47 protein-coding genes and 3 pseudogenes (2 of these 50 only partly in view) are annotated in these 57,671 nt (G+C 70.9%); 25 read left to right on the top strand and 25 right to left on the bottom strand.

What is annotated here, in order from left to right; all coding sequences use genetic code 11:
* From G3I56_RS22035 to G3I56_RS22020, 4 genes are all read right to left on the bottom strand, one after another.
* On the bottom strand, positions 1-832 hold the 5' portion of the coding sequence (locus G3I56_RS22035; protein WP_164411508.1) for a glycoside hydrolase 43 family protein. Its footprint begins 773 nt before the window's first position; only the first 832 of its 1,605 coding nucleotides appear in the window; it begins with the start codon at positions 830-832; its stop codon lies off the left edge, out of view.
* A 182-nt stretch (positions 833-1,014) separates the two neighbouring features.
* Positions 1,015-1,917 (bottom strand): amidohydrolase family protein, encoded by a 903-nt coding sequence (locus G3I56_RS22030; RefSeq protein WP_164411507.1) that lies wholly within the window; start codon positions 1,915-1,917, stop codon positions 1,015-1,017.
* Positions 1,914-3,488, bottom strand: a complete 1,575-nt coding sequence (locus G3I56_RS22025) for an aromatic amino acid ammonia-lyase (RefSeq protein WP_164411506.1) — start codon at positions 3,486-3,488, stop codon at positions 1,914-1,916. The genes G3I56_RS22030 and G3I56_RS22025 overlap by 4 nt, the downstream gene beginning before the upstream one ends.
* Positions 3,485-4,486: an ornithine cyclodeaminase family protein gene (locus G3I56_RS22020; RefSeq protein WP_164411505.1), complete on the bottom strand. Its 1,002-nt coding sequence runs from the start codon at positions 4,484-4,486 to the stop codon at positions 3,485-3,487. The genes G3I56_RS22025 and G3I56_RS22020 overlap by 4 nt, the downstream gene beginning before the upstream one ends.
* Positions 4,487-4,623: 137 nt before the next feature.
* Between G3I56_RS22020 and G3I56_RS22015 the strand changes: the two genes are divergently transcribed.
* From G3I56_RS22015 to G3I56_RS21985, 7 genes are all read left to right on the top strand, one after another.
* The gene (locus G3I56_RS22015; protein WP_164411504.1) at positions 4,624-5,757 is read left to right on the top strand and encodes an ABC transporter ATP-binding protein; all 1,134 of its coding nucleotides are present in this window, start codon (positions 4,624-4,626) and stop codon (positions 5,755-5,757) included.
* A complete protein-coding gene (locus tag G3I56_RS22010) occupies positions 5,754-6,419 on the top strand; it encodes an ABC transporter permease (RefSeq protein ID WP_164411503.1) in 666 nt (221 codons plus the stop codon). Before G3I56_RS22015 ends, G3I56_RS22010 begins: the two co-directional genes overlap by 4 nt.
* The gene (locus tag G3I56_RS22005; protein ID WP_164411502.1) at positions 6,416-7,105 is read left to right on the top strand and encodes an ABC transporter permease; all 690 of its coding nucleotides are present in this window, start codon (positions 6,416-6,418) and stop codon (positions 7,103-7,105) included. The genes G3I56_RS22010 and G3I56_RS22005 overlap by 4 nt, the downstream gene beginning before the upstream one ends.
* A gap of 92 nt (positions 7,106-7,197) precedes the next feature.
* Positions 7,198-8,145, top strand: coding sequence for an ABC transporter substrate-binding protein (locus tag G3I56_RS22000; RefSeq protein ID WP_203690389.1), 948 nt, complete (start codon positions 7,198-7,200; stop codon positions 8,143-8,145).
* A 92-nt stretch (positions 8,146-8,237) separates the two neighbouring features.
* On the top strand, positions 8,238-8,675 hold the full coding sequence (locus tag G3I56_RS21995) for a MurR/RpiR family transcriptional regulator (protein WP_164411500.1): 438 nt from the start codon (positions 8,238-8,240) through the stop codon (positions 8,673-8,675).
* 46 nt (positions 8,676-8,721) lie between these two features.
* Complete coding sequence (locus tag G3I56_RS21990) at positions 8,722-9,903, top strand: cytochrome P450 (RefSeq protein ID WP_164411498.1); 1,182 nt, start codon at positions 8,722-8,724, stop codon at positions 9,901-9,903.
* A gap of 308 nt (positions 9,904-10,211) precedes the next feature.
* Entirely contained in the window at positions 10,212-14,117 is a 3,906-nt protein-coding gene (locus G3I56_RS21985) for a glycoside hydrolase family 2 TIM barrel-domain containing protein (RefSeq protein WP_164411658.1), read from the top strand.
* A gap of 25 nt (positions 14,118-14,142) precedes the next feature.
* On the opposite strand, the gene G3I56_RS21980 is transcribed toward G3I56_RS21985, so the two are convergent.
* Positions 14,143-15,339: a sugar diacid recognition domain-containing protein gene (locus tag G3I56_RS21980; RefSeq protein ID WP_164411496.1), complete on the bottom strand. Its 1,197-nt coding sequence runs from the start codon at positions 15,337-15,339 to the stop codon at positions 14,143-14,145.
* Between the two features lie 209 nt (positions 15,340-15,548).
* Between G3I56_RS21980 and G3I56_RS21975 the strand changes: the two genes are divergently transcribed.
* From G3I56_RS21975 to G3I56_RS21960, 4 genes are read left to right on the top strand one after another with little or no spacing between them, the layout of a single operon-like run.
* Positions 15,549-16,481, top strand: coding sequence for a transporter substrate-binding domain-containing protein (locus G3I56_RS21975; RefSeq protein WP_164411494.1), 933 nt, complete (start codon positions 15,549-15,551; stop codon positions 16,479-16,481).
* Between the two features lie 9 nt (positions 16,482-16,490).
* On the top strand, positions 16,491-17,258 hold the full coding sequence (locus tag G3I56_RS21970; RefSeq protein WP_164411492.1) for an amino acid ABC transporter permease: 768 nt from the start codon (positions 16,491-16,493) through the stop codon (positions 17,256-17,258).
* Entirely contained in the window at positions 17,255-18,049 is a 795-nt protein-coding gene (locus G3I56_RS21965; protein ID WP_164411490.1) for an amino acid ABC transporter ATP-binding protein, read from the top strand. Before G3I56_RS21970 ends, G3I56_RS21965 begins: the two co-directional genes overlap by 4 nt.
* The gene (locus tag G3I56_RS21960; RefSeq protein WP_164411488.1) at positions 18,046-19,323 is read left to right on the top strand and encodes an FAD-dependent oxidoreductase; all 1,278 of its coding nucleotides are present in this window, start codon (positions 18,046-18,048) and stop codon (positions 19,321-19,323) included. The genes G3I56_RS21965 and G3I56_RS21960 overlap by 4 nt, the downstream gene beginning before the upstream one ends.
* A 310-nt stretch (positions 19,324-19,633) precedes the next feature.
* Here the strand turns inward: G3I56_RS21960 and G3I56_RS43990 are convergent.
* From G3I56_RS43990 to G3I56_RS21950, 3 genes and pseudogenes are all read right to left on the bottom strand, one after another.
* Positions 19,634-19,951: pseudogene (locus G3I56_RS43990) on the bottom strand (hypothetical protein); the annotation flags it as partial.
* A gap of 8 nt (positions 19,952-19,959) precedes the next feature.
* Entirely contained in the window at positions 19,960-21,705 is a 1,746-nt protein-coding gene (locus G3I56_RS21955) for a SpoIIE family protein phosphatase (RefSeq protein ID WP_164411486.1), read from the bottom strand.
* A 102-nt stretch (positions 21,706-21,807) separates the two neighbouring features.
* Positions 21,808-22,212 (bottom strand): DUF5997 family protein, encoded by a 405-nt coding sequence (locus G3I56_RS21950; protein ID WP_164411484.1) that lies wholly within the window; start codon positions 22,210-22,212, stop codon positions 21,808-21,810.
* Positions 22,213-22,322: 110 nt separating this feature from the next.
* On the opposite strand from G3I56_RS21950, the gene G3I56_RS21945 reads away from it, so the two are divergent.
* A complete protein-coding gene (locus tag G3I56_RS21945; RefSeq protein WP_164411482.1) occupies positions 22,323-23,096 on the top strand; it encodes a LysR substrate-binding domain-containing protein in 774 nt (257 codons plus the stop codon).
* A 46-nt stretch (positions 23,097-23,142) separates the two neighbouring features.
* Here G3I56_RS21945 and G3I56_RS21940 read toward each other — a convergent pair whose 3' ends face one another.
* Positions 23,143-23,631 (bottom strand): Lrp/AsnC family transcriptional regulator, encoded by a 489-nt coding sequence (locus G3I56_RS21940; protein ID WP_164411480.1) that lies wholly within the window; start codon positions 23,629-23,631, stop codon positions 23,143-23,145.
* A 194-nt stretch (positions 23,632-23,825) separates the two neighbouring features.
* On the opposite strand from G3I56_RS21940, the gene G3I56_RS21935 reads away from it, so the two are divergent.
* Both G3I56_RS21935 and G3I56_RS21930 read left to right on the top strand, forming a co-directional pair.
* Positions 23,826-25,325, top strand: coding sequence for an FUSC family protein (locus G3I56_RS21935; protein ID WP_164411478.1), 1,500 nt, complete (start codon positions 23,826-23,828; stop codon positions 25,323-25,325).
* Positions 25,326-25,411: 86 nt separating this feature from the next.
* Positions 25,412-26,437: a lactonase family protein gene (locus tag G3I56_RS21930; RefSeq protein WP_203690386.1), complete on the top strand. Its 1,026-nt coding sequence runs from the start codon at positions 25,412-25,414 to the stop codon at positions 26,435-26,437.
* Positions 26,438-26,549: 112 nt separating this feature from the next.
* On the opposite strand, the gene G3I56_RS21925 is transcribed toward G3I56_RS21930, so the two are convergent.
* The gene (locus tag G3I56_RS21925) at positions 26,550-27,470 is read right to left on the bottom strand and encodes a hypothetical protein (protein ID WP_203690384.1); all 921 of its coding nucleotides are present in this window, start codon (positions 27,468-27,470) and stop codon (positions 26,550-26,552) included.
* Between the two features lie 548 nt (positions 27,471-28,018).
* Between G3I56_RS21925 and G3I56_RS21920 the strand changes: the two genes are divergently transcribed.
* Both G3I56_RS21920 and G3I56_RS21915 read left to right on the top strand, forming a co-directional pair.
* Positions 28,019-28,696, top strand: coding sequence for a uracil-DNA glycosylase (locus G3I56_RS21920; RefSeq protein WP_164411474.1), 678 nt, complete (start codon positions 28,019-28,021; stop codon positions 28,694-28,696).
* A 166-nt stretch (positions 28,697-28,862) separates the two neighbouring features.
* Positions 28,863-29,555, top strand: coding sequence for an ABC transporter ATP-binding protein (locus G3I56_RS21915; RefSeq protein ID WP_164411472.1), 693 nt, complete (start codon positions 28,863-28,865; stop codon positions 29,553-29,555).
* Between the two features lie 79 nt (positions 29,556-29,634).
* Here G3I56_RS21915 and G3I56_RS21910 read toward each other — a convergent pair whose 3' ends face one another.
* From G3I56_RS21910 to G3I56_RS21895, 4 genes are all read right to left on the bottom strand, one after another.
* A complete protein-coding gene (locus G3I56_RS21910) occupies positions 29,635-30,630 on the bottom strand; it encodes an ABC transporter ATP-binding protein (protein WP_164411470.1) in 996 nt (331 codons plus the stop codon).
* A 74-nt stretch (positions 30,631-30,704) separates the two neighbouring features.
* Positions 30,705-33,479: an FtsX-like permease family protein gene (locus G3I56_RS21905; protein WP_164411468.1), complete on the bottom strand. Its 2,775-nt coding sequence runs from the start codon at positions 33,477-33,479 to the stop codon at positions 30,705-30,707.
* Positions 33,476-36,712, bottom strand: a complete 3,237-nt coding sequence (locus tag G3I56_RS21900) for an ABC transporter permease (protein WP_164411466.1) — start codon at positions 36,710-36,712, stop codon at positions 33,476-33,478. Before G3I56_RS21900 ends, G3I56_RS21905 begins: the two co-directional genes overlap by 4 nt.
* A gap of 438 nt (positions 36,713-37,150) precedes the next feature.
* The gene (locus tag G3I56_RS21895) at positions 37,151-38,236 is read right to left on the bottom strand and encodes a sialidase family protein (RefSeq protein ID WP_164411464.1); all 1,086 of its coding nucleotides are present in this window, start codon (positions 38,234-38,236) and stop codon (positions 37,151-37,153) included.
* Positions 38,237-38,448: 212 nt separating this feature from the next.
* On the opposite strand from G3I56_RS21895, the gene G3I56_RS21890 reads away from it, so the two are divergent.
* On the top strand, positions 38,449-39,015 hold the full coding sequence (locus G3I56_RS21890) for a hypothetical protein (protein ID WP_164411462.1): 567 nt from the start codon (positions 38,449-38,451) through the stop codon (positions 39,013-39,015).
* Positions 39,016-39,325: 310 nt separating this feature from the next.
* Here G3I56_RS21890 and G3I56_RS21885 read toward each other — a convergent pair whose 3' ends face one another.
* The gene (locus tag G3I56_RS21885; protein WP_164411460.1) at positions 39,326-40,132 is read right to left on the bottom strand and encodes a pectate lyase; all 807 of its coding nucleotides are present in this window, start codon (positions 40,130-40,132) and stop codon (positions 39,326-39,328) included.
* A gap of 60 nt (positions 40,133-40,192) precedes the next feature.
* The gene (locus tag G3I56_RS21880; RefSeq protein WP_164411458.1) at positions 40,193-41,173 is read right to left on the bottom strand and encodes a pectate lyase; all 981 of its coding nucleotides are present in this window, start codon (positions 41,171-41,173) and stop codon (positions 40,193-40,195) included.
* A 502-nt stretch (positions 41,174-41,675) separates the two neighbouring features.
* Here G3I56_RS21880 and G3I56_RS21875 point away from each other — a divergent pair.
* From G3I56_RS21875 to G3I56_RS45095, 3 genes and pseudogenes are all read left to right on the top strand, one after another.
* Positions 41,676-42,953, top strand: coding sequence for a PHB depolymerase family esterase (locus tag G3I56_RS21875; protein ID WP_164411656.1), 1,278 nt, complete (start codon positions 41,676-41,678; stop codon positions 42,951-42,953).
* A 169-nt stretch (positions 42,954-43,122) separates the two neighbouring features.
* Positions 43,123-44,415 carry an SGNH/GDSL hydrolase family protein gene (locus tag G3I56_RS21870; RefSeq protein WP_164411655.1) on the top strand — a complete coding sequence of 431 codons (1,293 nt, stop codon included), beginning with the start codon at positions 43,123-43,125 and terminating at the stop codon, positions 44,413-44,415.
* Between the two features lie 73 nt (positions 44,416-44,488).
* A pseudogene (locus G3I56_RS45095) lies at positions 44,489-44,704 on the top strand (PAS domain-containing protein); the annotation flags it as partial.
* Between the two features lie 141 nt (positions 44,705-44,845).
* Here the strand turns inward: G3I56_RS45095 and G3I56_RS21865 are convergent.
* Both G3I56_RS21865 and G3I56_RS21860 read right to left on the bottom strand, forming a co-directional pair.
* Positions 44,846-46,153, bottom strand: a pseudogene (locus G3I56_RS21865) (nucleobase:cation symporter-2 family protein); the annotation flags it as partial.
* A 97-nt stretch (positions 46,154-46,250) separates the two neighbouring features.
* On the bottom strand, positions 46,251-47,600 hold the full coding sequence (locus G3I56_RS21860; protein ID WP_164411456.1) for an FAD-dependent oxidoreductase: 1,350 nt from the start codon (positions 47,598-47,600) through the stop codon (positions 46,251-46,253).
* Positions 47,601-47,804: 204 nt separating this feature from the next.
* On the opposite strand from G3I56_RS21860, the gene G3I56_RS21855 reads away from it, so the two are divergent.
* Entirely contained in the window at positions 47,805-48,278 is a 474-nt protein-coding gene (locus G3I56_RS21855; RefSeq protein WP_164411454.1) for a DUF6214 family protein, read from the top strand.
* Between the two features lie 44 nt (positions 48,279-48,322).
* Here G3I56_RS21855 and G3I56_RS21850 read toward each other — a convergent pair whose 3' ends face one another.
* Positions 48,323-48,979, bottom strand: coding sequence for a DUF305 domain-containing protein (locus tag G3I56_RS21850; RefSeq protein WP_164411452.1), 657 nt, complete (start codon positions 48,977-48,979; stop codon positions 48,323-48,325).
* Between the two features lie 211 nt (positions 48,980-49,190).
* Between G3I56_RS21850 and G3I56_RS21845 the strand changes: the two genes are divergently transcribed.
* Positions 49,191-50,693 carry a hypothetical protein gene (locus G3I56_RS21845; RefSeq protein ID WP_164411450.1) on the top strand — a complete coding sequence of 501 codons (1,503 nt, stop codon included), beginning with the start codon at positions 49,191-49,193 and terminating at the stop codon, positions 50,691-50,693.
* Positions 50,694-50,957: 264 nt separating this feature from the next.
* Here the strand turns inward: G3I56_RS21845 and G3I56_RS21840 are convergent, their stop codons facing one another.
* The 5 genes from G3I56_RS21840 to G3I56_RS21820 all read right to left on the bottom strand — a co-directional run bounded on the left by G3I56_RS21840 (position 50,958) and on the right by G3I56_RS21820 (position 54,553).
* Complete coding sequence (locus G3I56_RS21840) at positions 50,958-51,647, bottom strand: HAD family hydrolase (RefSeq protein WP_164411448.1); 690 nt, start codon at positions 51,645-51,647, stop codon at positions 50,958-50,960.
* 20 nt (positions 51,648-51,667) lie between these two features.
* Positions 51,668-52,354, bottom strand: a complete 687-nt coding sequence (locus G3I56_RS21835; RefSeq protein WP_164411446.1) for a phosphatase PAP2 family protein — start codon at positions 52,352-52,354, stop codon at positions 51,668-51,670.
* Positions 52,355-52,411: 57 nt separating this feature from the next.
* Positions 52,412-53,347, bottom strand: a complete 936-nt coding sequence (locus G3I56_RS21830) for a M56 family metallopeptidase (protein ID WP_164411444.1) — start codon at positions 53,345-53,347, stop codon at positions 52,412-52,414.
* 102 nt (positions 53,348-53,449) lie between these two features.
* On the bottom strand, positions 53,450-54,010 hold the full coding sequence (locus G3I56_RS21825; RefSeq protein WP_164411441.1) for a DUF5134 domain-containing protein: 561 nt from the start codon (positions 54,008-54,010) through the stop codon (positions 53,450-53,452).
* Between the two features lie 150 nt (positions 54,011-54,160).
* Positions 54,161-54,553: a VOC family protein gene (locus tag G3I56_RS21820; RefSeq protein WP_164411439.1), complete on the bottom strand. Its 393-nt coding sequence runs from the start codon at positions 54,551-54,553 to the stop codon at positions 54,161-54,163.
* Between the two features lie 94 nt (positions 54,554-54,647).
* Here G3I56_RS21820 and G3I56_RS21815 point away from each other — a divergent pair, with 94 nt between their 5' ends.
* Positions 54,648-55,187, top strand: a complete 540-nt coding sequence (locus G3I56_RS21815) for a GNAT family N-acetyltransferase (RefSeq protein WP_164411437.1) — start codon at positions 54,648-54,650, stop codon at positions 55,185-55,187.
* 34 nt (positions 55,188-55,221) lie between these two features.
* Here the strand turns inward: G3I56_RS21815 and G3I56_RS21810 are convergent, their stop codons facing one another.
* Positions 55,222-55,905 (bottom strand): glycerophosphodiester phosphodiesterase family protein, encoded by a 684-nt coding sequence (locus G3I56_RS21810; protein WP_164411435.1) that lies wholly within the window; start codon positions 55,903-55,905, stop codon positions 55,222-55,224.
* Positions 55,906-56,194: 289 nt separating this feature from the next.
* Here G3I56_RS21810 and G3I56_RS21805 point away from each other — a divergent pair, with 289 nt between their 5' ends.
* Positions 56,195-57,592 carry a DUF6421 family protein gene (locus G3I56_RS21805; protein ID WP_164411433.1) on the top strand — a complete coding sequence of 466 codons (1,398 nt, stop codon included), beginning with the start codon at positions 56,195-56,197 and terminating at the stop codon, positions 57,590-57,592.
* Positions 57,593-57,633: 41 nt separating this feature from the next.
* Positions 57,634-57,671: the beginning of an SDR family NAD(P)-dependent oxidoreductase gene (locus G3I56_RS21800; RefSeq protein ID WP_164411431.1), read on the top strand. It continues 718 nt past the right edge of the window; the window shows 38 of its 756 coding nt (coding positions 1-38); the start codon lies at positions 57,634-57,636; its stop codon lies beyond the right edge, outside the window.

Here is a 57,671-nt window from a genome sequence, read left to right as displayed (position 1 = left end):
AGTACCAGGCCCCGTTCTGTGTCTGCACGAGCCCGCCCTGGTGCGGGACACCGCCGCCGGAGATCGGCCCGGGCAGGTCGAGGAGAACCTGCCGCAGGGTGTACGGGCCGAAGGGGCCGCTCGTCGACTTCAGGATGTACTGGCCGTTGGCCGGGCGGGTCAGGAAGATGTAGTGGTTCCCGTTGATCCGGTAGAAGCGGGAGCCCTCCAGGGTGCCGATGCTCGACGGCGTGCTGAACACCTGCTGAGCACGGACCTGCGTACGGCCGTCCGCCGAGAGCTGGGCCACGCTGATCGTGCTGTTGCCGTACGCCACGTACAGGGTGTCGTCGGTGTCGACGAGCAGACCCGCGTCGTAGTAGGCCGTGTTGAGCGTCGTGAGCCGGTTCCAGGGACCCTCGACGCTGGTGGCGGTGTAGAGATAGGTGCGGGCGAAGTCGATCTGGCCGAGCCAGTAGAAGGTGCGGTTGCTCGGGCGGTAGGCGAGAGACGACGCCCAGATGCCGCGTACGTAGCCGCGGGCGCCGTTCAGGTCGTACTTGGACCCGAAGTCCAGGACCGGCACGGAGTGGCCGGCGAACTCCCAGTTCACCAGGTCGTACGAGCGGAGGATCGGCGCCCCGGGGGAGTAGTGCATCGTCGACGCCGAGTAGTAGTACGTGTCGCCGACGCGGATGATGTCGATGTCCGCGAAGTCCTGCCAGAGCACGGGGTTCGTGTACTGCGCGGCTACGGCTGCGGCTGCTGTTCCGGGCAGGGCCGCTCCCACGACCAGACCGGTCGCCGCGGTCAGCGCGTTCCGGCGCGTACGGGGTTGATGTAGCCATGACATGTGAGCGCTCCTCTTGTCTGGGGGCTAAGAGGTGTGCGAAGTCGGGCGGTGGCGAGGAACCGGGCTCTTAGTGTTCGAAATGTCGAACGTTGGCCGCGTCTTCGGGCATCTTGGATACTAGAAGGCGCGCGGCGCGCGTCAATACCCCTCGCATCATTCGCTTTTCACGTCGAAAGGTTTCGTTACTGCTTGCCTGTGAGCAGCCGCCGCGGATTGGCGATACGGAAGGCGTACGCCGTAGCTCCGCCCAGACCGAATCCAGGGTGCAGCGGCGGCTCCGCGTACGGCCGGTCCGAGCCCTGCACGACGGCGCCGGCGCCGAGGGCGCGGACGATCGCGTCGACGGCACGAGGACCGTAGGACGACGTGTCGACGAAGACGCCCGGGTCCACGTGTCCCTCCGGGCCGCCGCCCCGGGCCGCGAAACGCTCCCCGTGCAGAGGGGCTAGCCCGGCCAGCAGGGCGAAGCACACGCGCAGGTGCGGATGGCGGGACCGACCGAAGGCGCGGAAGGCGAACCAGGCGGCGTGCATCTGCTGGACGTACGGGACCATCGCCGGCCACCAGCCGGGGCCCGACGGCTCGCCGGCCGCCGGTCCCGGATGGACGAACAGCGGCAGGTCGCGTTCTTCGAGCAGGTCGAGGAGGGGAGCGCACCGCGCGTAACCGGAGGCGTCGGCGAGGGCGTTCGCCGGGAGCTGGAGGCCGGCGAACCCTCGGTCGAGGTCCTTGGCTGTCGCGTTCGCGTCGATCTCCCGGACGCAGGCTGCGGCCCAGGCGTCGAAAGGTTTCGGGAGCGCGGCCGATCCGTCGTGATACGCGTCGAGCAGGGGTCGAGCCTCGGCGGCGGGCAGCCACTCCACGCCGATCGGGGCGGACAGCGAGACGAGCACCCGGCCGAGGCCGTCCGCGGCGGCGAGTTCCGCACGGCCGGCTATGTCGTGGTCGGCGGGTCGGATCTCGTAGGGCGGCTCACCATGCAGGTACAGGGTCCAGCCGTCGAGGAACGGTGGTTCGCGGCGCGAGCGCAGGGCCGTCACCAGCGAGGGGGTCCACAGATGCTGGTGCACGTCGACGCTGGTCATGACGTTCCTCCCACCGGGGGTGACGATTCTTCCAGGATCGCGCGCAGCGCGCCCCGGACGTCGTCGGACCCCAGGATGCCCTGACTCACCGCCTCCACGTCCACCCCGCAGGGCCGGTCGTCGCCGAGGCGGGGCACCGCCGCGCGGATCGACCGGTGCAGAAACCCGGGTCCATGCCCCAGGGCGGCCGGCGCCGCCAGGTCAACCGCCTGCGCGGCGACCACGGCCTCCACGGCGAGCAGCAGCCGCAGCCGGGCGAGGATCGTGGCCAGCCGCCGTGCTCCGAGGGACGCGTTGGTCGAGTCGTCCTCGACGGCGTCGGCGCCGTGCCGGGGATCGATGCACACCGGTACGGACAGCATGCGGATCTCGGCGACGAGTGCCTGCGCTGTCTTGGTCAGGGGCGCGAAGCCCGAGCGCTCCGGCCCGTACGGCGAGAGGTTCGCGGGCAGTCCGCTGACGGCGGGGTCGAGCAGCCGGCGCATGCGCTCGGCGGAGATCGACGCCGTCTGGGTCAGGGACAGGGCGAGGGTGTCGAGGGCGAGGGCCAGCGCCGGGGTGTGGAAGTTGCCGGAGGAGAGGATCTCGCCGGTGTCGGGCAGCACCACCGGGTTGTCGCCGCAGCCGTTCAGCTCCGGATCCAGGGCGGTGCCGGCGAAGTCCAGGGCCGCGTACGCGGCGCCGTGCACCTGGGCGGCGCAGCGCAGGCTGACCGGGTCCTGGACCCGCCGCGCGTTGCGCGGATCGCCCAGCTCACCGCCGTCCAGCAGGACGAGCAGTTCGCGGGCGGCACGGGCCTGTCCGGGGGCGGGGCGCAGGCCCAGTACCCGGGCGTCGAGCGGACTCGTGTTGGCCCGGAAACCCTCGTAGGTCAGTGCCGTGACCGCCTGGGCCAGGGTGAGGAGCGCGGCGGCCTCGTGCAGGACGAGCGCGCCCTGTCCGGCCGCCAGCGGGCTCGCGCTGCACAGCACATGCCCGTCCTTGGGGCCGAGTACGGCCGGCGCGAGATCCGCCCGCCGCAGTGCCGTGGCGCCGTCGAGCACCTCCCCGTCGAACTCGGCGCTGCCCTCGCCGATGACGACCAGGCCGACATGCGCCGACTGGCACAGGTCGGAGGCGCCGATCGACCCCACCTCGGGGATCACTGGATGCACCCGCGCGTTGAGCATCGCCACGAGCAGGCGCGGGATCTCCGGCCGCACCCCGCTGCCGCCGCCCGCGATGCCGTTCACCCTGGCGAGGACTGCGGCGCGTACGACCGGGACCGGCAGCGGATCACCGACCGCGTTCGCCCGTCCCCGAACCGTACGGACGCTGAACTCCGCCAGCTCGGTGCGCGGCAGGGCGTAGGAGGAGCGGGTGCCGAGTCCGGTCGTCAGGCCGTACGTTGGCACCTGGCGGTCGACGATGTCCTCGACGACGGCCCGCTCGCGCTCCAGCCGAGGCAGCACCTCGTCCGCGAGGACGACCTGGGCGCCGTGGTGGGCGACGGCGACGACATCGTCGTACGACAGTGTCCGCCCGTCGACGACGACCTCCGTGGTGCCGATCCCGGTGCCGTTGCCGGTCATGAGAAGCGGAGTTTCTGGCCGAGGCCGCGCTCCTCGGCCTTCCGCAGCATGGCGGCGCCCAGCGCGATGTCGGAGAGGGAGAGGCCGCGGTGCCAGAACAGGTTCGTCTCCGCGGGGCTCTCCCGGCCGGGTTTGCGGCCCACGACGATGTCGCCCAGCTCACCGTGCAGATTGGTTTTGCTGAGCCTGCCGGAGTCCACATGGGCGCGCAGGGCGCCGAACGGTCCGGCGTGTGCCTGGCCCCAGTCGTCGACGACGATCTTGTCCATGATGTCCGTGAGGCTCAGCTCGACCGCGCTGTTCGTTCCGTAGGGCACGACCAGCGCGCCAGGGGCGATCCACTCCGTCTTCAGGAGCGGCTCCGGACGTTCGAGGCGGGACGCCTCCACCACGATGTCCGCGCCCTCCACGCAGCTCTGCCAGTCCTGCGTCACGACGACCGGCTTGCCGAGGTCCCGCTCCAGACGCCCGGCGAAGGCCTCACGGCTCTCGGGGCGGCGCGAGTGGACGCGGATCTCGGTCAGGTCGAAGAGCCGGTCGAGGAGACGGACGTTCCAGTACGAGGTGGCGCGGGCGCCGATGTGGCCGAGCACCCTGGCGTCCGGGCGGGCCAGATGGCGTGCCCCCAGCGCGGTGAGGGCGCCGGTGCGCATCTCGGTGAGGGCGGTCGCGTCGACCACGGCCACCGGCATACCGGTGCGCGGGTCGAAGAGGTTGAGCAGAGCCATCTCCGAGGGCAGACCGGCCTTGTAGTTGCCGACGAAGTCGCCCACGATCTTGACCCCGGCCAGCGAGAGCGGGGCGACATAGCCGCGCAGCACGTTGAAGTGACCGTCGAACGCGGCGTCGGGCACGAGGTGGACGCGCGGTTCGATCACCGTCTCGCCCTGCCCCTGGGCACGCAGCCCCTCCTCGACGGCGTCGAGGATCTCGGAGTCGGTCAGTTCCAGCTGTTCGATGTCCGAGCCGTTCAAAAAGGTGAACCAGACCGGTTTCATGCCGGTGTCTCCCCACATTTCGGACGCCCTGGCCTGATTTCGTGTGATTGTAACGTGCCGTTTACAGCCGAGCATTGACGATTCATTCAGCCGCGGATCACTCTGCATGACTATATGCAGTCAGGTAAGGGGCAGCCTTGATCAGGTTCGATGCGGTGAGCAAGAATTATCCAAACGGGACGACAGCGGTGGACGAACTGTCGCTGGAGTTGGCCGAGGGTGGACTCACGGTCCTGGTCGGTCCTTCCGGCTGCGGCAAGACCACCACCCTGCGCATGGTCAACCGCATGGTGGAGCCCACGGCCGGGACGGTCAGCCTGCGTGGCAAGGACATCCGGGAGGTCAACGCCCCCGAGCTGCGCCGCGGTATCGGGTACGTGATCCAGCACGCGGGACTCTTCCCGCACCGCACCATCCTCGACAACATCGCCACCGTTCCGCTGCTGCTCGGCTGGAGCCGGAAGAAGGCCCGCGCGCGGGCGGCGGAACTGCTGGAACTGGTGGGCCTGCCGAGCGAGATGGCCAAGCGCTATCCGAACCAGCTCTCCGGCGGCCAGCAGCAGCGCGTCGGGGTGGCCAGGGCGCTGGGCGCCGACCCGCCCGTACTGCTGATGGACGAGCCGTTCAGCGCGGTCGACCCCATCGTCCGGGCGGAGCTGCAGGCGGAGTTCATCCGGCTCCAGAAGGAACTGCACAAGACGATCGTGTTCGTCACCCACGACATCGACGAGGCGATCAAACTCGGCGACAAGATCGCCGTGTTCCGCACCGGCGGAAAGCTGGCGCAGTTCGACACCCCCGAACGGCTGCTCGCCGATCCCGCCGACGACTTCGTGGCCGACTTCGTGGGGCACGACCGGGGCATTCGTCGGCTGTCCTTCGTGAACGGGGCCGATGTGCCGCTGCGCGACGGTCCGGTACTGCCGGCGACCTCGCCCGTGGCGACGGCACGGACGGGCGACGAGCCCTGGGTTCTGGTCGTCGACGACGGCCGCCGGCCGCTCGGCTGGGCCGCGGTCGCCGACCTGCCGGAGAGCGGCACCCTCGCGGACGTACCGCTGGCACCCCTCGGCCACACCTTCAGCCTCGTCGGCGACTCGGCACGGGCCGCCCTCGACTCGGCGCTCCTGTCGCCCGCCCGCCTCGCGGTGGGCGTGGACGCGCACGGCGCGGTGGTCGGAGTCGCGGACGCCCACGAGCTGTCCGCGGGCACGCCCGACACCGCCGTGACGGACGCCGGTGCCGCCCGGGCGGACGGTGGGAAACGATGAGTGACGACGAACCGCTCATCCGGTGGCAGTGGATCGGCGATCACGCCGGTGAACTGGCCCACTACACCGGAATCCACCTGAGACTCGGTCTGCTGCCGGTGCTGTTCGGGCTGATCATCTCCGTACCTCTCGGCATCCTCTGCCACCGCTATCGCTGGCTGTACCCACCGGTGCTGACCGTGGCCAACATCCTGTACTCGATCCCGTCGCTGGCCCTGTTCATGATCTTCGTCCGGTACACGGGGCTCAGCGAACGCACGGTGATGATCCCGCTGACGATCTACACGCTGTCCGTGCTGGTGCCCAACGTCGTGGACGGGCTGGCCTCGGTCCCCGAACCGGTCCGGCTCGCGGCCACCGCGATGGGATTCGGGGCCATACGGCGTGTCGTCCAGGTCGAACTGCCGATCGCCGTGCCCGTGGTCATCGCCGGTGTACGTGTCGCGGCCGTGTCGTCCATCAGCCTGGTCGCGGTGGGTCAACTGATCGGCCAGGGCGGACTCGGGTACTACATCACCCGTGGTCTCCAACTCGACTTCCCGACCCCGATCATCACCGCGATCGTGCTGATCATGCTGCTCGCACTCGCCACCGACGCGCTCCTGGTGCTCGCACAGCGGCTGCTGACCCCGTGGTCCCGGAACAAGGTGACGGCGTCATGAACGACTTCCTGAACCAGATCCGGCTCGTCGGGGACTGGCTGACCTCGTCGAAGCAGTGGCACGGCGACGACGGCATCCCCCACCGGCTCCTCGAACACCTCACCTACAGCGGCATCTCCCTGCTGTTCGCCGCCCTCATCGGGCTGACCCTCGGGCTGCTCGTCGGACACACCGGCCGCGGGGCGTTCGCCGTGGCCAGCGTGGCGAACCTGGCGCGGGCGATCCCCACCTTCGGGCTGGTGGTCCTCGTCGTCACCCTCGCCGGGCTCAGCACGACGCCCGTACTGGTCGCCCTGGTCGCCCTCGCGGTCCCGCCGATCCTCATCAACACCTTCGAGGGCGTCCGGGGTGTGGACCCCGCCACCAGGGACGCGGCACGCGGGGTCGGTATGACCGAGTGGGAGGTCCTGCTCCGGGTGGAGGTGCCGATGGCGCTGCCCCTGATCCTCCTCGGCCTCAGGGTCGCCGCGATCCAGGTCGTGGCCACCGCGACCGTGGCCGCCTACCCCGGTCTCGGGGGCCTCGGCCGCTTCATCGTCGACGGGCTCTCCCGCAACGACTACGAGCTCGTCATCGGCGGTTCGACCGTCGTCGTCGTCCTGGCACTCGTCGTCCAGGTCGCCTTCACCGGGCTGCGGCGCGTCATCGTCTCGCCGGGCCTTCGCGTCTCGCCTTCGAAGTCCTGAGCCTTCCGAACCCCTGAACCCCTTGAACCTCTTTGAACCCCTTCAACCCCTTGATTTTCCGAGCTTCCGGGCTCCGAGAAAGGAAACACCCCATGAGCACCACCAGAGGCATCTACCGCGGCGCCGCGTTCGGTCTGATCGCCGCGCTCTCGCTCACCGCCTGCGGCAGCGGTGACGACGACAGCAGCAGCAATCCGCTGACGGGCGACAGCGCCGGCAGCGGCAGCGGGAAGTCCATCGTCGTCGGTTCGGCGAACTTCCCCGAGAACCAGCTGCTCGGCGAGATCTACGCCCAGGCACTGGAGGCCAAGGGCCTGAAGGTGACCCGGAAGTTCGACATCGGCGCCCGCGAGGTCTACTACGACCAGGTCGTCAAGGGCGGCATCGGTGTCTTCCCGGAGTACAACGGCGCCCTGCTGTCGGTTGCGGTCGACAAGAACAGCACCGCGACCAGCACCGAGCAGGTCAACGCCGAGCTGAAGGCGAAGCTCCCCTCCACGGTGGAGATCCTCGACTCCGCCGCGGCCGAGGACAAGGACTCGGTGACCGTCACCTCCGAGACCGCAGCCAAGTACAACCTGAAGACCCTCGCCGACCTCAAGCCGGTCGCCAAGGACATGACGATCGGGGCCGGTTCCGAGTTCAAGACCCGCACCCAGGGCGGGGTCGGCCTGAAGACGGTCTACGGTGTCGAGTTCGGCAAGTTCCAGCCGCTGGACGCGGGCGCCCAGACCACCCTGGTGAAGCTGCTCAAGTCGAACGACGTGCAGGCCGCCAACCTCTACACCACCGACCCCGCCATCGTCGAGGACAAGCTGGTGGTCCTGGAGGACCCGAAGAACCTCTTCTCCTCGCAGAACGTCACGCCCCTGGTCTACAAGTCGGCGGTCGACGACACGGCCAAGGCGGCGCTCAACGCCCTCTCGGCGAAGCTCACCACCGAGGACCTGCTGGAGATGATGAAGAAGCTCGTCAACGACAAGGAGGACTCCAGCGCCGTCGCCAAGGAGTGGCTGACGAGCACCGGTCTCGTGAGCTGACCCGGTTCGGCCGCGCACACCGTCCGCCCTCTCTCCCGCCCGGCACGGCGGGCAGGGGAGAGGGGACCGAACACGACCGCCCCGGGGAGCAGATGAGTGACGGCGCCGGCACCGACGCGACCGCCCGGGCCGGCTCCTCCGCACGGCTGAACCAGCTCTTCGAGGGGCGTCGGCTCACCCCGACACAGCGCCGCATCGCGCACTGCCTGGTCCGGCGGGCGGCGGACGTGCCCTTCCTGTCGAGCGGGGAGCCGGCCCACCTGGCAGGTGCCAGCCAGCCGTCGGTGACCCGGTTCGCGGTCGCCCTCGGCTTCGACGGGTATCCGGTGCTGCACAGACATCTGCGGGAGGTCGTCCCCGCCGGTACGGAGGCGGAGGAGCAGTCGACCAACCCGTACCAGAACGTGAGCGCTCCGATGCTGCTGGGGCAGGTTCTGCTGGAGGCCATGTGCGACGCCCTGCCGGACGCGCAGGCCCATTCGGAGGAGTTCGACGCGCGGGCGGCGGCGCGAGGGCTGTTCGTCGAGTGAACGCCCCAGCCCCAAGCACCGTTCACCGAGAGAGAGTTCGCACCGTATGACACCGCGCATCGTCGACTCCTGCCCGCTCGGCGCCGCCACCACCCTCGCCGAACTCGCCGACGACCCGCATCCGCGGCTCGCGCTGCTGCGCGCCCACGAACCCGTCTCCTGGCTGCCGGAGTTGAACGGCTGGCTGGTGACCCGGCGCGATCTCGCCCTGGCCGTGATGCGGGACGCCGCGACCTTCACCGTCGACGACCCCCGCTTCTCCACCGCCCAGGTCGTCGGCCCCAGCATGCTCTCCCTCGACGGCGACCAGCACACCCGCCACCGTGAACCCTTCAACGTCCCCTTCCGCCCGAGGGCGGTACGCGAGGGCTTCACCGCCTGCATCGAACGCGAGACCGACCGGCTCATCACCGCCCTCCCGCCGACCGGCGCCGCCGACCTGCGACGCGCCTTCGCCGGCCCCCTCGCGGTCGCCGTCGTGACCGAGGCGCTCGGCCTCACCGGCACCACCGCGGACACGGTGCTCGCCTGGTACGACGCCATCGTGCGGTCGGTCTCCGACATCACCGCCGGACACGCGGCGGACCCCGCCGGCACCGCTGCCTACGCGCGGCTGAGGGCCGCCGTGGAAGCCACCGTCGCCGACCTGGACAACGCCTCGCTGCTCGTCGCCGCCGCCGGACGGCTGACCGTGCCCGAGGTGGCGTCCAATGTCGCCGTCCTGATGTTCGGGGGCATCGAGACCACCGAGGCGATGATCACCAACGCGCTGCTGCACCTGTTCCGGTATCCCAGCCAACTCGCCCTCGTCCGGGACGACTTCGACTTCCTGGACGGCGCGATCGAGGAGTCGCTGCGCCTCGAACCCGGCGCCGCGGTGGTGGACCGCTACGCCACCCGGGACACCGTCCTCGGCCCGGCTGCGATCCGCCGCGGCGACCTGGTCACCGTCTCTCTGACCGGCGCCAACCGCGACCCCGCTGTCTTCCCCGACCCCGACCGGTTCGACGTCCGCCGCGAGAACGCCCGCCTCCAACTGGCCTTCGCTCACGGCCCCCACCACTGCCTCGCCGCGCACCTCGCCCGCCTGGAGACCCGCATCGCCCTGCACCGCCTCCTCGAACGCCTGCCCGGCCTGCGCCTCGACCCGGACCACCCCGACACTGTGCGGGGCCTGGTTTTCCGCAAGCCGTCGGCTCTGCACGTGCTGTGGGGCGTTCCCGCCTGACGAGGGGGGGTCCGGAGTTCAGTGAGCGGGGGAGTGGCCGGGCGAGCCATCAGGATCAAACAGAGTCCGACAAGATTCTTGCTTCGGCTGTGTTCGAAGTCCTAGGGTGAGCCTGGCTCGGCAGCTCCCACTGTCACCAGCAGTTGTGTGCTGACTCAATATCAACTCCTGCACCGCCCCGGTGGGTTGAGCCGTCACCGGTGACCAAAGCGCTGCCGGATTCCGGGTCGATTGTCAACAGTAACGAACACGATCTGACGCACCCTCGGTCCGTGCAGCGCACTGTCGTACCGAGGAAGGCCACGGTCATGCCGCACCCCCACGAGTCCTTCGCCGATCGGCCGGCCCGCGCCCAGCAGGCCGTCAGCCGCCGCCGTCTTCTGGAGGGCGGAGCCGCCGTTCTCGGCGCGCTCGCCCTGTCCGGACCGGCGGGCGCCCACCGCGCCGCCGCTGCGGACGCGTCGGACGCCACCCCCGAGTGGAACGGCCACATCGACGTCTTCCGCGTCGGCACCGAACCCGCGCACACCACGCTGATGCCGTACGCGACCCTCGCCCAGGCCCTCGCTGCCGACCGCACCCGCTCCCCGTACCGGCAGAGCCTCGACGGCACCTGGAAGTTCGCGTACGTCGACCGACCCGACGACCGGGACACCGACTTCTACCGCACCGACCTCGACGACCGAGCCTGGGACACCATCCCCGTCCCCTCCGCCTGGCAGCTGCACGGGTACGACAGCCCGATCTACATCAACAGCGACTACCCCTGGTGGGGCGCCAACGGCCGGGGTGAGGACGTGCAGCCGCCGGCCGCCCCGACCGTCCACAACCCCGTGGGCCAGTACCGCCGCACCTTCACCCTCCCGCGCGACTGGTCGGGACGCCGTACGTTCCTGCACTTCGAGGGCGTCAAGTCGGCCCACTACGTATGGATCAACGGGACGCTGGTCGGTTACCACGAGGACTCCTACGACCCCTCCGAGTACGACATCACCCCGCACCTGAAGCCGGGTACCAACCAGATAGCCGTGGAGGTCTACCGCTACTCCGACGGCGACTGGCTGGAGGACCAGGACATGATCAGGCTGAGCGGCATCTTCCGCTCGGTGTACCTGTACTCGACGCCCGCCGTACGGCTGCGTGACTTCCGGCTCGACACCCCGCTCAGCGACGACTACTCGGCGGCCGAACTGTCGGTCACCGCGAACGTCCGGGACTACGGCGGCAAGGGCGCCGGTCAGTACTCGGTCGAGACCCAGCTGTACGACGCGGGCGGGCACCCGGTCTGGTCGCGTCCGCTCCAGCAGAGCGTCGCGCTCGGCGCCGGTGAGGAGAAGTCCGCAACTGCCGCGAAGGCCGTGCCCGCGCCGCGCCTGTGGTCGGCCGAACACCCGAACCTCTACACCGCCGTGCTCCGCCTGCGCGATCCGGCCGGCCGAGTGATCGAGACCCTCTCCCACCGGGTCGGCCTGCGCGAGTTCGCCCTCAAGGGCAGCCTGATGCGCATCAACGGCAAGCCGGTCTCCTTCCGGGGCACCAACCGCCACGAGATGCACCCCGTCCACGGCTCCGCCCTCACCCGCGCGGACATGGTCCAGGACATCGGCATCATCAAACGGCTCAACATCAACACCGTCCGCACCTCGCACTACCCGAACAACCCGCTGTGGCTGGAACTCGCCGACGAGTACGGCCTGTACCTCGTGGACGAGACCAACCTCGAAACCCACGGCGTCCGGGGCGAGTACCCCGGCAACCACTCCGAGTGGACCACGGCGTGCGTGGCCCGCGCACAGAACATGGTCCACCGCGACAAGAACCACGCCTCCGTCGTCATCTGGTCGCTCGGCAACGAGGCGGGCGGCGGCAGCACGTTCAACGCCATGTACGACTGGATCCGCTCCTACGACACCACCCGTGTCATCCAGTACGAGGGCGACGACCGTCCCGGGATCAGCGACATCCGCTCCGAGATGTACGACAGCCCCGCCCGCGTCGAGCAACGCGCGAAGGACACCAACGACACCCGGCCGTACGTGATGATCGAGTACTCCCACGGCATGGGCAACTCCAACGGGAACTTCAAGAAGTACTGGGATCTCGTCCGCCGCTACCCCGTCCTCCAGGGCGGCTGGATCTGGGACTTCGTCGACCAGGCCCTCGCCTGGCCCACCCCGACGCGCAAGCTGCTCACCGAGACCGGGCCCGCCGCGCTCCAGGGTGAGATCATCGCCCCCGCCGGCACCTTCACCCGCGACCAGGGCGTCTCCGGCGGCACTGTCTTCGCCCGCGACGAGCGCCTCGACCTCACCGGGTCCCTGACGCTGGAGGCGTGGATCACCCCGCACTTCCTCGGCTACCACCAGCCCGTCATCGCCAAGGGCGACACCCAGTACGCCCTGAAGCAGTCGGACAGCGGCCTGGAGTTCTTCATCTACGGCGGCGGCCAGTGGATCAGCGCGTGGTGGGCGCTGCCCGACGACTGGACCGGCAAGGAGCACCACATCGCCGGTGTCTTCGACGCGAGCACGGGCACACTCACCCTCCACGTCGACGGCGTGGCGCGGGCCACCAGGACCACCACCCAGCGGCCCAGCAACAACACCGCGTCCCTCGCGCTGGCCACCGACATCGACAACCCCACCCGGGAGTTCAGCGGCACCATCCGGCGTGCCCGCGTCTACGCCCGCGCGCTGAGCGCCACCGAGCTGGCCTCCGAGAGCCGTGGCCCCGGTGACGACGGCGTACGGTTCTGGTTCGACGCCGCCACCGTCGGAGTCACCGAGAAGCGGCCCCGCGACAAGACGTTCTACGCCTACGGCGGCGACTGGGGCGACAACCCCAACGACGGTGCCTTCGCCGGGGACGGCATCATCACCGCCGACCGCAGGCTGACCGGCAAGTCCGCCGAGGTCAAGCGGATCTACCAGGCGGTGCAGATCACCTCGGGCGCGACGCCGGGCACGGTCACCCTCACCAACGAGTACCTCTTCACCAACCTCCGTGAATTCGACGCACGTTGGGAACTGGTCGCCGACGGAAGAGTGGTCCGGCGCGGAAAGCTGACCCGTGCCCAGCTGGACGTGCCGCCCCTGTCCGCCAAGGCCATCACCGTGCCCTTCGAGCTGCCGGACGATCCGAAGCCGGGCGCGGAGTACTTCCTCCAGCTGTCCTTCACCACCAGGGAGAGCACGAAGTGGGCCAAGGCCGGCTTCGAGGTGGCCCGGCAGCAACTCGCCCTCGACGCGGGCAGCCCCGCCGTCACACCCTCGCCGCTGACCAGCGTCCCGGCGCTCCGTCACGAGGACGGCGACGCGTCGGTCACCGTCAAGGGCAAGGGCTTCTCGGTCACCGTCGACAAGAAGACCGGAGCCATCACCTCGTACAAGGCGGGCGGCGCCCAGCTGATCGAGTCCGGGCCCACCCCGAACTTCTGGCGGGCCCCCACCGACAACGACCGGGGCAACGGCCAGCACACCCGCAACCAGACCTGGCGCGACGCGGGCACCCGGCGTTCGGTGACCGGCGTGAGCGTCCGCGCCCTGCGGGACCGGGCCGTCGAGATCAAGGTCGCCGGCACCCTGCCGACGACGCCGGCATCGACGTACACCACCACCTACACCGTCTTCGGCAACGGTGAGATCAGGGTCGACAACACCCTGCACCCGGGGGCGAGTTCACTGCCGTACATCCCGGAGGTCGGCAATCTGCTCCTGCTGCCCGGCCGCCTGGACAGGCTGCACTACTACGGGCGCGGTCCCGAGGAGAACCACTGGGACCGCAACAACTCCACCGACGTGGGCCTGTACTCCGGCACCGTCGACGGGCAGTGGAGCGGTTACCTGCGCCCGCAGGAGAACGGCAACAAGAGCGACGTCCGCTGGATCGCCCTCACCGACCGCAAGGGCTCCGGCCTGCTGGTCTCCGCCGAACCGCTCCTGGAGGTCAACGCCTCGCACTTCACCCCGGAGGATCTGTCCGTCGGGGCCCGCCACGACTACCAACTCACCCCGCGCGACGAGGTCGTCCTGCGGCTGAGCCACCGCCAGATGGGTGTCGGCGGCGACAACAGCTGGGGCGCGCACACCCACGACGAGTACAAGTTGTTCGCGAACCGCGACTACTCGTACAGCTACCGGCTGCGTCCCCTGACGGACGTCGACGAGGCGATGGCGGCCTCGCGGCGGCCCACGGCGGGGGAGTCCGCCGGATAGCGGCGGGAGCGTGGTTCCGGGGGCGTCACCCTTCGTCGGGGGTGGCGCCCTCGCCCAGTTCGTCGGCCAGACAGGCGAGGTACAGGGCCATGGTGGTCCGGTGTTCGCGCAGCGGGCGGCCGGTGAGCTGCTCGATCTTGTGCATCCGGTAGACGACGGTGTTGCGGTGGATGTGCAGGGCGGCGGACGTCCGGACGAGGTTGAACCCGCTCTCGCACCAGGCGGTGATCGTGTCGCGCAGCACCGGCCAGTCCGGCTGGGCCCGCAGGGTCGCGGCGGTCAGTTCGACGAGGCGCCGGCGGGCGGGCTGGTTGACCGCCGCCAGGACCTGATGGACGCGCAATTCGGCGATCAGGTGCACCCGGGAGCCTCCCGTCACCCGGGCGCCGAGACGCAGGGCGTCCCGGGCGTCCTGCCAGGAGTCGCGCAGACCGGCGACGGAGACCGCCGGTTCACCGATCCCCGCACGGGCGGTGAGACCGTCCTGCGCGGCGATGACGTCAGTGATCCGCCGGCAGTCGGCGACCAGGGAAGCCGCCTCGGCCCGAGCGGGAAGGCGACGCAGTACGCCGATCCAGCCGGGAGCCGTGGAGGCGACGATGTCCTGCGGGTCGGCGAAGACCTCACGGACGGTGCGGAGCAACTCGGAGCGGATCAGCGCCATGTCGCGGGTCGGAGCGCCCTGACGTCGGGGCCCCGCGTCGGGCACGCTCACCTCGATCGCCACCGCGACCCGCTGGAGCCGTAGGTCGAAGCCCAGTTCGGCGGCCCGGAACACCAGGAAGTCACCCTCCACGACCCGGGGGTCGTACGAGGCGATGTCGGCGAGGAGAGTCTCCGCGGCCCGCTCGGCGAGCAGCCGGGAGCGCAGCATCACGGACTCCCTGAGCAGGATCTCCGTCTGGCGCTTCACCAGCAGGCCGAAACGGCGCACCTGGGCGGGAGTTCCGGTGATGCCGACCGTGCCCACCGCCCGCCCGCTCGTGACCAGCGGCAACGTCACGCCGGGGCGTACTCCGCGGAGTTGGTGGGCCTGCGAAGCGTTGTGCGTGGCGGGTTCCTGGGTGCGGATCACCTCGACCGACGCCTCGTGGAAGGTGCCGACTCGGCTGCTGTCGCCGCTGCCGATGACCATGCCGTCCGCGTCTGTGATCAGCACGTTGAAGCCGATGACGGCGGAGGTGTCCCCGGCGATCTCCTGCGCGAGTGACGGGCTCAGCATGCTTGATCCTCCCGCCGACGACTGGACGCAACGTACAGGAGAACGATCGAATCCAGCCACAACCTCGTACGGAGTGACCGGTGACGCACGGTGTCCGCCGTCCCTAGCGTATGGGCCTCACCACCTCCCGCCGGAGGCACGACGCGGTGAAACGGCGGGCTCCTCCAACTCCACCAGCTCCTCGGCACCGGTACGGAAGGCCCAAGCCCATGACCCGTATACGCCCACTCGCCGCCGCCCTCTCCACGGCACTCCTCATGCTGACGGCCGCCGCCTGCGGCTCGGACGGCGACGACGCCCCGACGAACGTGTCCGCGAAGACCGCCGCTCTGGGCACGCTCACCCCCGGTGTCATCAAGGTGGCCGTCCAGCCGTACGCCCCCTACACCACCGTCCAGGGCGACAGGATCGTCGGCCTGGACGGCGACATCCTCACCTATGTGGCCGAAAAGCTCGGCCTGGAGATCAAGCCCCAGGTGACCGACTTCGCAGGGATGCTCGCCGGAGTGCAGTCCCGCCGCGTGGACATCACCATCGGCGGCGTCGCCTGGTCTGCCGACCGGCAGAAACAGGGCCTGTTCACCGACCCGCCCTACTACTCGCCCCCGGCGATGGCCGTCCGCGACGGCAGGACGTACAAGACGGTCGACGACCTGAAGGGCCTCCAACTCGGCACCGTCGAGGGCTACGTATGGGTCAAGTCGATCCAGTCCGTCCCGGACGCCAAGCTGCACGCCTACCCCGACGCCAACGGAGTCTTCGACGACCTCGGCGCCGGCCGCGTCGACGTCGGGTTCCTCGACCCGCTGATCATCATCGCGGCACAGAAGGAACGCCCCGACCTGAAGATCAGCACCCAGTACCTGACCCCGCCGACCGCCGCCGCGGTCAAGGCCAAGCCCGACTACCAGTACTTCCAGCCCTACCAGACCGGCTTCTACCTCCCCAAGAAGGCCACCAAGTTGGAACAGGCGATCTCCGCGCAGATCGACGCCATGTACACCAACGGCGAGCTGGCGAAACTCGTGAAGAAGTACGGCGGCGATCCCGAGCAGTTCCTCAAGCCGGCCGCCGAGGTCGCCACCGCACGCCGGGGAGTGGACCGGCCCCAGGACTGGACCCCGCCGTCCATCGCGCATTGAGGGGCTGACATGTCCGACCTCTTCCAAGTCCCCTGGTCCGACTACCGGCCGGACCTGCTCGACGCCCTCTGGCGCACCCTCTCCTACACGGTGGTGAGCTTCGTCGGGGCCGTGCTGCTGGGCCTGGCCGTGGCGTTGCTGCGGCTGAGCAGGGCATGGCCGGCGCGTGCCGTCGCCGCCGTCTACACCGAACTGTTCAAGAACATCCCCCTGCTGGCCATCATCTTCCTCAGCTACTTCGGCCTGGCCTCGGCGGGCATTCGGCTCGACGTCTTCACCGCCGGCTGTCTGAGCCTCGTCGTCTTCTACGCCGCCTACCTCTCCGAGATCTTCCGCTCCGCGATCAGCGGCGTGCACGCCGGACAGACCGAGGCGGGGCAGGCACTCGGCCTCGGCCGGGTGGGCATCTTCGGCCACATCGTCCTGCCGCAGGCCGTACGGCAGGCGCTGCCCGGTACCAACACCATGCTCGTCGACCTGCTGAAATCCACCTCGCTGCTCGTCACCGTCTCCGCCGCCGAGCTGATGTCCGAGGGACGGCTCATCACCTCGTCCACCTTCCGCGCCCTGGAGGTGTACCTGGTCATCTCGGCCATCTACTTCGCCCTCTGCTACCCCCTCTCCCAACTGCTCCTCCTCCTGGAACGCAGGGTGCGGGCGGGCGTTCCCCTCTCCCCGTGGCGCCGTCGACGCCTACGGGCGGCGCGCGCCCTGCTAGCCCAGGACGCGCTGCCGGACAGGGCCGTGGGCGCCGACGTGAAGGCAGGTGCCGTATGACCGAGTCGCTCGCCGCAGAGCCAGCCACCCCTCCCGTACTGCCCGAGGCGGTGGTACGGATCGACGGACTGCGTAAGTCCTTCGACGGACGGGTGGTCCTCGACGACGTCCACCTCACCATCGGCCGGGGACGCATCGTCAGCGTCATCGGCCAGAGCGGCGGCGGGAAAACCACCCTGATGCGCTGCGTCAACCTGCTGGAACAGCCCGACCGGGGAACGATCGAGGTCGCCGGAGAGGTGGTGCACCAGGACGGCCGCACGGTCTGCCGCGACCTGCCCCGCCTTCGCCGCACCGTCGGCATGGTCTTCCAGCGCTTCAACCTCTTCCCGCACCTCACCGCCGTGGAGAACGTCGTTCTGGCCCAACGCAGGGCAGGTACAACGGAGTCGGAGGCACTGGAGCGCGCCGTCGCGCTGCTGCGCCGGGTCGGCGTCGCCCACCGTGCGCTCGCCCTGCCCGACCAGCTCTCCGGCGGCGAGCAGCAACGCGTCGCCATCGCACGGGCGTTGGCCCTCAGACCCGAACTGCTGCTCTTCGACGAACCCACTTCCTCCCTGGACCCCGAGGCCACCCGGGAGGTGCTGAGCGTGATGCGCGAACTCGCCGCGGACGGAATGACGATGATGCTGGTCACCCATGAACTGCCGTTCGCACGTGAGGTGTCCGACCACGTCGTCTTCGTCGACGGCGGCCGGATCGTCGAGGAGGGGACTCCGGAGGCCGTCCTGGGCGCACCTGTGCAGACCCGCACCCGGGAGTTCCTCGCGTCGTACGGATCCACGTCATGACGGGCGTGCCGGACAGCCCCGTCGCCGTCGTGGGAGGCGGTGTCGTGGGGCTGTGCACCGCCTACTACCTGGCCGCGGCCGGCCTCCCGGTCGTGGTCGTCGAACGGCGCGGCCTCGCCTCCGGCGTGTCCCGGGGCAACGCGGGCTGGATCTGCCTGAGCCACTCGACGCCCGTCCCGTCCCCGGGTGTACTGCGCTACGCCCTGCGTTCCCTCGGACGGCCCGACTCGCCGCTCTATCTACGGCCGCTGCCCGACCCGGCGTTCGTACGGTGGCTGTGGCGGTTCTGGCGCAGCAGCACACCTGCCGCGTTCCGGCGCGGCTACGCGGCGATCGCCGAGCTGAACCGGCCCACCTTCGACCTTTTCGACGGACTGCGCGAGGCAGGGGTGGCCACGACCCTGACCCGGCCCGGCATGGTGCACGCGTTCCTGTCCCCGGCCGAGGCCCGCCACCACCTCGCGGTCCAGCGGGAGATGGCGGACGGCCACTATCCGATGCCCGACGACATCACCACGGGCACCGACGCGCATCTGCTCGACGGAGCGCTGTCGCCCCGAGTGCGCGCGGCCTACCTCGTTGAGGGCGAGGGGGTGGTAGATCCAGAGGCGTTCTCCCGCGCCCTCGGCGAGGCGCTCGCCGCAGCCGGAGTGAAGGTCCACGAGAACGCGGAGGTGACGGGATTCCGGACCGGGGGAGGGCAGGTCACCGCGCTGACCACGGACCAGGGCGACATCCCCTGCTCGACGGTCGTCATCGCGGCCGGCATGCGCTCGCCGGACCTGCTGCGCACCCTGGGACACCGGCTGCCGCTCCAGGCGGGCAAGGGCTACAGCTTCTCCGTCGACCTGGACCCGGCACCCCGGCACACCCTCTACTTCGGCGAACGCAGGGCCGTCGCCTCACCGATCGGCGGCACCACGCGGATCGGGGGCACCATGGAGCTGAGCGGCAACAACAACCGGCTCGACTGGCGGAGAATCGTGGCCGTGGCCCTGGCCAGCCGCCACTACCTGGGCCCCTGGTTCGACGACCCGGACGACCTGGTGAGCCTGATTCGCGAACCCTGGGTGGGCGGGCGGCCGTTCCTCCCCGACGGACTCCCGGTGATCGACCGCCTCCCGGGCTACGACAACGCCTACGCTGCCACCGGCCACGGCATGCTCGGCGTCACCCTGGGCCCCGCCACCGGGCACCACCTCGCCGAGTACATCCGCACCGGCGACCGGCCCGACGCCCTCGCGCCGTTCCGCTTCGACCGGCTCCGCCACTGAGCCTCCACTGAAGGGCGGCGCACACGTCACGCGGCCTCGTCGAGGGGGCGGCGCCGGAAGTCGTCGGCCGGGTCCGGCGCCATGCCTGGTCGACCTCGCCGATGCGGCGGACGGTAACGGGCCGGGAACGGGTGAACCGGTCGACTTCGGCCGGGACGAGGCGGCGGACGTGTCGCGGGAGCGGCTCGCGGCTGCGGCGTCGAGTTCGGTGGCGGCTCCGAAACCGAGGGAGCTCCGGCGCTCCGCGACGCTGAGAGAGCATTGGTGTCGACACCGCGGGGCGCTGCCACACCTCGCGGAAGCGTTGCCGGGCCAACTCTCTTGCCACCTCCGGGTCTTCGAGGAGGCACGGGGTACGGGAGACGGACGAGGCCGGGTGGCATCCGTACGGTGTCTCCATCGAGGCCGACGAGACCGAGCGCGTGGCCGGGACCGGCGTCCCGCAGGAACCCGGCCACCTCGTCGGCAGGTCCGGTGACGCCGAAGTTGCGCCGGTCGGGCTGCCAGGCCGGGTCGGGTCACGCCGGGGCCAGGACGGCGAGGGGCACTGGAAGCGAGCGCACCATGCGCCCTCTCCACGCCGGCCGGCCGTGTTGCGGCACACCAACTTCCCGGCGCCCAGGCCGATTTCTCAGCTCAGGCTGGACGTGAACGGGCCGCCAGAACGGCGATGTCGTCCTCGGCGGGAGCGTCCGCGAGCTGAGCCAGGACGTCGTCGAGGATGACGTCCAGGGAGGCCTGCGGCGACAGCCGGAGCCGGGTGAGGCGACGCAGCGAAACGTCTATGTCCTCACCGCGCCGCTCCACCAGCCCGTCCGTGTAGAGCAGGAGCACGCCGCCCGGGACCGTCGGGCGGGTGAGCGTCGTATAGCTGCCGAATCCGGTGCCCAGGGGCGGGCCGACCGGGATCTCGACGAGGCCGACCGTGCCGTCCGGGGAGAGGAAGGCGGGCGGGAGATGGCCGGCGTTCGCGTAGGACACCGTCTGCCGGACGGGATCCTCCAGGGCCAGCAGACAGGTGGCGACCCGGTCGAACCCGGAGTCGGCGACCGTGCGGTCGGCGTGCGTGAGCAGCAGGTGCGGGGCGAGGCCCGCCATGGCCAGGGCGCGCAGCGCGGAGCGGTAGTGGCTCATCGCGACGGCGGCCTCGACTCCGTGCCCCATGACGTCCCCGATGACCAGCAGATTCCGGCCGTCGGGCAGGGGAAGGGAGTCGAACCAGTCGCCTCCGATGAGGGCCACGTCGTCGGCGGGCAGATAACGGAACGCGGTCGGCGCCCGCGGGTTGGGCGGCGCGCCGGCGTCGGTGAGCAGCGCGTGCTGGAGCTCCAGGGCCATGCTGTGCTCGCGGGTGTGCAGGGCGGCGCGTTCCAGGGCGCGGGCGGCCCGGTGTGCGAGTTCCAGGGCCACCGAGACGTCGTCGCCAGTGAAGCCCTGGGAGTTGAACGCGCGCACGAGCGACAGGGTGCCCAGCGGGCGCCTGCCCGCGATCAGGGGCAGGACGAGGACCGAGTGGACGCCGATGTTCTGGTAGGACGTGGACCGTTCTGTGCGCACCGCGCCGGACTGCCAGTCCTGCTCGGAGATGCCGTTGCACAGCCAGGGGAGGCCGGCGTCCAGGCAGGCGCGGATCTCCGTGCCCGGCGGATAGTCCAGGGTGTCGCCGAGACCGGCCAGGGCGAGCACCGCGTCCTTGATGCCGGGCACCGCCGCGAGGGCCGCCCGGCGCAGTCGCAGCACTCCCGGAGGCGGTCGGTGCGAGCCGGCCTTCACCTCGAGGTTCAGCTCGACACCGGCCGCGTCCGCCAGGTCCGGCACCATGAACTGGGCCAGCTCGGCGCAGGTCGCCTTCACGTCCGAGGTGGTGCCGATGCGTGCGGTCGCGGTGTCCAGCAGTGTCATCCGGCGGTGCGCGCGCTCCAGCTCGTCGACGTGCTGCTGCGGGGCGCTGATCTCCAGAAAGATCCCGGCGAGGCCGAGTACCCGGCCGTCCTCGTAGTGAAGCCGGTGATAGGTGGCGTGCCAGGCGCGGCGGGTGAAGGGCATGTCCGCGCGCGTGTGCCCTGTTCCCACGAGCTCACGGGGCTGCCCGTCGTGCAGCACCTGCCGCAGCACGCTCTCGGGCCGCTCCACCTCGGGCGACGCCTCGGCCAGGGTCCGCCCCAGGAGCTCCGCCGCCGACAGGCCGCTGATCCGGACCATGTGCGGGTTGACGTACAGAAAGCGCAGTTCCGTGTCGAGGACGACCACCCCGGCGGCCGTGCCCTCGATCAGCCGGCGCAGCACGCCGTACTCCTCGACCAGCCGCGGCAGGTCCCCGGCGGTCGGCCCGGCGAGCAGCGCCTCGACGTCCCCGAAGAGCAGCGGCCGGAAAGCGTCCATGACCACCGCACCTCTCATCTCTCCTCGGCACAGCGCTTGCCGCACGGCAGAGACAATGATCGGCGACACGGGGGTCGCGCGCATGTCGGGAGCCGGCTGCGCCTACCTGCTCTGGTTCTCGCGCTTTTCCTGCTGTTCCTGGTGCAGTTCCTTGATGCGCGCCGTTTCCTTGCGGACGTCGACCTGTACGGAGCGCTCGTGCCGGAGCCACTCGGGGGCTTCCTGCTTCAGGGCGTCGATCTGCTCGGTGGTGAGGGCCTCGGTGACCCCGCCGCGGGCGAGCCCGGCGATGGAGACGCCCAGCTTCGACGCGACCACCGGGCGGGGGTGCGGACCGTCGCGGCGCAGGTCGAGCAGCCAGGCGGGCGGGTCGGCCTGCAACGCGGTCAGCTCGGCACGCGTGACGACACCCTCCTGGAACTCTGCGGGGGTGGCCTCGAGGTACACACCCAGCTTCTTCGCCGCGGTCGCGGGCTTCATGGTCTGGGAGGTCTGCTGCGTCGTCATGGTGTCAAGGGTATCGAGCGTATGAACCAGCGCCGACCACGCCGAACCGGGCGGGCAGCGGTGGCAGGGCGGGAGCGCGACGGGCGGAGCACGGAAGGTAGCCTGGCGCGGTGACTGGCTCGGAAGATTCCCCCGCGTTCCGGCTCGCGTACGTCCCGGGAGTGATCCCCGCCAAGTGGGTGCGGATCTGGAACGAGCGGCGAACCGACGTCCCCCTGACCCTGCTCCAGGTGTCCACCGCCGAGGTGGGCGGCCTGATGCTCGCCGGCGACGCCGACGCGGCCCTCGTGCGCCTGCCGGTCGACCGTACGGTGCTCAGTGCGATCCCCCTCTACACCGAGACCTCGGTGGTCGTGGTCCCCAAGGACCATGTCGTGTCCGCCGTCGAGGAGGTGTCCGCCGAGGACCTCGCCGACGACATCGTGCTGCACCCCCTCGACGACGCCCTCGACTGGGAGACCCTCCCCGGCCGCCCCGCGCTCGAACGCCCCGCGACCACCGAGGACGCCATCGAGCTGGTCGCGGCCGGGATCGGGGTCCTCGTCGTCCCCCAGTCACTGGCCCGACTCCACCACCGCAAGGACCTCACCTACCGCCCGGTCACGGACGCGCCCGAGTCCCAGGTCGCGCTGTCCTGGCCGGAGGACCGCACGACCGACCTGGTCGAGGACTTCATCGGCATCGTGCGGGGCCGCACCGTCAACAGTTCGCGCGGACGCCGGGAGGAGCCGAAGGCGGAGCAGCCGAAGCCCAAGAAGCGCTCCGGCACGGAGGGCACGGCACGCAAGCCCGCCGCGGGCAGGTCAACGGGCCGGGGCGCCCGCAGCGGCGGTTCCGGCAAGACTGGCGGCACCCGCCAGGGCAAACCCCGCCGCAAGTCGTAGCGCTCCCCGGGATGCCAGAGGCCGGGCGTGGGCGCGGAGCGCGGGATCAGCCGGTGGGCGTACGGCCGGTCGACCGGCCGATCGACTCGACCAGGGGGAGCAGCCGGTGCGGGACCCGCTCACGCAGGGCGACTTCCGTGCGGGTGCGGACCACACCCGGCACGCTGATCAGTGCCTGGATGACGTCCTCCAGGTGAGCGTTGTCGCGGGCCACGACCCGTGCGAGGAGGTCACCGCCGCCTGCGATGGAGAACGCCTCGACGATCTCCGGCACGGCCGCCAGCGCGTCCCCGACCTCGTCGAGATGGCCCTGGGTGACCTCGATGTGCACGAACGCGAGCACGGGATGGCCGAGCGCTGCGGGAGACAGCGACGGACCCGTGCCGGTGATCACACCGTCCCGTTCGAGGCGGTCCAGGCGGGCCTGCAGGGTGCCGCGCGCGACGCCCAGGACACGGGCGTACTCGCGGACGCTGGTGCGCGGCTGCTCCAGCAGCAGCCGCAGAATCCGGGTGTCCAGCTCGTCCACGGCCATGGGATCCGGCCTCCTCGTAGATGGTCCGTTGGCGCGGCGGTGGACGCCGAGGGACCGATATGTCTGTGCCAATGGCTCAGCCTATGCGACCCCACTTGAGCCAGTAGTGGCAGCGATGCTCCAATGATCGCGTCGATGGCGCTGCGGACTCCGCGGCGCCTTTTCCATGCCGAATCCAGTGGGGCGGGACAGCAGTGCTGAAGAGGGTGTTCATAGCGCCGGACCCGGGCCGAGCCCGGCTGCGGTTCGCCGCGCGGGCCGTGCTCGGCATCGGTCTGGCCGTCACCGTCTGCGGCTTCGCCGGGCACTCGCTCAGCGGGGCCGTGACCGGCGGACTCGCCGCGATGCTCGCCCTGTTCACGGTCACCGACACCACGGTGCGCGGGCAGGCCGTCACCACCGCGCTGCTGCCCGCCGTCGGCCTCCCCGTCCTCGCCGTCGCGGCCGGGCTGCACGACCGCCCGGTCGCCCGCGGGCTCGCGCTCCTCACCGTCGTCGGCGCGGGCGTGTACGCCCGACGCTGGGGCCCGCGCGGCCACAGCCTGGGCGTCTTCGCGTTCATGACCTTCTTCGTCGCCCAGTTCCTGCACACGGGACCGGAGCAACTGCCCGAGCTGTACGGCGCCGTCCTCCTGTCCCTGCTCACCGCCTCGGCGGTGCGCTTCGGACTGTGGTGCTACGAACGCCGTACGCCCCCGCCGCCGGCCCCCGTTGCGCCGGCCGGCGAACGCGGCCTGGCCCGCGCCACCACACGTCAGGCCGTCCAGGCGACAGCCGCCGCCGGCTTCGCCCTGGTCGTGGGACAGCTGGTGTCCGGGGACCGCTGGTACTGGGCCGTCGGCGCCACCTGGTGGATCTTCGTGAACACCACCTCGCGTGGCGAGACCCTGGTCCGCGGCTTCCGCCGGATCCTCGGCACGGTGCTCGGCATCGCCCTCGGCCTCGCTGTCGCCGTTCCGGTGGCGGGCGCGGTCGTCCCCACCGCCGTGCTCGTCGCCGTATGCGTGTTCGGCATCTTCTACTCGGCCGCCGTGTCGTACACGTGGATGATGCTCTCGGTCACCCTGCTCGCCGAGCTCCTGTACGGGCTTCTGGGCGTCCTCGACCCGGCCCTGCTCGGCGTGCGGCTCGCGGAGACCGGTGTCGGCGCCCTGGGCGCCCTGCTGGCCGTGGCCCTGGTGCTGCCGATCACCACGCACGCCACCACCGACGCCTGGATCCGGCGAGCCCTGCGTTGCGTCCACGCCTGCACCGCCGAGGCCACCGCCCGGCTCGCGGGTGCGCCGGGCGCCGACCCGGCACCGCGCGTGGCCGAACTGGAGCTGCTGCTGGGGCGTGTCCGGCTCTCGGTCGCGCCGCTCGTGCATCCGCTCAACCCCGTGCGCGCCCGTAAGCGCCGAGCCGGCCGGGTACTGGCGCTCCTCGACGACTGCGCCCGTGAGATCCGCGGTCTGGCCGCCGTGGCCGCCGACCCGGAGGCCTCCCACGACGCCCGGCTCGCCGCCGCCTGCCGACGTGTGGAATCAGCGGTGGAGGCGCTCACGGAGGGCCGCGCGGACACCGGCACCGCCCCTGCGGACCGGTCCCACGCCACCGAGCCCGCCCTCGCCCACCTGCACGGCCTTGAACGGGCCCTGGCCGAGCTGGCCGCTCCGCTGCGTCGCCATGCCGCTTCACCGCTGGTCGAGGCCTGAGGTTCTCTCGTCCACACCCGGCCATTTGGTCTAGACCGATGGGGTACGGTCGCCCCGACCGATCAGGAGACCGAGAAGGGGCGGCAATGGGGCGACGACGAGCGTTCATCGGTTCGTTCACGGCGGCGGGGGGCCCGGGTGTCCTGGTCGCCGCCGTGGACGACGACAGCGGCGCGCTGACCGTGCTCGGCGCGGCGGACGACGTACCCGACCCCTCGTATCTGGCCCTCGCCGCCGACGGGCACACGCTCTACGCGGTCAGCGAGACGGCCGAGGGCGCCGTGGCCGCCTACAGGGTGAGCGGCGACACGCCCGAACTCGCCGGGCCGGCCGTGCCGGTCGGCGGCAGCGGGCCCACGCATCTGGGCCTCTTCGCCGGACATGTGCTGACCGCCAACTACGGCTCCGGCAGCGTCACCGCGGTGCCCGTCCGCGCCGACGGCACCCTCGTCGGTGTCGCGTCCGACGTACGCCGGCACACCGGCTCGGGCCCGCACCCGCAGCGTCAGCGCGAGCCGCACGCCCACCAGGTGCAGCCCGACCCGAGTGGCCGATGGGCTGTCGCGGTCGACCTCGGCACGGACTCCGTCCACGTGTACGCGCTGCGCGACGGCCGCCTCGTACCGCACCGCGAGAGCGCCCTGCGTCCCGGTTCCGGACCGCGTCACCTGGCCTTCCATCCGGTCGGCTCGTACGCGTACCTGCTGAACGAACTCGCCCCGACCGTCACCGTCTGCCGCTGGGACGCCGCCGAGGGGCTCCTGACGCCCCTGCGCGAGACACCGGTGCTGGAGGGGGCCCCGGACGGCGACGCCTACCCGTCGGGCATCGTCGTCTCGCCCGACGGCCGCTTCGTGTGGACGGCGACCCGCGGCCAGGACGTCGTGTCCGTGCTCGCCGTCGACGACGCAGGAGCCGCCCTGCGGCTGGTGGGCACGGTGGCGTGCGGCGGCCACTGGCCCCGCGAGCTGGCCGCCTCGGGCGGATTCCTGTACGCCGCGAACGAGCGTTCCGGGGACGTCACCTGGTTCGCCCTCGACCCCGACAGCGGCGTTCCCCGTCGCGTCGGCTCGATCGCGGTCCCGGCGGTGTCCTGTGTGATCTTCGGCTGAGCGACCGCCCCTGGGCCCGGACACGCCGAGGGCCCGCTCCCGGAAAGGAGCGGGCCCTTCGGCGTACCAGGTTCCGGCCGTCGTACTTCGCCGTACGGGGGTGCTGTCCGGGTCAGCGGACCGGGGCGCCCTGCGGCTGCTGCGGGGCGATGCCCAGTGCCGTCGTGTACTTGGCCAGCGTCAGCTTGCCGATGGCCGGGTAGGGGCCGAGCGCGTCGGAGGAGGCACAGCCCGCCTCCTGGGCCGCGGCCTCCAGCAGACCGGCCTCGATCTCCGGGCCGATCAGATACGGGGCCAGCGCGAGGTTCTGCGAGCCCGAGGCGCGCAGCTGCTCGGCGATGGCCGCGATCGAGCCTTCCTGGTCCAGGGCCGCCGCCATCACCGGCACGGCGAGGCGCGCTGCGAGCAGCATGCCCGTGATCCCGGCCGCCTGCACGGCCTCCTCGCCGCCCACGGAGGCCAGGACGATGCCGTCCGCGGCGGTCGCGACGGTGAACAGGCGGGCCCGGTCGGCGCGCGCGAGGCCCGCCTCGGACAGCCGTACGTGCAGTCCCTCGGCGAGCAGCGGGTGCGGGCCGAGGACGTCGGTCAGGTCGGCCGCGATACGGCTCTCCATGACGGCCTGCCGGATCTGGCGCAGCAGCGCGTTGTCCGGACCGGCGAGCAGCGGCACGACGACCGCCACGGGGCCCTCGGGCTGCTTGACGTCCGCACCGGCGGCGAGGGCCTGCTCGTAGCGGGCGGTGCGCTCCTGCGCGGTGTGCGTGAGCACGAACTGGAGCGTGGGGAACTCCGCGTCGTCACCGTCGAGGTATCCGATGCGGGCGTCGAGGCCGGGGAGCTCGGAGCGGGCGATGCTCACGACCTCCTCGGCGAGGCTCCGCGTGGCGGCGCTGGGCGCGCCCGGCACCGCGAGGACGAGCGCGGGCGCACCCTCGGGAGCCGCCAGCGGCTCGGGGCGGCGGTGCCGGCCCGGCTGGCGGGGGCGCGGCATTCGTACTGGCAGGCCGGCGGGCCCAGTGGGGGAGCTCATGGCGCCGCATGTTACTGGCTTATTGGGCTCCCCTGTTCGGGGAGGGGGCAGGTGAGCGGTATCCGTCCGCTTTTGTCTGATGAGTTGCGTACGGATCAGAAGCGATCAGTTCGTGACATCTTCGCGCGGAGTCGAAGGGGCGGATTCGACCGTCATGGTGTTCCGATGCTGGTCAACCGCGTGCGGTCGGTACGTCCCGGTGCGCTGAGTGGACTTGCGCACCGGAGGGACGAGTCGCCTTCTGTCCGGCAATAGGGCATCAAACTCATATGCCGGTCATTCGGGCTCGCATGTCGGTCAATACAGGCGGTGTTCGATCGCCCGTGTTCCCCCGCCCGGTCAGCAGGTCGTTGTCCCGGCCGGCGCGCGTATCGCCTGGGGATTCACGGGAGGCAGCTGTCGGCGACGAGGCGTTGGTGAGGCGTGATGTCCGTGGCGGAGTGGCTTGATCATCGGATGCAACGGGTCCCCCTCCTTCCCGGTGACCGTGTGTGGGGGCTGCTGTGCTCGTGCGGGAGCACCGGTGAGTCCCAGTAGGGTGATGCGCTGTGGCACCACGACCTCTGCATGAACTTGTTGAAGCGGGCTGGGCGAAGGCTCTGGATCCTGCGGCCGAACGCATCACTGCGATGGGCGACTTCCTCCGGGCCGAGATAGCGGCGGGCCGGACGTATCTGCCCGCTGGGGCGAATGTCCTACGGGCTTTCCAGCAACCCTTCGATGACGTCCGCGTCCTGATTGTCGGTCAGGATCCTTATCCCACGCCGGGGATGGCGATCGGGCTGAGTTTCGCTGTGTCGCCCGAAGTGCGTTCGTTGCCGGGCAGTCTGGAGAACATTTTCCGGGAGATGCACTCCGACCTGGGGCTGCCCAGACCGTCGAACGGTGACCTGACACCGTGGACGGAGCAAGGGGTGCTGCTGCTGAACCGGGCGCTGACGACGGCACCGCGCAGCCCCGCCGCGCACCGGGGCAAGGGCTGGGAAGAAGTCACCGAGCAGGCGATCCGCGCACTGGCCGGCCGGGGCAAGCCCTTGGTGTCGATCCTGTGGGGGCGTGACGCGCGCAATCTGAGGCCGCTGCTGGGGGAGCTTCCGGCGATCGAGTCCGCCCACCCGTCCCCGATGTCGGCCGACCGTGGCTTCTTCGGCTCACGGCCCTTCAGCCGGGCCAACGAACTGCTCGTCAAGCAGGGTGCGCAGCCGGTGGACTGGCGACTGCCGTAGGGCATGGCCGTCGCAACGGCCGAGGGAGCTTCCTTTGACCCACCGTCACTCGCTGAAGAGTCCGCTCAGGGGAACGGAAGTGCTGTAGCACAACCGTGCTTTGCCGGTTGTGGCGCCTGGTGAGAGACTGGCCCGCTGCAGAATCGGCGGAGCATACGGGGGCGCAATGGGCCAGGCGGTGACCGCAGCCATGCTGCAGGTGGCGGATGTGCACAAGTCGTACGGTCGAGGCGCCAGCGCGGTTCATGCTCTGCGTGGCGTTTCCTTCGAGGTCCCTCGGGGGGAGCTCGTCGCTCTCAAGGGGCGCTCCGGCTCGGGCAAGACCACCCTGCTCAACATCGTCGGTGGTCTGGACGAGCCGGACAGCGGACGCGTCACCGTCGACGGGCTGCATCTGCGGGACCAGGGTGAGGACGCCCTCCTCGCGCTGCGTCGGGAACGTATCGGCTTCGTCTTCCAGTCGTTCGGGCTCATTCCCATCCTCACGGCTGCCGAAAATGTGGGCGTGCCGCTCCGGTTGCGAAGGGCGGACCCGCGAGAGCGGCGGGAGCGCGTCGAACTGCTGCTGTCTCTCGTGGGGCTCGCGGACCATGCCGCGCAGCGCCCGGGCGAGTTGTCGGGCGGGCAGCGCCAGCGTGTCGCCATCGCCCGCGCCCTGGCCAACAGCCCCTCGGTTCTCATCGCCGACGAGCCGACCGGCCAGTTGGACGCGGAAACAGGGCACTCCGTGATGGAACTGCTGCGAGCGGTCGTCCGCAGCGAGCAGATCACGGCTCTCGTGGCCACCCATGACAGATCACTTCTTGACCTCGCGGATCGTGTGCTGGAGCTGAAAGACGGAGAGATCACCGATCTGTAGGCCCAGTCGTCCGGGATCACACTGCGGACGCGGGGTCCGGCACGCGCTCCCCGCGTCCGCAGGATGTGCGTGGTTCGTTTCAGAGCCCAGGCTGTTCCGCGGCTGAGCCCCGGCCGTGACGGTCGTTCCGTGTGTCGTCCGGGCGGACGGCGATGTGGTCGGGTTCCAGCTCCAGGGCGACGCGGTCGCGCATCCCCAGGACCCGGGTGTACTCGGCGGGGAGCTGGAGGCGGCCGGCCCGGTCGAGCATGGCGTATTCGCGGGCGACCAGGTTCTCCTGGCCGGTGGCGGAGTCGACTTCGCTGTGGCGCAGGACCTCCGTCGACGTGCGGCCGTCCCGGATGGCGACCGTACGGCGGACCTCACCAGCGACGGACTGATCGTGGGTGACGATCACGATGGTGGTCCCCAGTTCCTCGTTGGCGGTGCGGAACGCGGCGAAGACCTGTTCGGCGGTGTGGGAGTCGAGTTCGCCGGTGGGCTCGTCGGCGAGCAGGACCGCGGGATCGTTGGCGAGGGCCACTGCGAGGGCGACGCGCTGCTGCTGGCCGCCGGACATCTGGTGGGGCCGACGGTCGCGGCATTCGGCGACGTCCAGCAGGCCGAGGAGTTCCATGGCGCGATCGGCTTTGGTCCGGCGCCGACCTTGTGCGCGGGCCAACTCCAAGGGCAGGGCGACGTTCTGCGCGGCGGTGAGATAGGGCAGGAGATTGCGGGAGGTCTGCTGCCAGACGAAGCCGACGGTCTTGCGGCGGTAGGCGAGGCGTTCCTTGGAGGACATCGTGACCAGGTCGTGGTCGCCGACGCGGGCCACGCCGGCGGTGGGTTTGTCCAGCCCGGCCAGGATGTTCATGAGGGTGGACTTGCCGCTGCCGGAGGCACCGACCAGGGCCATCAACTCCCCCTTGCGAACGAGGAGATCGAGGCCTTGCAGTGCCTGGACCTCCACACCGTCGGCGGAGAAGATCCGTACCAGCCGGTCGCAGGTGATCAGGGCGTCGTGGCCGTAGACGGCGGCGTCGCGCGCGGCGAGGGCACGGTCGGTGAGCTCGTGGAAGGTCGGGCTGCTGGTCATCGGCTGCTCCTGGGCGGACAGAGGGACACGGGCCGGTGCCGGAGGGGGCTTGGTCTCGAGGTTCTGCTCACTGTCTAGTCGTCACCCATCCTCAGTTCGCGCACCGAGCCACGTCGGCTGGTCCACCAGGCCTGGCCGGCGGGCACACCGAGGGCCAGCAGCAGCACGGCGAGCGCCGGAACCGTCAGCGAGAGCGGATCGGTGCGCAGCGCGGCCCCGTCGAGGGCGGACGGAGAGGCCAGGGCGAGGGTCGTGAGGTCGATGCCGGGCGACAGCAGATGAATGCCGGCCCAGCCGGTCAGCAGACCGCCCGCCGCGGCCAGGAACGCCTGAGGGAGGGCCGTGAGGATGAGCAGTCGGCGGCCCTGGGACCGGCTCATGCCCATCGTGCGCAACCGGGCGAGCAGGGCGCTGCGTTCGGGCGCGGTACGCAGCACGGTCAGCAGGAGGGCGAGGACCGCGTACCCGGCGCCCGCGGCGACCGCGACACCGTACAGGCGTTCCGCGCCGGACTGCAGCGGTGAGTCGACGTGCCGCGCACGTTCCTCGGCGCGCAGCCGGACGGTCGCCGCTGTACCTTCCGCCGCCGAGCGCAGCGCCCGGCCGTTCAGGGCGTCACCGGTCAGCAGCAGGGTCGTCGTAAGCGCCACGCCGCGGGGAAGACCGGCACGGTCCACGATCAGGAAGTCGTCACCGATCACGGCCGGAGTGCGCGCCCGGACCAGGACGATCCGGACGGTGACGGAGGTGCCGTCCGGGAGCAGGACGGGGTAGGGGCCGGTGCCGTACTCCTCGGCCACGCGAGGTGAGGCCAGCGCGGGCAGGGGCCGGTCGGCGCTGTCCGTCGTACCGGCGTCCTCCTGCCGGAGGCTCGCCGCGGCGAACGGCCCCAGTCCCGTGTGGTGCGACAGGTGCGCGTAGGCGTCGGGGTCCACACCGGCCAGCGGTATCGGCTGACTGCCCGGTTGCGGCTTCGCCTCGTTGGTGACGCTCGCTTCCGTCATGTCCCGTACGCCGGGCAGTCGGCGGACGCGGTCGGGCAGGGCGTGGGGGAGGTTGCCGGTATTGGTCTCGATGCGGCCGTCGGCGCCGACGGCGAAGAGCGCGGCCTGGTCGCGGGCCGCTGTGACCCCTGCCAGGACCGAGCCGCCGAACGCGGCCGTGGTCAGGGCGGTGAGCAGAGCGAGCAGCGGCAGCACGGCGAAGCCGGGAGCGCGGGCCACCTGGGCCAGCGACAGCGGAATCACCAGGCCGCGCATTCGCGTGGTCGCCCTGCTCAGCGCCCGCAGCGGCAGGGGGTGGAGGCGTGCCAGCAGCAGAGCCGCGACCACGCCCGTCAGCAGCGGGGCGGTGGCCACCAGACCGGTGCTGCCGGATCCCTGTCGGCGTAGTGCGGCGACGGCCCCCAACGCGATGACCAGCACGGTCAGTTCGGCCACCGTACGGTGCCGAGACGGCTGGGCGGAGGCGAGGTCCTCCCGGGCGTCGTGCATGCGTACCGTGCGGTGCGCCACCACGCCGCGCAGAGGGAGGGTGACGCAGGCGAACAGGGTGACGGCGAGGGCGGCGGCGATGGCGGACGCGCTGCGGTCACCGGGCAGGACGAGCAGGGCGGCGGTCAGTCCGAGGGCGCCGGCCGGCACGGCCACGACCGCCGTCTCCGCCAGCAGCCGACCGGCGAGGCCGGACAGTGAGGCGCCGCGGGCACGGAGCAGAGCCAGCTCCGCGCGTCGGCGATCGGCTGCCACACCGGCGGCCATGGCCAGGACGATCACGGCGAGGCTGCCGGTCCCGACGGCGGCGAGGACAAGCAGCGGGTCGATCCCCGACCGTAGTCGGGCATGGTCGGCGAGGACCTCGTCGAGATTCGTCCGGGCCTCCAGACGCGGGTCGACGACCGCCCGCAGGCGCTGCACCCCCGGGCCCGACTCAAAGGCGGCGACGGCGGATGTCAGACGGTCGAGATCGTGGCCGCGCAGGGTGGCGACGTCGGCGGCCACGTGCCAGTACCGGAGCGGGAGGCCAGGGGTGCTCAGGAGAACCGGGCCGGCACCGGGGGCAAGGAGCAGGCCGCCGAGCCAGTAGACCTCCGACAGCTGGCTGCCGGGCAGTCGGCTCAGCGCGGGGGTGCGCAGCACCGGCAGTGTCGACCAGTAGGCGCCCGCAGGGGTGCGTGGGACAACGATCCCGGTGACCCGGACGGCGAGCGGGGCGCGTGCCGGGCTTGGCAGGTGGATCACCGAGCCCACCCGGATGTCGAGCGTGCGGGCGGTGTCCGTGGTGACGGCGGCCTCGACCTGGGCGGTCGCTGCGGTGACCGGTTCGCCCGTGGTGCGTGGCAACCGGCCCGCGCTGAGCCGGGCGTGGGAGGCCAGGTCCTGCTGAGCGGCGAGCAGCAGTTGGGCGGGTATGTCGGCGGGCCGGGGAAGCCAGGGATCGGACGCCGCAATGCCGACGGTCGTGCGCACGCCGTACGACGACTGCGTGGGGTCGGCAACCAGCGGCGCCTTCGTGGCGGCGAGAACCTCGGTCCGCGCCGCGGCCAGCGGCCCGGTGCGCAGGGCGGCCTCGGCCTCCTCGACCGTGTCCGTCCAGGGTGGCGGGGCGTCCACCTGCACGGTCGTCCGGTCGGGAGAGGCCTGCTCGACCGCCCGGCGCAGCCCCGCGTCTCCGTACCGGTCGACGGCACGCGGGTACGCGGCAGCCAGCGCGGCGGTCACGGTCACCAGCAGCGCGAGGGTCACGGACGTACCGGCGAAGGCCCTCAGCCGGGCCCGCACCCCGGCCCGTGCGTGCGTCGGCACCGCCCTCGTCCCCCCGCTCTGCGGGGGCACCGGCTGCGCGGTCACTGCGTCACCTCGTCCCTGAGAGTCGTCACGGGTTTCGCCCGCCGAAGTGCGAGCGCCACGGTCACGAGCGCGGGGCCCGCGGCGAGGGCCGCCAGCAGGACGGCCAGGCGCAGGAGCGGGACTTCGACCAGCACCGGCGGCAGCGGCCGGGTGGCCTGCACGGTCAGGACGACAAGGGGAACCAGCGCGTACGTCAGCACCGTGCCCAGGGCCGTGCCGACCAGCAGGGCCAGGGCCACCAGCACGCCGTGCTCCACGGCGACCAGCCGGGCCAGCCGACGGCGCGTCGTCCCCAGGGCGCGCAGCACGGCGAACTCTCCGTCCCGGGCCCGCATCGCCCCTGCCGCGCTCACCGCGAAGCCGAGCGAGGCGAAGAGCACCGTCACCGCGGCCGATGCGACCAACGCTGCTTCCGGGGCCGCCCCGAACGGGTCGTCGCGCAGCTGAGCCGCTATCTCGTCGCGCACCACCACCTGCTCCGGTTCGACGTCGGGCAGGGCCCGCACGGCCGCTGCCGCGGCACCGGGGTCGGCCGTGCGCAACCACCACTCGGTGGGCGTGAGGCTGGTCCCGTAGCGGGCCTGCAGCACCCGGTTGACGGCCCGGAGATCGACCAGCAGGGCCCCGCCGTCCTGCGCGGTGGTTTCCGTCGTGGGCAGGGCGCTCGCGGTGCGGACGATGCGTACGGGCACGGAACGGCCGCCGAACGTCACCTCCACGCGCTGGCCTCGGCGCGCGCCGGACGCGGTGAGGAACCGGTCGGTGGCGACTGCGACGATCTCGGGCGCCGCGGGCTGGGCGACCTTCAGCCGGACCTCCAGCGGCCAGGAGGCCGGCGGGAGGTCCGGCGGCAGATATCCGGTGCTGTACGTCATGCTGACGGGGGCCGTCGACGTGATCCGGGGGCGGGTCGGCCTGGCGTCGGCGTTGGGGGCGTAGGCGGCCGAGTCGGCCTCGATCGAGGTCGCCCACTTCGTCGGCAGGGTCAGCTGCCGGACATCGCCGTCGCCCGCTGTCGCCGTGAGAGTGCCGAGGACCAGGCGGTGCCGGTGGGCACGGCCGGTCGGCTGTGACGTGCTGAGTGTGAGCCCGGTCAGCGCCAGCGGGCCCCGGGCGCCGTTCAGATCCGGGGTCAGCGGGTGCGGTCGGCCGTCGGCGGCCAGGCGGCCGGACGGTATCTCGTAGGAGGTCCCGTGACGGTCCCGCACCGTGAGCGTGACGTCCGCGCCCGGCCCCGGCGTGCTGCTGCGCAGGGCAGCGGTCAACGTGAGCCGGGTCGTGCCCGCCGGTACCTCGACGCCCGCGGGCGCTCCGCGCGGCGCGAGCCCGGCGAGCAGCGGACCGTCCGTCAGATCGGGCCGCGCCAGCACCGCCCCTGCCGCCTCCGCCGTGTTCAGGGCCACAACGGTCGCGGTGCGGCTGCCGGAGAGCGACACGGTGCCACGGACCGCGGGGGCGACCGCATCAACGTGCGGGAGGTCCGCGTAGACGTCCGTACGGCCCACACCGCCGCTCCCGGAAGTGAGGACGCGCACCTCGGCGCCCGCGCGGAAGTCGGCCTGGTCGGCCTGGGAACGGTGCCAGGACGCGCTCTGCCCGATCGCGATCACGCCCAGTGCCACAGAGATGACCAGGAGCAGTACCGGACCCGCCCCCCGCATCGGTCGCCGACTGAACTGCCAGCCGACCATGGCCGCGGTCAGCCCGTGCCCGCGGGCCAGAAGCCGCTCGCCGACCCGCGCCAGCGAGGGCAGCAACCGCAGCACCAGAACCGTTCCGGCCAGCAGTACCAGAGCGGGCGCCGCCACCAGCAGCGGGTCGACGCCGAGGACCCCCTCACGGCTGGTGGTGACAGCACCGGAGCGCTGGCTTCCGAGCAGCCAGAAAGCGACACCGGCCACGGCGACCAACCCGACATCCGCCCCCGCGCGCAGCGGTGCGGGCAGCGCCCCTGCCCGCACGGAGACGGTGCCCGTGAAGGACGCCCGCCACGCGGGGACAGCCACCGCCAGCGCACACAGCGCGGCCACGCCCGCGGCGACCGACCACACCTCGGGTCGGCCCCCGACCGGTACGTCGACGTGTACCCCGGTCCGGCCAAGCGCACCCTGCCCGACCAGCAGCCGCGTCAACGGCCCCGACAACAGCGGCGCCGCCACCACCGCCGGCCCGGAGATCAGCAAGGACTCCAGCGCGGCCATGCCCGCCAGCCGTGCCCGGGTGGCGCCGCGCGCACGGAGCAACCGGGTCTCGGACATGCGCTCGGAGCTGAGCAACCGCGCGACGAGCAGCAGGGCGCAGGCCGCGAGCAGTCCGAGCTGACCAGCGACGATCAGCATGCTGGAACGTGTGACGAGCAGGGAGCGTTCGATGCGGTCCAGGACCTCGGGCAACGCGGTGGCCGCTACGGTCGCACCGCTGAGCGCGGGCCGCTCGCGCAGCTGCGCGCTCCCCGAGCGGACAGCCTCGCGCAGCGCGTCGATCCGCCCCGTCGTCAGCGAGGAGTAGTCGGCCGACGCCAGCCAGCCCGACGTGCCGACGCTCACCCGCCCCGAGGTCGGCACGCCTGCAGCGGTGAGCAGGGGACCGTACGTCGTGAAGCTCGACGCCTGCACGCCGCGGCCGCCCAGGTCGTCCAACTGCCAGTAGGGTGCCCGGACGTCCACGGGCCGGTACACGCCGGTGATCAGCACGTGCACCGCCGGGCCGTGCAGCCGGTCGGTGACGGTCAGCCGGGCTCCAGGTGCCACCCCGAGCCGCTGGGCGGCGCTCTGCGGCAGTGCGGCCTCGATGGACCCGGCGGTCACCGCCTCTCGGGGAAGCCGCCCTGCGACGGTCCGCACCTGTGTGTGATCCAGGGCTGCGAAGTGCGTGAGGTCCGGGTCCTCGTTCCGCTCGGAGGCGGGCCGCAGCGCGGGAGGCAGGGCGTAGGGGCCGGAACGCAGCAGGGTGCGCACCTGTACCGGCAGCCCGGCGAAGATGGCGCGGGCCCCCGTCCGCACGGCGTCGTCGGCCGCCTGCCGCTCGCCGGCCGGCACGTCGGCCTTGACCACCAGAGCGGCCTCGGCAGCGGTGTCCTGCTCGGCGAGCGACCGACGCAGCGCCGCATCGCCTATTGCGCCCGAGTAGGCCGTGAGCGTGGCCAGCACGGTTGTGGTCAGCAGCACGGCCAGCAGGGCGGCACCGAGAAGCGCGCGGTACACCCACGCCCGCAGCGCGATGAACCGCAACACGCCTGCCGGCACTCCTCGTTCCCCCACCAAACCCCCCGGTTTCAACCACACGGACCGGAACGCGTTGCGGCGTCGGCAGCGTGCAGGTGCAGGAGGGCATTGTAGGACTGACTTTGGTCGTCTTCTGATCGGATGTGGCAGACCTTGATGGGCGTCGCTATCCGGACAGGCGCTCACCCGCGACGGACTGGCCCCGTATGCGGGTGAGTCGGCAGGGGTTGTATCTCCCGCCGGGCGAAACCACGCGTCCGAGCGGCATGGTGACCCACGCCCCCATCCGGCACCGCATCAGGAACAGACAGTTCAGCGGCTTGCAGCCGACCGTGGACCAGGATATCGGCGACTTCCACGGCTACTCCGGAAGCCCAGTGGACACCGACGGCGACCCGCAGGACGCGGGCTGCCGCCGCGTGGTGGGCGTCCTCCCTCGACCGAGCCTCAGTCGATCACTGCGGCCCTCACACACAGCACGTCCGGCAGATGGGAAGCCAGTTGCTGCCAGCTGTCGCCGTCGTCCGCCGACGCGTACACCTCGCCGTTGCGGTTGCCGAAGTAGACGCCCGCCGGGTCCGCGTCGTCCGTGCACAGGGCGTCGCGCAGCACCGTGCCGTAGTGGTCCCCCTGGGGCAGGCCCGCCGACAGGGGCTCCCAGCTCTTGCCCGCGTCCGCCGTACGGAAGACCCGGCACCGGTGGTCGGCGGGGACACGGTCCGAGTCGGCGTTGATCGGGAAGACGTACGCCGTGTCACCGCGGTGCGGATGGGCCGCCACCGCGAAGCCGAACGTCGAGGGGAGGCCGGCCCCGATGTCCGTCCAGTGCCCTCCCGCGTCGTCGCTCCTGTACACACCCCAGTGGTTCTGGAGGTAGAGACGGTCCGGGTCGGCCGAGTCCTTCGCGACCTTGTGCACGCACTGGCCGAACTCCGGGTTCGGATCCGGCAGGAACACCGCGGAGACACCGGAGTTGGACGGGGCCCAGCTCGCGCCGCCGTCGGACGTGCGGAACACTCCGGCCGTCGAGACGGCGACAGTCACCGCGCGCGGGTCGCGCCGGTCGGTGACGATCGTGTGCAGGCCCTCGCCGCCGCCGCCCGGAACCCACCGGGAGCGGGTGGGGTGTTCCCACAGCGGGCGGACCAACTCGAAGGACTCACCGCGGTCTTCGGAGCGGTACAGCGCCGCCGGTTCCGTGCCCGCGTACACCACGTCCGCTTCCGCCGTGGACGGGTGGAGCTGCCAGACGCGCTCCAGCGAGGCGCCCGTGTCCTTCGGGAACCTGACCGCGGGCTGCGCCGGTTCGGTCCATGTCCGGCCCAGGTCGTCGGAGTGGAAGACCGACGGCCCCCAGTGGGCGCTGTCGCCGCCGACCAGCAGCCTCGGGCTGCCCTGCCGGGTGTCGATCGCGACCGAGTACACGGCCTGCGCGTTGAAAGAAGGGCTGTCGTCGAACTCCCATGTGTCACCGCGCCGGTGCCCGATGAACAGGCCTTTGCGCGTGCCGACCGTGAGCAGTACCTCGGTCATGCCGATCACCTCCGGGACGTCTCTGTCCAGTCATCGGCCAGTCTGCACCCCACCACTGACAGTCACCTCTGGAAACGGTGTCGCCGCAGGTCGGAGCGGTTTGTCGGCGGGATGTGACGGAGACCTCGGGTCGGCCGTGAGCAGCGGCGGGACATCGCGCGTATGGGAGGACGGCAGGGCATGTCCGTGTGCGCGTGAGGAGGTTGCCTTCGATGGCGGCATTCCGTGGTCCCAGGGTGTGGCTGTGGCGTTGGCGGCGGAATCCGCTGAGGCGCCGTGTGGATGCCGTGGAGGGGTGGGCCGCACTGGCCACCTGGGCACTCATCGTGCTCACCGGAGTCCTGGTCGGCGTGGTGTCGAACCGCTCCATCGAACAGGGGCTGGCGACAGAGCGCGCCGAGTGGCATTCCGTGACGGCACTGGTCGTCGAGGACGCGCCCGGCACCGTCGGCAGCGAGAAGGTGTGGGCGAAGGTCCGCTGGAGCGCGGCCGACGGCACCCGGCGCACGGGCCAGGCCCGGGTCGACTCGGGCAGCACCGCGGGGAGCCCGGCGACGGTCTGGACGGACCCGCAGGGCCGCCTGGTTTCGAAGCCCGCCACCGAGTCCGAGGCCCGCCTCAGGGCCGCGCTGGTCGGCGCCCTGGCGGGCGCGAGCGGGGCGACCGTGCCTTACGTCGCCTGGCGTCTTCTCCGCGGCCGTCTGGAGCGACGGCGGATGGAGGAGTGGGACGAGGCGTGGGAGCGGTTCGACCCTATGTGGGGGCGCAACACACGCTGATCCGTGTCGAAGGAAGCGGGGGAGCGGGGAGCACGGTAGCGAAGCACGGCGGGCCCGTCGCTCCGGGCAACGGCATGGCGGGGCCGTACCTGTCGGGCAGGTCCGGACGGACGCCCACGAGTCCGCGGCGCAGGCAGAACGGGGGCCGGTGCGGCTTGGCCGGCAGGCGGCGCCGCCACGACGGGTACCGTCCGTGGATCCCCAGCGCCCGCGCGGGCCAGGTCGTCGAGCACGCGGCTCGTGCCAGGAGGACAGCGGCTGTACGAGGTGGGTGCGAGCCGCCTCGTACAGCCGCCGGAGGGGGGATGGATCAGCGGTACGTGATGTCGCCCGTCGCGTACTTGCAGTACGTGCCGTCGGGGTTGGAGCCGTTGGTGGTCGGCTCCTTGCCGGTGTTGTTGCCGATGTACTTCTGGCAGGGGACGATCTTCTTGCTGGTGTCCCCGACGATCGTGATGCCCCTCAGGGTCGCGCTGTCGCCGTAGTTGGTGTTGATGCCGGCGAGCTTGCCGCCCTTCCAGGTCGCCTCGATGTTGGTGAGGTTGATGGTCCGCTTGTACTGCGTGGAGCAGTTCCCGCAGGACCGGACGAAGGTGCCGAAGTTCTTCGCCGCGAAGTTGGAGATGTTGAGCGTCCCGGCGCCGTTGAACTGGAACACCTTGTCGCTGGCTTCCTTGGCGCCGCCGCCCGAGATCGTGTAGACGTTCGAGGAGGAGCTGCCCCGGAAGGTGGCGGCGTCCTCGCCGACGTCCTCCCACCACACGTTCTGCAGGGTGCAGCTGCCCTTGCAGTGGATGCCGTCGGCCGCCGGGGCGCCGATGATGACGTTCTTGAGGACGGCGCCGGCCGCCAGCTCGAGGATCGGCCCCTGGTCCTCGTCCTGGTTGTCGGAGCCGAGGTCCCCGGTGCCGTACAGGCGCTTCATCCCGTAGTCCTTGGTGCCGGACACGGGGATGGTCGCGGAGACGCCCTGGCTGCCGTTGGCGGTCGGCCAGGTCGCGGCGCTCGCCGGGGTGAGCGCACCGCTAGTCATGAGCATGCCAAGCGAGAGGCCGAGGGTGGCCAGGGTGCCGGTCAGTGCGCGCCCGCGCGCGCGTGGACGTACTGCAGAAGTCATGTCCCGATGCCTTCTTCCGGTCGGTCGTGCTGTGTGGGGAGTTGGGGATTGGGGGTTGTCTCAGAGCTTTCCGGCGCCCGCGCCCGACGTCACCGAGGCGACGACGGTCGAGGCAGGCTCCGCGGTGTAGCTGTACGGAGCGGTGGTGAAGGTGCCGACCCGCGAGACCTCCGTGGCGGCTCCGCCGAGATCGTTGCCGCGCAGGTTGGCGTATCCGTCGACGTCACTGCTGCGGTTCGTGGTGACCGCGACCGGCGTCGAACGGAAGACGTTGTTCTCGACGAGCATCTGGGCGCCCATACGGGAGTGCACGGCGGTCTCGGCGCCCTGGACGTAGTTGTCGTAGAAGTGACCGGTGCCGAACCGCAGGCTGGGGATGCGCGAGTACACGTTGTTGAAGTGGTTGTGGTGGTACGTCACCTTGAGGCGGCCGGTGTCCTCGGACGCGTTGTTGTCGCTGTGGCCGACGAGCGAGCCCTTGAAGTGGTCCTTGAAGGTGTTCCAGGACACCGTCACGTTGTCGGAGCCGTGATTGATGTCCAGCAGACCGTCGTAGTAGTCCTTGTCGTGGGTGCGGTCCGCGGAGAAGGAATTGTGGTCGATCCACACCTTCGTGGACTTCTGGACGGTCACGCCGTCGGACGGTGCGAGCGGCTTGCTGATGTTGAGGTTGCGGACGACGACGTTCGTCTCCTCCTTGATCCGCAGGCCGCCGCCGGTGAACCCGGAGGATGAACCGACGCCCAGGACCGTGGTGTTGGAGCCGAGGTCGACCTGACCGCTCAGCGTGATCAGGCCGTTCACCCGCACGACCTTGGCCGCGTTTCCCGTGACGGCGGTCCTGAAGGCGGCGAGCGTCGTCACGGTGACCGGGGTGGCGCTGCCGCCGCCGGTCGTTCCGGCACCGAATCCGATGGGCGCGCTCTCGGCCGCCCCGGCCGGCTGGGGAGCGGCCAGAACGGCGACGGCCGCGAGCGCGGTGGCCACGGCTGCCACCACTGCGGGTCTTTGCGTCTGTGTACGTGGGGGGTCTGTACGCATGCGGGTGCGTCCCTTCGGAAGGGCTGGCTGACCGAGCAGGTGATCAGCTATGTGAACATCATTCACTATGTCGTGCGCCATGCTGCGTGCCGCGCGCGAGCCGGTTGAGCGGTGACGGAGAGCCTGAAGTGTGGGGGAAGGTAGCGCTTCAGGGACTACACCGTCTCTGAGGGCGCATACTTCGGGGCCGTCTCGTCGAATGCGGATCGACATCGATGGGTCACATCGCTGAACGGAAGGTAGGCGGTAAGCGCTTTCTGGTCAACGCTTTGCGCGCAATGTGTGCCGACCGGGTCCGCAACCGCTGGTCAGCGAATCTTTTCGACGTGTGGGAGCGCTTCCATGGGGGCCATGCTCATGCCACGATGCGGGCGGGCAGCCCCGCGGAGCGGGACTTCGACTTCCGCCACGCGTACCCCACGAGCCGTGATCAGGAAGGGACAAGGACGTGTCCACCACTGTCGGCAACATCGCGAAAAGGCCGCTGCGTTCGGCGCTCGTCATGTTTCTCGCAGGCCTGCTGCCGTTACTCGCGGCGACATTCCTCGCCGCGCCGTCGGCGGCGGCCCGGACGGAGCCGCCCGCTGCGGCCCCCGTCGCCGCCGCCGCGCTCACCGAGGTGACGAACTTCGGGACCAATCCCAGCAACCTGCAGATGTACGTGTACGTGCCGGACGGCGTCACCACGCATCCGGCGGTTCTGGTGGCCGTGCACTGGTGCACCGGCTCCGGCCCCGTGTTCTACTCCAACACCGAGTACGCCTCGCTGGCCGACCGCTACGGCTTCATCGTGATCTACCCCTCCGTCACCCGCAGCAGCAAGTGCTTCGACGTCTCCTCGCCGCAGGCGCTCACCAGGGGCGGCGGCAGTGACCCGGTGGGCATCAGGTCCATGGTCGACTGGGTGACCCGCACCTACAGCGCCGACACCAGCAGGGTCTTCGCCACCGGGGTCTCCTCCGGTGCGATGATGACCAACGTCCTGCTGGGCGACTACCCGGACGTCTTCGCGGGCGGTTCCGCCTTCGCGGGCGTGCCGTTCGGCTGCTTCGCCACCACCAACGGCTCGGAGTGGAACAGCGACTGCGCCAACGGGACAGTGATCCACACCCCGCAGGAGTGGGGGAACCTGGTGCGGGGCGCCTACCCCGGCTACACCGGGTCCCGGCCACGCATGCAGCTCTGGCACGGCACCGAGGACGACACCCTGCGCTACCCCAACTTCGGGGAGATGATCAAGCAGTGGACCAACGTGCAGGGGCTCACCCAGACGCCGACCGTGACCGACTCGCCCCAGTCCGGCTGGACCCGCACCCGCTACGGGGCCACCGGTGACAAGGCGCCCGTCGAGGCCATCAGCCTCCAGGGTGTCGGCCACAACCTGATCACCACCGGCATGGCCGCCCGCGTGATCACCTTCTTCGGCCTGGACAGCGGCGGCACCGTGCCCCAACCGCCGGCCGGCCCCTGCAAGGTGGCGGTCACCACCAACGCCTGGAACACCGGGCTGACCGCGTCCGTCACCATCACCAACACCAGTACGACAGCGGTGAACGGCTGGAAACTGGGCTTCACCCTGCCCTCCGGCCAGACCATCACCTCCGGCTGGAGCGCCGGCTTCGCCCCGTCGTCCGGTGCGGTGACGGCCACCAACGCCACCTACAACGCGGCCATCGCGCCCGGGGCGAGTGTCGGCTTCGGCTACCAGGCGAGCCACACCGGCAACAGTGCGGCGCCGTCCGGCTTCACGCTCAACGGAACGGCCTGCACGGCCGGTTGAGCCCCGCTGTGCCGGGTGCGTGCCACGAGCGCGCACCCGGTCACCTCACCCGAGGTGGTCCGAGGAAGACGTCGTCCAGACACAGGAAGGCACCCGGCCAGTGAAGTCGCCCCGCCTCGCGCAGTCGCCCCGGCCCCAGTGGCCGTCCGCCAGAGCAACGTTCGCCCAACTGGTCGCCACCTGTGTGTTCGTGCTGGCCCTCGCCGTGGCGTCCTCCGCCGTGGTGGCCCTGGTCAGAAGCCCGCAACCGACTGCCTCCGACCCGGCCAGGTCCGCCCCGCACTGGGTCAACACCTGGACGTCGATGCCGCAGCTCACCGAACCCGGCAACATGCCGCCCGTGCCCTTCACGGGCGAGCGTGCCGTCCTCGTCGACACCACCCTGCGCCAGACAGTGCGCGTCACCACCGGCGGCGAACGTATCCGGCTGCGCTTCTCCAACGCCTTCGGCACCACCCCGCTCCCGCTGACCGCCGTCACGGTCGCCCTCCCGCTGGACGGCCGGGCCGGGGTGAGCGCCGTCGAACCCGGCACCCTGCGCGAGGTGACGTTCGCGGGACGCCGGGCCACCACCGTGCCCGCCGGGGCCCAGGTCGTCTCCGACCCGCTGGACCTCGGGCTGCGTCCCGCGACCAACCTGACCGTGACGACGTACCTCGCCGGCGGCCAGGCCTCGCTCGCGCTCACCTCGCACCCGGGCTCGCGCACCACCTCGTACCTGCGCACCGGAGACGGCACGGCAGAACAGGATCTGACCGGGGCCACCCCGGTCAACCACTGGTACCTGCTCAGCGATGTCGAGGTGCTCTCCGGCCGGGACACGCGTGCCGTCGCCGTGCTGGGCGACTCGCTGTCCGACGGCCGGGGCTCCACGACCAACGGCAACAACCGCTGGCCCGACCAGCTCCTGGACCGGCTCCGGGGCCTTCCCGGCGGCGGCCGGATCGCCGTGCTCAACCAGGCCGCGGGCGGCAACCGGGTCCTCAATGACGGCCTCGGTCCCAACGCCCTCGCCCGGCTCGACCGGGACGTCCTGGCGCACAGCGGGGTCTCCTGGCTGATCGTCTTCGAGGGCGTCAACGACATCGGCACCGCCGAGGCCACTCCGGCCGCGCAGCAGCGCGTCACCGACGACCTCATCGCCGCCTACCGGCAGATCGTCGTCCGCGCGCACGCCCAGGGCATCCGCGTCTACGGCGCCACCCTGACCCCCTTCCGCGGCAACACGCCGTACGACGATCCGGCGGGTCTGCGTGAGACGGCGCGGCAGGCCGTGAACGCCTGGATCCGCACCGGTGGCGCCTTCGACGCCGTCGTCGACTTCGACCGGGCGGTCCGCGATCCGGCCGATCCGGGCCGCCTGCGCGCGGACCTCCACGACGGGGACTGGCTGCATCTGAACCCCGAGGGATACGGGACGCTGGCCGGCGCCGTTCCCGCGTCCTGGTTCAGGAAGAGCTGATCCCGGGTTGAAGACAGCCGCCGATGCCCGCATTCTTGGGCATTTGGCGAATGGGCCGCGCGAGGAAGAGCGGGTGGTCCCGGCCGGTGACGTCCTGGCGGTTGCCGACGCGCACGGCACACTCACGGGCTGGAGCGAGGGCGCCCGCCGGCTCACCGGACACACCGCCGTCGAGGCCACCGGCCGCCCGGCGGCGGACCTGGTGTCCGGCGACCCGCGTACGGTCTGGCGGGAGCTGCGCACGTCCGGCGCCGCCGTCGTGGCCGTACGGCACAGGGACGGGCATCGAGGTTCCGGTCTTAACCTGGGCGGCGAAGGGGACCTGGTGGCCCGGGCCGGTCGGGATGCGCACGCCGGAGACGTTGCTGCCGTAGGCATCGGTGCGGTTGTCGGAGTGCCCGAGATGAACGGCCTGTGCCGGGACGACCTGGACGCCCCCTTCCCGGGGCTTCTCGACAGCGCCCTGTTCGCCGCCGCCCGCCAGGCCGACCGTATCGGCCGAGTCGTCACCGGCTGAACCGCCCTTCCCCACAAGGTGGTTGAAGAGCAGGTTCAGCACGATCGCCGTCAGGCAGCCCGCGCTGATGCCGCTGTTCATCACCGCCTTGAACCAGTCCGGGAACTTCGCGTACACCGTCGGCACGCCGACCGGCAGCATGCCCACGGCCACCGAGACCGCCACGACCGTCAGGTTGTGGTTGTCCCCGAACTCGACCCGGGCCAGCGTGCGCACCCCGCTCGCGGCGACCGTCCCGAACATCACCAGGCCCGCGCCGCCCAGCACCGGCGCCGGTACGGCCGCGACCACCGCGCCCAGCTTGGGCAGCAGGCCCAGCAGTACGAGGATGCCGCCGGCGGTCTCCACGACCCAGCGGCTGCGCACCCGGGTCATCCCGACGAGGCCGACGTTCTGCGCGTACGCCGTGTACGGGAAGGTGTTGAAGACGCCGCCGAGGACGGTGGACAAGCCGTCGGCCCGCAGTCCGTCGGCGAGGGAGCGAGGCTCGATCCTCCGGCCGGTCATCTCGCCGACCGCGATCAGGTCCCCGGTCGTCTCGGTCATCGTCACCAGCGCCACCACCAGCATGGAGATGATCGCCGACGCCTCGAAGGTGGGAGCCCCGAAGTGGAACGGCGTACTGATGCCGGCCCAGTCCGCGTCCCCTACCCCGTCGAAGTCCGTGAAGCCGAAGGGAATCGCCACGGCCAGCCCCACCGCGATTCCGATCAGCACCGCGATCCGGCTCAGGAGCACCGGCGCGAACCGCTGCACGCCGAGCGCCACGGCCAGCACGAACGCGGCCAGCGCCAGGTTCTTCGGCTCACCGAACTTCGCCGAACCCACCCTGCCGGCCGCCCAGTTGCCCGCCACGGGCAGCAGCGAGAGACCGATGATCAGGATCACGGTGCCGGTCACCAGCGGCGGGAAGAAGCTCAGCAACCGCCCGAAGACCGGCGCGAGCAGGACGATCGCGAGGTCCGCGACGATCACCGAACCGTAGATCGCGGGGAGCCCGCCGTCCGTCGTACCGATGAGGACCATCGGCGACACGGCCGCGAAGGTGCACCCCTGCATGATCGGCAGCCGTACACCGAAGCGCCAGAAACCCACGCACTGGATGAGGGTCGCGATACCGCAGACCAGCAGGTCCGCAGTGATCAGATACGCCAGATCGGCGGGCGACAGCTTCATCGCGCCGCCGACGATCAGAGGCACGGCCACGGCCCCCGCGTACATCGCGAGCACGTGCTGGAGTCCGAAGGCGGCGAGCCGGCGTACGGGTGGGACCTCGTCGACGGGATGCACGGGTGCTTCTGACGCCGCCAGGACCAGGTCAGACGTCCGTGTTCCGTGCCGCCGCCAGCAACGAGTCCCAGTCGGGGAGCTTCACGACACCCCGCCCCAGCGTGGCGCCCAGTTCCGCCTCGGCCCGTTCGATCGCCTGCCAGCCCGCCCAGCCGACCGGCCGGAAGCCCTCCGCGCGCAGTATCGTCAGCGGGTCCTCGGGCCTCTCCCGCCGTACGAGTACGTCGGCGTCCGCGAGCAGGGAGGTCGCCGTCTCCTTGGCACAGGGGCGGTTGGTGCCGATGACACCGGTCGGGCCGCGCTTGATCCAGCCGGCCACGTACTCGCCCAGGGAGGGGCTGCCGTCGCGCAGGACGCGGCCCGCGAGATGCGGAACCGTGCCGCGGGCCGCGTCGAACGGCAGCCCGTCGAGCGGAACCCCGCGATAGCCGACCGAGCGGAGCACGAGCTGCGCCTCGATGTCCTCGTACTGGCCTGTGCCTCGCACGCCGCCGGTCCCGTCCGGCTCCGTCCGCTCGAAACGCACCGCACCCACCCGGCCCCCGGCGGCGAGCAGCTCGACCGGGCGGCAGAAGAAACGCAGCCGGATCTGGCGGGCGGCGCCCGAGGGGGGCGCGGCTGCCCAGCCGCGCAGTGCCTCCACGTTGCGGCGCTGCGCGGCTGGCAGGGCGGACGGGTCGGCGTACGCCGGATCGAGCGCCAGCTCGGCCTCGTCCACGATGACCTGGGTGTCCGGCAAGGAGCCCAGTTCACGCAACTCCTTGGTGGTGAAGCGGGCCTGCGAGGGGCCGCGCCGGCCCACCATGTGGATGTCGGTCACCCGGCTCGCTGTCAGTGCGGTGAGCGCCGCCTGCGGTATGTCGGTGGGGCTCAGCTCGGCCGGGCCGCGCGCCAGCATCCGGGCCACGTCCACCGCCACGTTCCCGACACCGATGACCACGGCGGAGCGCGCCCCACGGACGAAGCCGTCGTCGACGGCGTCCGGATGGGCGCTGTACCAGGAGACGAACTGTGTCGCCGACCAGCTGCCCGGCAGTTCCTCGCGGGGAATCCCCAGGTGGCGGTCGGTGGCGGCGCCCACGCAGTACACCACCGCGTGGTACAGCTCTCGCAGCTGGGCGCCCGGCAGCTCGCCGGGGCCGCAGCCGATCCGCACACCGCCGAGGAAACGCACCCGGTCGTGCTCCAGGACCGCGCGCAGGTTGTTCTGCAGCGACTTGATCTTCTCGTGGTCCGGCGCCACGCCGTACCGCACCAGTCCGTACGGCGCAGGCAGCCGGTCGAGGACGTCGACCAGCACCTCCGGATCCTGCTGGACCAGGCTCTGTGCGGTGTAGACCCCGCTCGGACCCGAACCCACGACGGCGACACGCAACACGGCGGAACCCCTCACTGCGGGACGCTGCGGAACTCCCTGTTGCTGACACCTTCAGGATCGCACTCCCGGAGCTGCGCTGACAGGGTGCGGGGCGGGCCGGGCGCGCGTGTCCGTTCGTATGGAATGTGATGATGCGGTTACGTTCCGTATGTGCTAGAAGCATCCTTTCTTAATCTTTCCGGTCGCTGCCCGACGGAGGGCGCGGTGTCGGTACGGCCCGCCTGGGAGGTACAGGAGCACGAGGGCTCGGCGACGACGGCATGGTTCGACGTCCGGCTCGCCTTCGCCGACGGTGCTCACGTCGACGTACTCGCCGTGGTCGGTGAGGCGGGCGTCTCCATCGAGGACGTACGGGCGCAGCCGGCGCTGTCGCTCGACGATCTGACGGCGCTCGCGGACTGGATCGAGGGGCCGCTCTTCGAGGCGTGCGGCGACGGGCCCACGACAGTCGAGGAGGCAGAGGTGGGGCTGCGCCCTCGTCGCGCCCGGCCCGCCTGGCCGCGTGGCATCGAGGGGCGGTGGCTGGTCTCCGAGGAGTACCGGGCGGCCCAGGAGGAGGGCGCCGACCCCGTTCTCGCCGTGATGTGCGCGACCGGGCACAGTCGACGCCGATCCCTCAGGTTGATCTCGCAGGCCCGCGACGCGGGGTTCCTGACACCTCGTCATGCTCGGCGCTGAGCAAGGCATTTCACGGGAGGAACGCTCAACTCGGCATGTGGGGACTACATTCCGCGCATCCTGTTGATCTCGGCCGTCTGCTGAGCGATCACGTCGTCGGCCATCTCCTCGATCCGGACGTTGTTGCCCTGCCCCTTCACCTCGGTGGCCATGGTGACGGCCCCCTCGTGGTGCGTGATCATCAAGGTCAGGAACAGCTCGTCGAACGCCTTCCCCTTCGCCGCGCGCAAGTTGGCCAGCTGAGCACCGGTCGCCATGCCGGGCATCGCCTCGTGGGCGTGCCCACTGGACTTGGCGTCGCTGCCGCTGTCCTTCAACCAGCCCTGCATCGCGGCGATTTCGGGCCTCTGCGCGGCGGCGATGCGCTCAGCCAGCAGCTTCACGGGTGCCGACTCGGCGCGTTTCGGCACGAGTTCGGTGATCTCGATCGCCTGCGCGTGGTGCTCGATCATCCTGCGGGCGTACGAGATGTCCGCCGAGTTGGGCGAGTCGTCCGGCAGTTCCGCCTTGGCCTCCTCCGGAGAGAGTGTCCGGGCGGCCTCGCCGGGCAGGCCGGGCGCGATCACCGAGGGCCCGGTCGCCTTCACGGACCCGGCGTCCGCGTCGGGGGACGGGTCCGAGTCGCAGGCACCGAGCGCGAGGGTGAGCGCGAGCACGGCCAGGGCCGGGCCAAAGGTGCGGGACGCGCGACGGACGGGCACAACGACCTCCAGTGTCAGGTGGGTTGACGGACACCTCGTGAGAACAGGTGCACCTCGTGAGTGCTGTGTCCGTCCTAGCACGCTTCCATTCGCTGGTGATCAGAAACTTTCATTACGAGTGCGTTGCCTACTGTTGATCGGTGCATGATGAAGACGATACTTCTGAGGACCGTGAACCGTTCTGACCCGAACGGCGACCAGGGAGGATGCAGTGACCCTGTTAAACGATCCCCGAACGCGGCACAGACGCCTGGGAGTTGCCGCTGCGGCGGCCGGACTCCTGGCCGCGCTGCTGACCGCGGGCCCCGCAGCCGCGACCCCCGACCCGGGGGACGGGCCGACGGTGCCGGAGAAGATCTCCAAGAGCGTGCAGACCCAGGTCAAGGAAGCCCTGGCCGAGGGTGAGATACCCGGGGTGGACGAGATCGTCCACTCCGACAACATCACGCACCTCACCAACATCCCCAAGGACGCGCTGCCCGGTACCAACTCGGACCTCGCCTTCCAGGGGAAGTACGCCTTCTCCGGCAACTACGACGGCTTCCGCGTCTTCGACATCAGCAACCCGAAGGCCCCGAAGACCGTCGCCCAGGTGCTGTGCCCCGGCGGACAGAACGACATCTCCGTCTCCGGGAACCTGCTCTTCCTGTCCACCGACTCCTCGCGCAACGACAGCAGTTGCAACAGCGTCTCGCAGCCCGCGACCGAGAAGTCGTCGTGGGAGGGCATGAAGATCTTCGACATCACGGACAAGGCGAACCCGAAGTACGTCGCCGCCGTGGAGACCGCCTGCGGCTCGCACACCAACACCCTGGTGCCCGAGCGCAAGAACGTCTATGTGTACGTCTCCTCGTACTCGCCGAGCGCCGCCTTCCCCGACTGCCAGCCGCCGCACGACGGCATCTCGATCATCAAGGTGCCGCGAAAAGCCCCCGAGAAGGCGGCAGTTGTCGGCTTCCCGGTGCTGTTCCCCGGTGAGGGCCCCGACGGCGGCGGCAACCCCGGCTCGCCCACCAACCCGGGCGTCTCCAAGACCACCGGCTGCCACGACATCACCGTGCTGCCCTCCAAGGACCTCGCGGCGGGCGCCTGCATGGGCGACGGCATCCTGTTCTCCATCAAGGACCCGGAGCACCCGAAGGTCATCGACCGGGTCCAGGACAACGTCAACTTCGCGTTCTGGCACTCGGCGACCTTCAACCAGAAGGCCAACAAGGTCGTCTTCACCGATGAGTTGGGCGGCGGCGGCGCTGCCACCTGCAACGCGCAGATCGGGCCGAACCGCGGGGCCGACGGCATCTACGACATCGTTGGCAAGGGCGACAAGCGCAAGCTCGTCTTCAAGAGCTACTTCAAGATCCCCCGCTACCAGGCGGACACCGAGGTCTGCGTGGCCCACAACGGCTCGCTGATCCCTGTCAAGGGCAAGGACATCATGGTCCAGGCCTGGTACCAGGGCGGTGTCTCCGTCTGGGACTTCACCAACTCCGCGAAGCCCAAAGAGATCGCCTACTTCGAGCGCGGCCCGGTGACCACCGACCGCGTCACGACCGCCGGCCCCTGGTCGGCGTACTACTACAACGGCTACATCTACTCGAACGACATCGCCAAGGGCTTCGACGTCCTGAAGCTCGACGACCGGCGCACGGATCCGGCCAAGAAGGTCCGCGTGCGCGAGCTCAACGTCCAGACGCAGCCGGACTACTTCGACTGACGTCGCCGGCGAACCCTTGACGCGCGTCCTGCTGGGCACCTCGGTGTCCAGCAGGACGCGCATGTCCCGGGAAACACCGCCGCGATTCCTCATTGACCGAGGCGCCGCGTGGGGAGATGCTGTTACTTCCGCGTTGACATTTTGTCAGTTGGCAGGTGTCGACGCGGCCGGAGCGGCCCCGTGCGGGCGGTTTCGGGCGGCCCGCCTGTCTGGGGTGACGCGGGGGATCACCTCAGACAGGCGTGCCCGTCCCGGAGCGCGGTCTCAGCCGATCAGATCCAGCACCGGCCGCAGTCCGTCCGGCCTTCGCGACAGCGGCAGATGGTCCACGAAGTGCACCGCGCACCCCAGGGCCGCCGCGCCCCCGTCCGCGCGCCGGTCGTCGCCGACCATGAGCACATCGTGCGGGACGACACCGAGAGCGTCGCAGGCCACCTTGAACAGCCGCGGGTCCGGCTTCTGGATGCCGTGCTCGTACGACAGGACGTAGGCGTCGACGTACGGGTCCAGCCCGTGCTCCCGGAAGACCGGACGCAGATCCCAGCCGATGTTGCTCACCACCCCGACGGGGATCCCGCGCGCCCGCAGCGCGCCCAGCACCTCGACCGCATCGGCGTACGGGGTCCACGCGGCCGGAGTCATGTGCCGCTCGTACAACGCGTCGTACAACCCCGGGTCGGGAAGCGGCACCTGTCGGGCGACCCCGGTGTACGCGGCCCGGTGGAACTCGGCGCTCTCGTCACGGATCCCCCACACGGCGGCCAGCTCCTCCGGCAGCCGCTCCGGAGAGGCCCCGCCCGGCAGCGCCCCAGCCGCCTCCAGCGCCTGCGCCGACACCGCCAACTCCGGCTCGGACAGGGCGAGACCGCGCTCGGCGAGTACGGCGCGCAGCCAGGCCTCGGTGGACTCGATACGGAAGAGGGTCCCGGAGAAGTCGAACAGCACGGCAGCCATGCGCTGGACCCTACCCGGGGTCAGTGCCGCTCAGGCCTCCGCTCGAACCGCTCGTACGACACCACCGTCAGTGCCACCACGAGCGCCCCGAGGAGCCATCCGCCGAGCACGTCCGACGGCCAGTGGACGCCGAGCCAGATGCGGGTCAGACCGACGCCCACGGCCGAGACCACCGTCACGCCGACCGCCGTACGCCACACGACGCGTCCGGCGCCGTACCGGCGCAGCAGCCACAGCAGGAGGCCGCCCACCACCGTGGCGGTCATGGCGTGGCCGGAGGGGAAGGCCGCGTAGTGGGCGGAGTCGACGGGGTCGGGCCAGACGGGACGGGCGCGGCCGACAGCCGCCTTCAGACCCTGCTGGAGCACCGTGCCCAGCGCACAGGCGACCACCAGCCACAGCGCGAGCGGCCACGCAGAGTGCCGCCACACCAGCCACACCGTCACGGCCGCGACCAGCAGGCGCATCGTCAGCGGGTCCCACACCCAGTCCGTCAGGATCCGGAAGGCGTGCGTGAGCCCGGGTTCGTCGACCGCCCAGCGATGGGTGGCGCGCGCGATGTCACCGTCGAGGGTGACCAGCGGGTGCCAGTCCACCGCGACCAGGGTCAGCAGCAGCACGGAGGCGAGGGCCAGGGCGGCGATGACCCGGACCGCCGGGCACGGGACCGGGCGCCGGAGCCGGGGGACGAGGCGGGAGGTGCGCATGATGCGATCCTCGCCGACGCCCCGGGCGGGAGGCCAACCGAGACGTACGGTTGCGCGCTACCCGAGAGCCCGCAGCCCCGGCGCGAACGCCACCAGTACCGGAATCACCGGAACGAGGGCCGCAGCCGCCGTCAGCCGCAGTCTTCGGCCCGCCGTCAGCCGGTCCGGTGCGGCCAGCAACCGGTGGACGCGCAGCGGGACATGGGCCTGCGGGGTCGGGGACGGACCGAACACGCCCCGGTCCTCGTTGAGTTCGACCAGGGCGAGAGCGGTCGTCAGGCGGCCGAAGCGACGGGAGGCCATGTCGTCGGCGGCGAGTTCCACCAGTCGGTGCATCTCGTCGCGGAACGAGGCGAAGACCGGCACCTGCGGAAACCCGTTGGCCAGCGCGCCCGAGCAGTGCAGCAGCCAGTCGTGGCGGGCCCGCGCGTGCCCCTGCTCGTGGGCGAGCACGGCGTCCAGCTGACGTCCCTTGAGGCGGCGCAACGCGGCCGTGGTGACGACGAGTCCGGGCGTCGTGCCGGGCAGCCACCAGGCGTCGGCGCGCTCGCCCTCCAGGACCACGAGCCGGTCCGGGCCCGGCTCCTCGCCGGGCAACAGCGGTGCGCGGACCAGGAGTTCGGTACGCCGCAGCCTGCGCCGCCCGCGCGCCCGTACGACCTCACGGACGAGCATCGCCGCGGTCCACAGCCCGCCGCAGGCGAGCGCCACGGCGGTCGTCGCGGCCCAGGGACGGGAGGCGCCGAGGACGTAGGCTTCCACGACCTCGTGCGGAGCCGGGGCGAACACATGGCCGCGCACGGCTTGCCAGGCAGCCGCTGCGCTCAGCGTCATCGACAGCGCGCAGCACATCAGTACGGCGGCCACCACGCACTGCCACACCCACAGGGCGACCACCGGTTCGCGGTCCGGCCAGTCCGCGCGGGCGAGCAGCCGCGGGGCGACGACGGCGGTCAGCGCGCCGAGCAGCAACAGTGCCGCGGGGACCATCATGGGTGCAGCCTATGAGCGGGGCGGCGCTCGGACCTACGGTCCGTCGCGGCAAAGTGACGCAGACCACGGTTTCGTACAGTCAGGGAGCCCGAGAGCGGAGAGTCAGAGCGTGATCAGCATGGCGACCGTCGCGATGCCCATCGACAGTCGGCAGGCGCGCGCCAGTTCGGGCCGGTCGCCCCAGCCGAGCGAGCCCGTCCGGACCCCGCCGCCGACGGCCAGGACGGGAACGGACGCCAGCCGGGCGCCGGACAGCAGCACGTACCCGGTGAAGTAGAGGAGCAGCGTCGTCGTCAGCAAGGGGACTCCGGAGCCGCCGGACCCGTGGTGGTGACCGGGGGAGGCGGCCATCACGGCAGCCATGTAGGCCATGGCGGACGCGCCCATCAGATGGTGCAGATGGTGCGGCCCGGTGCGGGCCGCCCACAGGGCGCGCAGCGCCGCGGCACCGAAAACGGCCGTGTACACCAGCCAGGCCCAGCGCGGCGGGGTGAGCACGGCGGCGGGCACGGCCATCGCGGCCATGCCGAAGCCCATCAGCGCCTCGGCGCCCGCGGCCCGGCGCTGTTCCTCCACGGTGCTGCGCATCCGCAGCAGGCAGTACGCCCCGGTCGCCGCGCACAGCGCGACCAGCAGCCACCCGGGTGAAACCGGACCGTGCACACGCACCTCCCCCTGGACCCCCGAGACCTCCGCTGGAGGGATGCCCGCGCAGGGCGGTGCGCATACGAGCGCAAGGGTGTACGCGGGGGGAGCGTGGGCCGGAGCACCGCAGGTGAGGCCGTTCATCCCGGCCTCGGCACCGGGCGGGCGTCAGATACCGGGCCGGTACCGCAGCGGATGGTCCGCCGGTACCTCCACCAGCACGATCCGCGTGCCGTCCGGGTCCGCGATCCACATCTCGACGAGCCCCCACGGCTCCTTCACCGGAGGCCGGAGGATCTCGACGCCCCGGGACGCCAGTTCGTCGTGCGCGGCCTTCACGTCCGCCACCTGCAGCCACAGCCGTACGGACGGAGACGGGGGCTCCTCGGCCCGCCCCGAGAGCTCGAGGAACCCGCCGCCGAGGAAGTAGACCGTGCCCCGCTCCGGTCCCGTACCGAACTCGCGGTGGACGGCGAGCCCCAGGTGCTCGCCGTAGAAGACCCGGGAGCGCTCCGGGTCGAGGGGATGGAGGAGAACCCGGCCGCTCAGTACATGCACCATGCAACCGGAGCCTAGTGGGCCCGCCCGCGACGGGCGTTACGATCGTCGGTGCCCGCGCCGTAGGAGCACCCCGAGCACCCGGAGAACCGCCGCCATGGAAACCGCAGCCACCGGACCCACCTTCCGTGACGCCGCCGAGGCCGACGTCGACGTCCTCGTCGCGCTGATCGAGTCGGCGTACCGGGGAGACTCCAGCCGGGCCGGCTGGACCACCGAGGCGGACATCCTCGAAGGGCAGCGGAGCGACGCGCAGGGTGTACTCGACGTCATCAAGGCCGCCGACAGCCGGCTCCTGACCGTCGAACAGGACGGCCGGGTCGTCGCCTGCTGCCAGCTCGAACACCGGGGCGACCACGCCTACTTCGGCATGTTCGCGGTCAGCCCGGCCCTCCAGGGCGCCGGCCTCGGTAAGGTGATCATCGCCGAGGCGGAGCGCGCAGCGCGCGAGACCTGGGGGGCGCGGGCGATGCACATGACCGTGATCTCCGTACGGAACGACCTGATCGCCTGGTACGAGCGGCGCGGCTACCGCCGTACGGGAGAGATGAGCCCCTTCCCGTACGGCGACGAGCGGTTCGGCGTGCCACAGCGTGACGATCTGCAGTTCGAGCTGCTGGTCAAGGAACTGGTGTGAACAGGTGTGACTGGCGTGATCGCCGACGGGCCGGCTACGCGGTGAAGCGCCCCGTGCGTTTGATCTGCGGGTAGTCGGTGGTCGCGCCGTCCAGTTGCAGGGCGCGTACGAGGCGCAGGTGGTCCTGGGTGTTCACCACCCAGCCGATGATCCGCAGGTCCGACTTCCTCGCCAGTTCGACGATCTCCAGAGTGAGGCGCCGGATGTCGAGGCACACGGTCGAGGCGCCGGCACGGGTGGCGCGGTCCACGACGTCGGTGCCGTAGCGGCCGGCGATGAGCGCTGTGCGTACCCCGGGCACCAGGCGGGTGATCTCGGTGAGCGCGTCCTCGTGGAACGAGGACACCTCGACCCGTTCGGTCAGCTCCCGGCGCTCCATCACCTCGGCCAGCGCCCGGGCCGCCGTCATGTCCTTGATCTCGGCCTGGAGCGGTACGCCGACGGCGTCCAGGACCTCTTCGAAGAGCGGGACGCGCTCGTCACGGCCGGCGTCCAGGGCACGCAGTTCGGCGAGGGTCCTGTCGGCGACGGGCCCGGTGCCGTCGGTCGTGCGGTCCAGGTCGGCGTCGTGCATGACGACGAGGGTGCCGTCCCTGCTGAGACGCAGATCGAGTTCGATCATGTCGAGGCCCGCCTGTTCGGCGGCGACGAACGAACGCAGGGTGTTCTCGGGCTCCACGCCCATGATTCCGCGGTGCCCGATGGTCAGGAAGTTCAAGGTCGACTCGCTTCCGTCTACTGGCGGCTCGGCTGCCGCAGCCTAACCGCCCGGCCCGGCATTGAACCCGTACGGACGCGCCGGAACGGATGGCCGGAAACAGTGATTTCGGACGGGGTGTGAAAGGGGTGCTGTCGGGTAGGGAAGTCACCGTCCTCAAGGTTTCCGGCAGGAAAAAACGCGGTGACCATGGGGGTGCGCAGGATAATCTCTCCTGTCTCGCCTTGTGTTCGGGAACCTCGTACACATACGGTGTCTTGACGTGAGGTTCTCCCGTGGAGGATGGGGCATGACGGAAATTCTTGTGCAGGCGGTTCCGGACGAGCGTTTTTCCGCGCTCGGCAGGGTGGTGGAGCACCCGGCATGGCCCGTGCTCAAGGGTGCCGTGGAGCAGATCCGGCCATGGCAGGCCAAGGACGGGTCGATCGACTTCGACCGGGAGGACGCCCCGGACCACGCGGACGTCGATCTCGCGGTACGCCGGATCGTGGACGCCGTCGCGGAACTCTCACCGCTGCTTCCGCACGACACCGACTACCACCAGGCTCTCGCCAAGGATCTGCGCCGCTGGTCCGACAGCGGTTTCCGGGTGCCGGACTTCCTGGACTCGCTGCTGGCCTTCCAACCAGCCGCGAGCCGCGCGGACGGCCTCCAGCACCTGGTCGTCTTCCCGATGTACACGCAGAACGGCAACCCCGACCGCAACGTCGAAGCGGTCGTCCTGCGCATGGTCTGGCCCGACTGGCTGGCCGAGCTGGAGCGCACGCGTTACGACAACCCGCTGTTCTGCGGCATCACCTTCGAGGACTTCACGGCCGGGTACGACACCAACTCGGCCGTCCTCTTCCCGGAGACCATCGCCGTGCGCGAGGCGCCGGAACGATTCACCTGGGGCGGAATCTTCTGCGACCGCGAAGCCGCCCGTTTCCGCCGTGTCACCGACGCCGCCGTCGACATCCTCGGCCTCGAACTGCCCGCCGACGTCGCCGCGATGGTCCACGACCAGAAGCGCTGCGAAGAGGCGTTCGTCCTGTGGGACATGGTCCACGACCGCACCCACAGCCACGGCGACCTGCCCTTCGACCCCTTCATGATCAAGCAGCGCCAGCCGTTCTGGATGTACGGCCTGGAGGAGCTGCGCTGCGACCTCACCGCCTTCAAGGAGGCCGTGAAGCTGGAGGCGGAAGGCGTCCCGCAGGCTCGTGACGTGCAGTTCGCGGTGCTGTTCGACCGTATGTTCCGCTTCCCGGTCACCGGCGAGCGCGTCCGCAACTACGACGGCCTCGGCGGCCAGCTCCTCTTCGCGTACCTGCACCAGCACGACGTGATCCGCTGGACCGACAACAAGCTGCACATCGACTGGCAGCGCGCCCCGCAGGTCACCAACCAGCTCTGCGCCGAGATCGAGGCCCTGTACCGCGAGGGCATCGACCGGCCCAAGCTGGTCCACTGGTTCAAGGCGTACGAGCTGGTCTCCGTATATCTCGCGCCGCACCCGGGCTCCCGCTGGGCCAAGGGCCCCGACGCCCTCGACCTGAGCCAGCCGCCGCGCAAGCTCGTGGACGACGTGCTTCCGGACGAGTTTCCGCTGAGCATGTTCTATGAGGCCCTCTCCAAGAAGCTGAAGAACGTGATCGCCTCCACCAGGGGGATCACCGCGGAGAGCGCCGAGCGGATCGCCGCGTGAGCGACCGCGCCACCGAAAAGACTGCTCAGGAGGCGATGAACATGCACAACGGTGCTCTCAGCGGTGCGGTGATCGCGGT

Origin of the sequence: Streptomyces sp. SID12488, from assembly GCF_010548275.1 — a bacterium.
Classification (GTDB): domain Bacteria; phylum Actinomycetota; class Actinomycetes; order Streptomycetales; family Streptomycetaceae; genus Streptomyces.
This window is presented reverse-complemented; position numbering and strand designations above follow the sequence as displayed.

Bases quoted from the DNA above. Each gene is read 5' to 3' on its own strand.
- G3I56_RS21875 (WP_164411656.1), top strand. From the start codon at position 41,676: ATGTTTCTCGCAGGCCTGCTGCCGTTACTCGCGGCGACATTCCTCGCC.
- G3I56_RS22020 (WP_164411505.1), bottom strand. From the start codon at position 4,486: ATGAAACCGGTCTGGTTCACCTTTTTGAACGGCTCGGACATCGAACAG.
- G3I56_RS22005 (WP_164411502.1), top strand. From the start codon at position 6,416: ATGAACGACTTCCTGAACCAGATCCGGCTCGTCGGGGACTGGCTGACC.
- G3I56_RS21915 (WP_164411472.1), top strand. From the start codon at position 28,863: ATGGGCCAGGCGGTGACCGCAGCCATGCTGCAGGTGGCGGATGTGCAC.
- G3I56_RS21960 (WP_164411488.1), top strand. From the start codon at position 18,046: ATGACGGGCGTGCCGGACAGCCCCGTCGCCGTCGTGGGAGGCGGTGTC.
- G3I56_RS22030 (WP_164411507.1), bottom strand. From the start codon at position 1,917: ATGACCAGCGTCGACGTGCACCAGCATCTGTGGACCCCCTCGCTGGTG.
- G3I56_RS21970 (WP_164411492.1), top strand. From the start codon at position 16,491: ATGTCCGACCTCTTCCAAGTCCCCTGGTCCGACTACCGGCCGGACCTG.
- G3I56_RS21980 (WP_164411496.1), bottom strand. From the start codon at position 15,339: ATGCTGAGCCCGTCACTCGCGCAGGAGATCGCCGGGGACACCTCCGCC.
- G3I56_RS22010 (WP_164411503.1), top strand. From the start codon at position 5,754: ATGAGTGACGACGAACCGCTCATCCGGTGGCAGTGGATCGGCGATCAC.
- G3I56_RS21950 (WP_164411484.1), bottom strand. From the start codon at position 22,212: ATGACGACGCAGCAGACCTCCCAGACCATGAAGCCCGCGACCGCGGCG.
- G3I56_RS21940 (WP_164411480.1), bottom strand. From the start codon at position 23,631: ATGGCCGTGGACGAGCTGGACACCCGGATTCTGCGGCTGCTGCTGGAG.
- G3I56_RS22000 (WP_203690389.1), top strand. From the start codon at position 7,198: ATGAGCACCACCAGAGGCATCTACCGCGGCGCCGCGTTCGGTCTGATC.
- G3I56_RS21815 (WP_164411437.1), top strand. From the start codon at position 54,648: ATGGAAACCGCAGCCACCGGACCCACCTTCCGTGACGCCGCCGAGGCC.
- G3I56_RS21930 (WP_203690386.1), top strand. From the start codon at position 25,412: ATGGGGCGACGACGAGCGTTCATCGGTTCGTTCACGGCGGCGGGGGGC.
- G3I56_RS21840 (WP_164411448.1), bottom strand. From the start codon at position 51,647: ATGGCTGCCGTGCTGTTCGACTTCTCCGGGACCCTCTTCCGTATCGAG.
- G3I56_RS21990 (WP_164411498.1), top strand. From the start codon at position 8,722: ATGACACCGCGCATCGTCGACTCCTGCCCGCTCGGCGCCGCCACCACC.
- G3I56_RS21955 (WP_164411486.1), bottom strand. From the start codon at position 21,705: ATGGACGCTTTCCGGCCGCTGCTCTTCGGGGACGTCGAGGCGCTGCTC.
- G3I56_RS21830 (WP_164411444.1), bottom strand. From the start codon at position 53,347: ATGATGGTCCCCGCGGCACTGTTGCTGCTCGGCGCGCTGACCGCCGTC.
- G3I56_RS21805 (WP_164411433.1), top strand. From the start codon at position 56,195: ATGACGGAAATTCTTGTGCAGGCGGTTCCGGACGAGCGTTTTTCCGCG.
- G3I56_RS21885 (WP_164411460.1), bottom strand. From the start codon at position 40,132: ATGACTTCTGCAGTACGTCCACGCGCGCGCGGGCGCGCACTGACCGGC.
- G3I56_RS21975 (WP_164411494.1), top strand. From the start codon at position 15,549: ATGACCCGTATACGCCCACTCGCCGCCGCCCTCTCCACGGCACTCCTC.
- G3I56_RS21995 (WP_164411500.1), top strand. From the start codon at position 8,238: ATGAGTGACGGCGCCGGCACCGACGCGACCGCCCGGGCCGGCTCCTCC.
- G3I56_RS22025 (WP_164411506.1), bottom strand. From the start codon at position 3,488: ATGACCGGCAACGGCACCGGGATCGGCACCACGGAGGTCGTCGTCGAC.
- G3I56_RS21820 (WP_164411439.1), bottom strand. From the start codon at position 54,553: ATGGTGCATGTACTGAGCGGCCGGGTTCTCCTCCATCCCCTCGACCCG.
- G3I56_RS21910 (WP_164411470.1), bottom strand. From the start codon at position 30,630: ATGACCAGCAGCCCGACCTTCCACGAGCTCACCGACCGTGCCCTCGCC.
- G3I56_RS21985 (WP_164411658.1), top strand. From the start codon at position 10,212: ATGCCGCACCCCCACGAGTCCTTCGCCGATCGGCCGGCCCGCGCCCAG.
- G3I56_RS21965 (WP_164411490.1), top strand. From the start codon at position 17,255: ATGACCGAGTCGCTCGCCGCAGAGCCAGCCACCCCTCCCGTACTGCCC.
- G3I56_RS21890 (WP_164411462.1), top strand. From the start codon at position 38,449: ATGGCGGCATTCCGTGGTCCCAGGGTGTGGCTGTGGCGTTGGCGGCGG.
- G3I56_RS21925 (WP_203690384.1), bottom strand. From the start codon at position 27,470: ATGAGCTCCCCCACTGGGCCCGCCGGCCTGCCAGTACGAATGCCGCGC.
- G3I56_RS21880 (WP_164411458.1), bottom strand. From the start codon at position 41,173: ATGCGTACAGACCCCCCACGTACACAGACGCAAAGACCCGCAGTGGTG.
- G3I56_RS21835 (WP_164411446.1), bottom strand. From the start codon at position 52,354: ATGCGCACCTCCCGCCTCGTCCCCCGGCTCCGGCGCCCGGTCCCGTGC.
- G3I56_RS21895 (WP_164411464.1), bottom strand. From the start codon at position 38,236: ATGACCGAGGTACTGCTCACGGTCGGCACGCGCAAAGGCCTGTTCATC.